The 56,169-nt window shown below is 71.8% G+C and carries 50 protein-coding genes, 1 tRNA gene and 1 pseudogene (1 of these 52 only partly in view); 20 read left to right on the forward strand and 32 right to left on the reverse strand.

The features are described 5' to 3' along the window. Positions 1 to 65 precede the first annotated feature (65 nt). Positions 66 to 4,064 carry a LamG-like jellyroll fold domain-containing protein gene (locus BLW43_RS11220; protein WP_093253366.1) on the reverse strand — a complete coding sequence of 1,333 codons (3,999 nt, stop codon included), beginning with the start codon at positions 4,062 to 4,064 and terminating at the stop codon, positions 66 to 68. Positions 4,065 to 4,166: 102 nt separating this feature from the next. On the opposite strand from BLW43_RS11220, the gene BLW43_RS11225 reads away from it, so the two are divergent. From BLW43_RS11225 to BLW43_RS22915, 5 genes are all read left to right on the forward strand, one after another. Beyond that, positions 4,167 to 5,048, forward strand: coding sequence for a LysR family transcriptional regulator (locus BLW43_RS11225; RefSeq protein ID WP_093253369.1), 882 nt, complete (start codon positions 4,167 to 4,169; stop codon positions 5,046 to 5,048). A 32-nt stretch (positions 5,049 to 5,080) separates the two neighbouring features. Continuing rightward, entirely contained in the window at positions 5,081 to 6,016 is a 936-nt protein-coding gene (locus BLW43_RS23510; RefSeq protein WP_245731035.1) for an efflux RND transporter periplasmic adaptor subunit, read from the forward strand. Continuing rightward, positions 6,013 to 6,378: a hypothetical protein gene (locus tag BLW43_RS23945; RefSeq protein ID WP_217632159.1), complete on the forward strand. Its 366-nt coding sequence runs from the start codon at positions 6,013 to 6,015 to the stop codon at positions 6,376 to 6,378. The genes BLW43_RS23510 and BLW43_RS23945 overlap by 4 nt, the downstream gene beginning before the upstream one ends. Further along, positions 6,285 to 7,151 (forward strand): ABC transporter permease, encoded by an 867-nt coding sequence (locus BLW43_RS11235; RefSeq protein WP_217632160.1) that lies wholly within the window; start codon positions 6,285 to 6,287, stop codon positions 7,149 to 7,151. Before BLW43_RS23945 ends, BLW43_RS11235 begins: the two co-directional genes overlap by 94 nt. Positions 7,152 to 7,225: 74 nt before the next feature. Then, a complete protein-coding gene (locus tag BLW43_RS22915; protein ID WP_425441179.1) occupies positions 7,226 to 7,669 on the forward strand; it encodes an ATP-binding cassette domain-containing protein in 444 nt (147 codons plus the stop codon). On the opposite strand, the pseudogene BLW43_RS24735 reads toward BLW43_RS22915, so the two are convergent. Next, a pseudogene (locus BLW43_RS24735) lies at positions 7,589 to 8,650 on the reverse strand (pentapeptide repeat-containing protein); the annotation flags it as partial. The gene BLW43_RS22915 and the pseudogene BLW43_RS24735 sit on opposite strands and share 81 nt — an antisense overlap. A 236-nt stretch (positions 8,651 to 8,886) precedes the next feature. Then, entirely contained in the window at positions 8,887 to 10,296 is a 1,410-nt protein-coding gene (locus tag BLW43_RS11245) for a S8 family serine peptidase (protein WP_093253377.1), read from the reverse strand. 138 nt (positions 10,297 to 10,434) lie between these two features. Here BLW43_RS11245 and BLW43_RS11250 point away from each other — a divergent pair, with 138 nt between their 5' ends. Then, positions 10,435 to 10,932 (forward strand): RNA polymerase sigma factor, encoded by a 498-nt coding sequence (locus BLW43_RS11250; RefSeq protein WP_093253380.1) that lies wholly within the window; start codon positions 10,435 to 10,437, stop codon positions 10,930 to 10,932. Beyond that, positions 10,929 to 11,681 carry an anti-sigma factor family protein gene (locus BLW43_RS11255; RefSeq protein WP_093253383.1) on the forward strand — a complete coding sequence of 251 codons (753 nt, stop codon included), beginning with the start codon at positions 10,929 to 10,931 and terminating at the stop codon, positions 11,679 to 11,681. The genes BLW43_RS11250 and BLW43_RS11255 overlap by 4 nt, the downstream gene beginning before the upstream one ends. 7 nt (positions 11,682 to 11,688) lie before the next feature. Here the strand turns inward: BLW43_RS11255 and BLW43_RS11260 are convergent, their stop codons facing one another. The 9 genes from BLW43_RS11260 to BLW43_RS11300 all read right to left on the reverse strand — a co-directional run bounded on the left by BLW43_RS11260 (position 11,689) and on the right by BLW43_RS11300 (position 21,326). Further along, positions 11,689 to 13,770, reverse strand: a complete 2,082-nt coding sequence (locus BLW43_RS11260) for a tyrosine-type recombinase/integrase (RefSeq protein WP_342741608.1) — start codon at positions 13,768 to 13,770, stop codon at positions 11,689 to 11,691. A gap of 77 nt (positions 13,771 to 13,847) precedes the next feature. Continuing rightward, positions 13,848 to 13,938 (reverse strand) — tRNA-Ser (locus BLW43_RS11265). Positions 13,939 to 13,997: 59 nt separating this feature from the next. Beyond that, entirely contained in the window at positions 13,998 to 14,492 is a 495-nt protein-coding gene (locus BLW43_RS11270; protein WP_245731019.1) for a DNA polymerase III subunit chi, read from the reverse strand. Further along, positions 14,489 to 15,109, reverse strand: coding sequence for a DUF1638 domain-containing protein (locus tag BLW43_RS11275; RefSeq protein ID WP_093253882.1), 621 nt, complete (start codon positions 15,107 to 15,109; stop codon positions 14,489 to 14,491). The genes BLW43_RS11270 and BLW43_RS11275 overlap by 4 nt, the downstream gene beginning before the upstream one ends. Positions 15,110 to 15,350: 241 nt before the next feature. Further along, positions 15,351 to 16,454 (reverse strand): lipocalin-like domain-containing protein, encoded by a 1,104-nt coding sequence (locus BLW43_RS11280; RefSeq protein ID WP_093253388.1) that lies wholly within the window; start codon positions 16,452 to 16,454, stop codon positions 15,351 to 15,353. 2 nt (positions 16,455 to 16,456) lie between these two features. Further along, entirely contained in the window at positions 16,457 to 18,922 is a 2,466-nt protein-coding gene (locus BLW43_RS11285; protein ID WP_093253391.1) for an FtsX-like permease family protein, read from the reverse strand. Continuing rightward, positions 18,919 to 19,596 (reverse strand): ABC transporter ATP-binding protein, encoded by a 678-nt coding sequence (locus tag BLW43_RS11290; protein ID WP_093253393.1) that lies wholly within the window; start codon positions 19,594 to 19,596, stop codon positions 18,919 to 18,921. Before BLW43_RS11290 ends, BLW43_RS11285 begins: the two co-directional genes overlap by 4 nt. Positions 19,597 to 19,661: 65 nt before the next feature. Next, the gene (locus tag BLW43_RS11295; protein WP_093253396.1) at positions 19,662 to 20,330 is read right to left on the reverse strand and encodes a carbonic anhydrase; all 669 of its coding nucleotides are present in this window, start codon (positions 20,328 to 20,330) and stop codon (positions 19,662 to 19,664) included. 84 nt (positions 20,331 to 20,414) lie between these two features. Continuing rightward, complete coding sequence (locus tag BLW43_RS11300; RefSeq protein WP_175478862.1) at positions 20,415 to 21,326, reverse strand: GNAT family N-acetyltransferase; 912 nt, start codon at positions 21,324 to 21,326, stop codon at positions 20,415 to 20,417. Between the two features lie 44 nt (positions 21,327 to 21,370). On the opposite strand from BLW43_RS11300, the gene BLW43_RS11305 reads away from it, so the two are divergent. Then, positions 21,371 to 21,562, forward strand: a complete 192-nt coding sequence (locus BLW43_RS11305; RefSeq protein WP_093253402.1) for a hypothetical protein — start codon at positions 21,371 to 21,373, stop codon at positions 21,560 to 21,562. A gap of 4 nt (positions 21,563 to 21,566) precedes the next feature. On the opposite strand, the gene BLW43_RS11310 is transcribed toward BLW43_RS11305, so the two are convergent. From BLW43_RS11310 to BLW43_RS11345, 8 genes are all read right to left on the reverse strand, one after another. Further along, a complete protein-coding gene (locus BLW43_RS11310; RefSeq protein ID WP_093253404.1) occupies positions 21,567 to 23,141 on the reverse strand; it encodes an FGGY-family carbohydrate kinase in 1,575 nt (524 codons plus the stop codon). Positions 23,142 to 23,161: 20 nt separating this feature from the next. Further along, positions 23,162 to 23,803 carry an HAD-IA family hydrolase gene (locus tag BLW43_RS11315; protein WP_217632161.1) on the reverse strand — a complete coding sequence of 214 codons (642 nt, stop codon included), beginning with the start codon at positions 23,801 to 23,803 and terminating at the stop codon, positions 23,162 to 23,164. A gap of 41 nt (positions 23,804 to 23,844) precedes the next feature. Then, the gene (locus BLW43_RS11320; protein WP_093253410.1) at positions 23,845 to 25,320 is read right to left on the reverse strand and encodes a mannitol dehydrogenase family protein; all 1,476 of its coding nucleotides are present in this window, start codon (positions 25,318 to 25,320) and stop codon (positions 23,845 to 23,847) included. Between the two features lie 4 nt (positions 25,321 to 25,324). Then, positions 25,325 to 26,098 (reverse strand): L-iditol 2-dehydrogenase, encoded by a 774-nt coding sequence (locus BLW43_RS11325; protein ID WP_093253413.1) that lies wholly within the window; start codon positions 26,096 to 26,098, stop codon positions 25,325 to 25,327. Beyond that, on the reverse strand, positions 26,095 to 27,096 hold the full coding sequence (locus tag BLW43_RS11330; RefSeq protein WP_093253416.1) for an ABC transporter ATP-binding protein: 1,002 nt from the start codon (positions 27,094 to 27,096) through the stop codon (positions 26,095 to 26,097). The genes BLW43_RS11325 and BLW43_RS11330 overlap by 4 nt, the downstream gene beginning before the upstream one ends. Positions 27,097 to 27,109: 13 nt before the next feature. Further along, on the reverse strand, positions 27,110 to 27,940 hold the full coding sequence (locus BLW43_RS11335; protein ID WP_093253420.1) for a carbohydrate ABC transporter permease: 831 nt from the start codon (positions 27,938 to 27,940) through the stop codon (positions 27,110 to 27,112). Between the two features lie 3 nt (positions 27,941 to 27,943). Continuing rightward, positions 27,944 to 28,816, reverse strand: coding sequence for a carbohydrate ABC transporter permease (locus BLW43_RS11340; protein ID WP_093253423.1), 873 nt, complete (start codon positions 28,814 to 28,816; stop codon positions 27,944 to 27,946). Between the two features lie 186 nt (positions 28,817 to 29,002). After that, positions 29,003 to 30,313 carry an ABC transporter substrate-binding protein gene (locus tag BLW43_RS11345; protein ID WP_093253426.1) on the reverse strand — a complete coding sequence of 437 codons (1,311 nt, stop codon included), beginning with the start codon at positions 30,311 to 30,313 and terminating at the stop codon, positions 29,003 to 29,005. Between the two features lie 142 nt (positions 30,314 to 30,455). Here BLW43_RS11345 and BLW43_RS11350 point away from each other — a divergent pair, with 142 nt between their 5' ends. Further along, positions 30,456 to 31,415, forward strand: coding sequence for a sugar-binding transcriptional regulator (locus tag BLW43_RS11350; protein ID WP_093253428.1), 960 nt, complete (start codon positions 30,456 to 30,458; stop codon positions 31,413 to 31,415). Positions 31,416 to 31,422: 7 nt separating this feature from the next. On the opposite strand, the gene BLW43_RS11355 is transcribed toward BLW43_RS11350, so the two are convergent. From BLW43_RS11355 to BLW43_RS11390, 8 genes are all read right to left on the reverse strand, one after another. Beyond that, positions 31,423 to 32,358, reverse strand: a complete 936-nt coding sequence (locus BLW43_RS11355) for a DUF808 domain-containing protein (protein ID WP_093253432.1) — start codon at positions 32,356 to 32,358, stop codon at positions 31,423 to 31,425. A 104-nt stretch (positions 32,359 to 32,462) separates the two neighbouring features. After that, positions 32,463 to 34,091, reverse strand: coding sequence for a molecular chaperone GroEL (gene groEL / locus BLW43_RS11360; protein ID WP_093253435.1), 1,629 nt, complete (start codon positions 34,089 to 34,091; stop codon positions 32,463 to 32,465). A gap of 116 nt (positions 34,092 to 34,207) precedes the next feature. Beyond that, on the reverse strand, positions 34,208 to 35,086 hold the full coding sequence (locus tag BLW43_RS11365) for an iron-sulfur cluster assembly protein (protein ID WP_093253437.1): 879 nt from the start codon (positions 35,084 to 35,086) through the stop codon (positions 34,208 to 34,210). Between the two features lie 5 nt (positions 35,087 to 35,091). Further along, positions 35,092 to 36,120, reverse strand: a complete 1,029-nt coding sequence (locus BLW43_RS11370; RefSeq protein ID WP_093253440.1) for an amidohydrolase family protein — start codon at positions 36,118 to 36,120, stop codon at positions 35,092 to 35,094. 78 nt (positions 36,121 to 36,198) lie between these two features. Further along, entirely contained in the window at positions 36,199 to 36,567 is a 369-nt protein-coding gene (locus BLW43_RS11375; protein ID WP_093253444.1) for an MmoB/DmpM family protein, read from the reverse strand. A gap of 20 nt (positions 36,568 to 36,587) precedes the next feature. Then, positions 36,588 to 37,646 carry an aromatic/alkene monooxygenase hydroxylase subunit beta gene (locus BLW43_RS11380; protein WP_093253446.1) on the reverse strand — a complete coding sequence of 353 codons (1,059 nt, stop codon included), beginning with the start codon at positions 37,644 to 37,646 and terminating at the stop codon, positions 36,588 to 36,590. Positions 37,647 to 37,715: 69 nt separating this feature from the next. After that, positions 37,716 to 38,771, reverse strand: a complete 1,056-nt coding sequence (locus BLW43_RS11385; protein ID WP_093253450.1) for a 2Fe-2S iron-sulfur cluster-binding protein — start codon at positions 38,769 to 38,771, stop codon at positions 37,716 to 37,718. Between the two features lie 52 nt (positions 38,772 to 38,823). Next, a complete protein-coding gene (locus BLW43_RS11390; protein WP_093253452.1) occupies positions 38,824 to 40,491 on the reverse strand; it encodes an aromatic/alkene/methane monooxygenase hydroxylase/oxygenase subunit alpha in 1,668 nt (555 codons plus the stop codon). Positions 40,492 to 40,959: 468 nt separating this feature from the next. Here BLW43_RS11390 and BLW43_RS11395 point away from each other — a divergent pair, with 468 nt between their 5' ends. From BLW43_RS11395 to BLW43_RS11410, 4 genes are read left to right on the forward strand one after another with little or no spacing between them, the layout of a single operon-like run. Continuing rightward, a complete protein-coding gene (locus tag BLW43_RS11395; protein ID WP_093253454.1) occupies positions 40,960 to 41,424 on the forward strand; it encodes a hypothetical protein in 465 nt (154 codons plus the stop codon). Then, positions 41,421 to 41,813, forward strand: coding sequence for a hypothetical protein (locus BLW43_RS11400; RefSeq protein ID WP_093253457.1), 393 nt, complete (start codon positions 41,421 to 41,423; stop codon positions 41,811 to 41,813). The genes BLW43_RS11395 and BLW43_RS11400 overlap by 4 nt, the downstream gene beginning before the upstream one ends. Next, positions 41,803 to 42,924, forward strand: a complete 1,122-nt coding sequence (locus BLW43_RS11405) for a WD40 repeat domain-containing protein (protein ID WP_093253460.1) — start codon at positions 41,803 to 41,805, stop codon at positions 42,922 to 42,924. Before BLW43_RS11400 ends, BLW43_RS11405 begins: the two co-directional genes overlap by 11 nt. Continuing rightward, complete coding sequence (locus tag BLW43_RS11410) at positions 42,921 to 43,112, forward strand: hypothetical protein (RefSeq protein ID WP_093253462.1); 192 nt, start codon at positions 42,921 to 42,923, stop codon at positions 43,110 to 43,112. The genes BLW43_RS11405 and BLW43_RS11410 overlap by 4 nt, the downstream gene beginning before the upstream one ends. 9 nt (positions 43,113 to 43,121) lie before the next feature. Here BLW43_RS11410 and BLW43_RS11415 read toward each other — a convergent pair whose 3' ends face one another. Continuing rightward, on the reverse strand, positions 43,122 to 44,072 hold the full coding sequence (locus tag BLW43_RS11415; protein WP_093253465.1) for a hypothetical protein: 951 nt from the start codon (positions 44,070 to 44,072) through the stop codon (positions 43,122 to 43,124). 491 nt (positions 44,073 to 44,563) lie between these two features. Next, a complete protein-coding gene (locus BLW43_RS11420; protein ID WP_093253468.1) occupies positions 44,564 to 45,265 on the reverse strand; it encodes a molecular chaperone DjiA in 702 nt (233 codons plus the stop codon). Positions 45,266 to 45,500: 235 nt separating this feature from the next. Between BLW43_RS11420 and BLW43_RS11425 the strand changes: the two genes are divergently transcribed. The 5 genes from BLW43_RS11425 to BLW43_RS11445 all read left to right on the forward strand — a co-directional run bounded on the left by BLW43_RS11425 (position 45,501) and on the right by BLW43_RS11445 (position 53,039). Continuing rightward, positions 45,501 to 46,004, forward strand: a complete 504-nt coding sequence (locus BLW43_RS11425) for a hypothetical protein (protein ID WP_093253472.1) — start codon at positions 45,501 to 45,503, stop codon at positions 46,002 to 46,004. Between the two features lie 109 nt (positions 46,005 to 46,113). After that, positions 46,114 to 47,052, forward strand: a complete 939-nt coding sequence (locus tag BLW43_RS11430) for an alpha/beta fold hydrolase (RefSeq protein ID WP_175478863.1) — start codon at positions 46,114 to 46,116, stop codon at positions 47,050 to 47,052. Positions 47,053 to 47,252: 200 nt separating this feature from the next. After that, positions 47,253 to 48,437, forward strand: a complete 1,185-nt coding sequence (locus tag BLW43_RS11435) for an aspartate aminotransferase family protein (RefSeq protein ID WP_093253477.1) — start codon at positions 47,253 to 47,255, stop codon at positions 48,435 to 48,437. Continuing rightward, complete coding sequence (gene argF / locus BLW43_RS11440; protein WP_093253885.1) at positions 48,437 to 49,366, forward strand: ornithine carbamoyltransferase; 930 nt, start codon at positions 48,437 to 48,439, stop codon at positions 49,364 to 49,366. Before BLW43_RS11435 ends, argF begins: the two co-directional genes overlap by 1 nt. A 229-nt stretch (positions 49,367 to 49,595) precedes the next feature. Then, positions 49,596 to 53,039: an indolepyruvate ferredoxin oxidoreductase family protein gene (locus BLW43_RS11445; protein ID WP_093253479.1), complete on the forward strand. Its 3,444-nt coding sequence runs from the start codon at positions 49,596 to 49,598 to the stop codon at positions 53,037 to 53,039. 204 nt (positions 53,040 to 53,243) lie between these two features. Here the strand turns inward: BLW43_RS11445 and BLW43_RS11450 are convergent, their stop codons facing one another. Then, entirely contained in the window at positions 53,244 to 54,056 is an 813-nt protein-coding gene (locus BLW43_RS11450; RefSeq protein WP_093253482.1) for a sterol desaturase family protein, read from the reverse strand. 110 nt (positions 54,057 to 54,166) lie between these two features. On the opposite strand from BLW43_RS11450, the gene BLW43_RS11455 reads away from it, so the two are divergent. Further along, positions 54,167 to 54,916 carry a DUF3108 domain-containing protein gene (locus BLW43_RS11455; RefSeq protein WP_175478864.1) on the forward strand — a complete coding sequence of 250 codons (750 nt, stop codon included), beginning with the start codon at positions 54,167 to 54,169 and terminating at the stop codon, positions 54,914 to 54,916. A 111-nt stretch (positions 54,917 to 55,027) separates the two neighbouring features. Further along, positions 55,028 to 55,858, forward strand: a complete 831-nt coding sequence (locus BLW43_RS11460) for a VOC family protein (RefSeq protein WP_175478865.1) — start codon at positions 55,028 to 55,030, stop codon at positions 55,856 to 55,858. A gap of 3 nt (positions 55,859 to 55,861) precedes the next feature. Here the strand turns inward: BLW43_RS11460 and argB are convergent, their stop codons facing one another. Beyond that, positions 55,862 to 56,169 carry the final stretch of an acetylglutamate kinase gene (gene argB, locus BLW43_RS11465; RefSeq protein WP_093253489.1) on the reverse strand. 577 nt of this gene lie beyond the right edge of the window, so only the last 308 of its 885 coding nucleotides appear in the window; its start codon lies beyond the right edge, outside the window; its stop codon occupies positions 55,862 to 55,864.

The following is a 56,169-nucleotide window of genomic DNA, read 5'->3' on the forward strand; positions in this document are numbered from 1 at the left end:
TTGCGGTCAGCGCGCCCTCCGCGCCCGCTACCGTCGCGCTCAACCTCGTAACACTGGGTGTCGCGCTAACTCGTAAGACTGGGTGTCCATTGACACGTGTCGGGCGAGCGCGTGTACTGCGTCATCGACCCCGTCCCGAAGCTCGGCGCGAGATCGCCGTTCTCGAAGTCGAACTGCACGCCGTTCACGCCGTCGGGCGCCGCGGCGAAGGGACCGTCGGCGGTGACGCCCCCGAGCGCCGCCACTTCCTCCGCCGTCAGCGCCTTCTCGACGAAGGCGAAGGAGGACAGGCCCGACCCGCTCGGCGTCTCGAAGTTGTCGTCGGCGAAGATCAGGAACCCGCCGTCCTTCACGGCCCGCCGATCGCCCGAGAAGACCTGCGTGCCGATCAGCACGCCGTCAACATACTTGTCGAGCCGATAGGCGCTACCGGTCTCGTCGGTTGCGGTCATCACCGCCACGATCCGCCGCCAGCCGTCGAGCGGGAACGGACCGTCGTCCTGCGCCGCCGCGCCGTACAGACCACCGCCGTTTGCGTCCATCTGCAGCCACAGATCGCCGTCGTTCAGGTTGCTCGGGTCGGTCTGGATGATGGCGATGAGGCCGATCTCGGCCGGGAGGAACATGTCCCAGACCATCGTGTAGGCGAGGAAATTGGTTCCGCCGCTGGCCGGCGCGAAGCCGGGGTCGATCAGCAGGCCGTTGTTGGGGTCGTAGCGCGGCGTCGCGATCACCCCCGCCCCGGCGTCGCCGTCGGGCAGCGGCGCAAGACCGACCTCGGCCGTCGTGCCGAAGGCGACGGTCTGGGGCTCGAACACGACCGGGTCGACCGGCCCGTCGGGCCCGTCGCGCGAGGGCTCGCCCTCGCCGCGCCCGGCGGTCATGTAGGTGTCGAGTTCGGTGTAGTAGGTTTCGGTGTCGACGCGGTCGTTGTCGGGGTCGATCACGATCAGCCGCATCGCGCCGTTGCCGCCGTTGCCCCAGGGGGCGTCGTCGCCGGCGGTCTGCGAGACAACTGCGACGCCGTCCTGATAGTTGACCAGCATCTGCGCGACGGCGTTGCCCTGCTCGCCATAGCGCACGATGGTCTCGACGCCGTCGCCGAACACGTGGCCCGAGAACACGAAGCTGATGTTTCCGTGGCGCGAGACCAGCGCGTCCCACAGGTCGCGGCCGTCGTTGACGGCCTCGACGCTGTCCTTCATGCCGTAGTCCTTGCCGGTGCCCTCGGCGTACATCGAGCCGGAGCGCGGGCCGGCGATGTCGGCCATGTTGGTGTAGTGGTGGGTCAGCACGATGGCGCGACGGTCGGCGTGCTCCGAAAGAACCTCGTCGGCCCAGGCGACCGCATCATCGCGCACGCCGAATTCGAGCGACACCACGATCCAGTCGGTTCCGTCCGGGGCGGTGAACAGCTTGTAGTTGTTGCGGATGCTGGCGCCGTCGCCCTCATAGACGCCGCCCTCATGCTGGGCGAAGTAGCGGTCGAGACCGAAATCGAGGTCGATGTTGGACGAGTGGTCGGCCGCCTTGCCGCCGTCCGACTGGTCGTGGTTGCCGGGCAGCAACGTGTAGGGAATGCCGGCCTGCTCCAGCAGCGCGTAGGCCTCGGAGACATTCGCCCATTCGTGCACCCTGTTGTCGCCGGTGACGTCGCCGACATGGGTCACGGCGGCGATCTTCAACCCCGCGGCGTTGTCGGCGACCCATTCCGTCATGCGGTACAGCCGGCCGCCGGAGCCGTCATTGGTGTAGTTCTGCGTGTCGGGGAACACCACGATGGTGTAGGCGTTCTCGCCGGCGGCGCGGATGCGGAAGCTGTCCGTCGCGCTGTTGCCGAGGTCGTCGGTGGCGGTGACGGTCAGGTCGGCGAAGCCGAGCGCGTCGCCGGTGACGATCAGCTTGCCGTCCTCGATCGCCGCCCGGACCTGCTCGTTGCCGCCCTCCAGCGTGAAGACGAGGTTCTCGCCGCTGAACACCTCGGCGAGGTCGATCTCGACCCGCCCGCCGACGGTGACGAGCTGGTGGACGATCTCCTCCGTCAGCTCCACCGTCACGAAATCGCGGTCGATCAGCCGCGCCGCGCCGATGGTCGCGAGGGTCGAGCCGTTCACAACTTTGGCGTCGGCGATGAAATCGAAGGCGACGAGCGTCTCGCCTTCGCCGGCCGCGCCGAGCGCGCCGCCGGGGCTGGCGCCGCCGAGCGCCTCGATCTCCGCGTCGTCCATCGCGCGGTCGAGCAGGGCGAAGGAGGCGAGCTTGCCCGAGAAGGTCTCGCCGTCATTGTCGGCGAGGATCAGGAAGCCGCTCGGGTCGATGGTGAAGCGGGCGGTCTCGACGGTCTGTTCGCCGACCTTCACGCCGTCGATGAACTTCGCGAGCCGGCTGCTCCCGTCGCCGTTGGCCTCCACCGAGAAGCCGAGCCGCGCCCATGCGCCGGGCCGCAGGTCGCCGACATAGTCGCCGCTGATGCCGACGCCGTACCCGCCCTCGCCGTTGACCTTCAGGAACAGCTCGCCGTCTTCGGCGTTGGCGAGGCCGAGCTGCAGCAGCGCGCCGTAGCGCCCCAGGTCGCCCTCGTCGAGCATCAGGTCGAAGAAGAGCGTGAAGCTCTCGACCGCCGCGTCGAGCGCGGTCTCGACGCGATAGCCGCCGTCGGGGCCGTCGGCTTCATAGGCCAGCGCCAGGTCGGGGGTCAGCTCGCTCGCCGGATCGAAGGAAAGATCCGTCAGCATCTCGCCGCCGCGCGCCGGGATGTCCCCGCTGGCCGCGCCGCCCTCGAAATCGAAGATCACGGCGCCGTCGCCGAGGACCGAGGCGGGAAGCGGGGCCGTCGTGGCGCCGCCGAGCCCGGCGACCTCATCGGCCGACAGCGTGCGGGCGGTGAAGGCGAAATTGGCGAGGTGGCCGCCGAAGGTCTCGCCGTCGTTGTCGGTGAGGATCTGGAAGCCCGTTTCGGCGTCGATGGTGAAACGGGCGGTGTCGACGGTCTGCTGCCCGACCTTCACGCCGTCGATGAACTTCACCAGCGTGCTCGACCCGTCGCCGTTGTCGGCGAAGGTGAAGGCGATCCGCGCCCATGCGCCGCCCTCTATCGCGCCCTCGTACTGGCCGGAGATGCCGACGCCGTACTCGCCGCCGACGAGCTGGCGCAGGAACAGGTCGCCGTCATTGTCGTTGGCGACCGCGGTCTGGAACAGCCCGCCATAGCCCGGTGAGCCCGCGTCGATCGCCAGATCATAGACGAGGGAGAAGCTGGTCGCGTCGCCCGCGAGCGCCGGCTTCAGCAGGTAGCCGCCGGTCGCGTCGGTCGCCTCGAAGCGCAGGACATGCTTGTCGCGGCCCGGCTCCGGGGCCTCGTCGCCGCCGGCCGCCACGAAGTCGCCGGCCTCCGCAGGGGTGCGCGGCGTCATCTCGCCGGCGCCGATGCTGGGCGCGAAACCGTCGGCGCCGAAGCCGAACTCCAGCGCGCCCGGCACGCCGGAGGCGACGCCCATGCCGTCGACTTCGCCGAGCGCCGCGATGGCGTCGTCGGACAGCGCCTCGGGAACGAAGGCGAAGGCGGCGAGCGCCGTCGGCATGGTCTCGCCGTCATTGTCGGTCAGGATGAGGAAACCCTGCGCGGCGTCGAAGGCGTAGCGCCCCGCCTCCTTGACGATCTCGCCGACGAAGACGCCGTCGATGAAGCGCCGGATCGTGACGTTCACGCCGTCGCTGGCGAGGGAGAACGCGATCCGATGCCAGGCGCCATAGGCCGCCCCGCCGGGATAGTCGCCGCTGATCCCAACGCCGAAGGTCTCGCCCTCGCCGTCGCGGCGCATGAACAGGTCGGAGTCGCCGGAGTTGGACAGATCGCTCTGGAAGAGCCCGTTGTAAGCGCCTGCGACGCCTGCCGCGACATGGAGGTCATAGACCAGCGTGTAGCTTTCAATCACGCCCGAAAGACCCGCCGGGCGGACGAGGTAGCCGCCTGCCGACGTCGACGCGGGCGCTGCGAGGATGTCGGTGGGCGCCTGCGCAAGCGCGGCGAGCCGCTTAGCGTCGAGCGATACAATGTCAACCACGATGGCCCCCTGAAACTGGAAGTTTGCTGCTTGCCGGGACGATCAATGATCGACATATCCAAATCAAATCGATATATGCGCACTGAAACATAAAGGCGGCTTATGAATTATGCGCAGATTCGGGCGTTCTACCATGTGGCTCGCGAGGGCGGGGTTGTTCGTGCAGCGCGTGTGCTGAACATTTCGCAGCCTGCGATCTCGCATCATATCAAGGGGCTGGAGAAGCAGGTCCGCCGCCCCCTGTTCGAGAAGAAGGGGCGCAACCTTGTCCTGAGCGACGCCGGCCGCGATCTGCTTTCGGTGACGGAAAGATTAATCTCCGCGGCCTATGCGATCGACGACATGCTGTCGGAGCGGCGTGACCGGGTCGAGGGTTCGCTCGCAATCATTTCGGATTCGCCCTCCCTCGGCGCCGACCTTCTAGTGCGCTTCGCACGCGCCTATCCCGATGTCAGGCTCTCGCTGGCGACGGGGTCGAACGCGGCGGTCGCCGGCGCGGTGCGCGAGGGTCGCGCAGATGCAGGCGTGCTCGTCCAGCCGACGGTCGGCGACGACATCGTGGCCGTGCCGCTGCGGACCGAGCGCTTCGCGGTCGCCTTTTCCAAGGAGCATCGTTTTGGCGCGCAGGGCTCGGTGCAACTGCGGCAGCTGGCCGATGAGGCGCTTATCGTGCGCGAAGCCGGTTCGCGCACTCGAATGATCGTGGAGAACGCGCTCGCCAAGGCGGAGATCACGCCCCGGTCGATCGTCGAAGTCGAAGGCCGCGACACGATTCGCGAGGTGGTGGCGCGCGGCATGGGCGTGTCGATCTTCGCGACAGGCGAATGTCCCCCGGACATTCGCCTGAAATATGCGCCCCTGCGCCACTCCGAGACCGGCCTCGTGTTCCACGAGCACCTCATCCACCAGCGCGCTCGGCGCAACAGCCCCGTCCTTGCGGCGCTGCTCGCGATCGCCCGCGAGATCGCCACCGAGTTCCCCTGAACCGGGCGCCGCGCGGCGCGGCGTCGCAAAGACTGAGAACGGCGGTTGATGTCGGCGACCGGGCGACGGCCGGGACGCCCGTCGCCCGCCTTGAGGCGGCTGAGGCGGAGATCGACCTCGCCCAGGCGGTCGAGCAGGCGCGGGCGCTCGCTCATCAGATCGCCGAGTCCGAGGCGCAGCACCGGCGCGAGGCGGCGGGCTATCGCCGGCTCGACCGCGAACTGGCGCGGCAGGAGGACCTTCGCGCGCGCGGCGTGATCGCCGAGGGCGCGCTCGACATCGCCCGCGCCGAGCGGGACGGCGCCGCGGCTGGCGTCGCGGAGGCCGCCGCCCGGATCGAGCGCCTGAGGGCCGATCTGGCCGGCGCTGAGCGTCTCGTCGACCGGCGGCGCGAGGACCTGGCCCAGACGGTCGTCGCGGCGCCCTTCGACGGCGTCGTCGTCGCGCGGGCGCGCGAGATCGGCGATGTGGTGACGCCCGGGTCGACGATCGTGGAGATCGTCGACGCCGAGACCCTCATCCTCAGCGCGCGCATCGACGAAAGCCAGATCGCCGCCGTCGAGGCCGGGCAGCCAGCACGCGTCAGCTTCGAGTCGGAACCCGGGCGCAGCCACGCCGCCAGCGTCCACCGTATCGGCCGGGAGGTCGATCCCGAGACCCGCGAACTGATCGTCGAGCTGTCGCTCCGCTCGCTGCCCAGGAACTGGGCCATCGGTCAGCGCGGCGCGGCCGCCATCACCGTCGCGCACAAGGCCGACGCGCTCGCGCTGCCGACCGACATGGTCGCGCATCGGGACGGGGCCGCCGGCGTCTGGGTCCTGGAGGATGGCCGCGCGCGCTGGCGACCGATCAAGCTCGGCGCCGCGAGCGGCGACAGCGTCGCGGTCGTGGCGGGCCTCGCCGAGGGCGACATCGCGCTCGACGGTCCGAGGCTCTATCCCGGCGCGCGCGTGGAGACCCGGCCATGAACCTCGCCATCCGGGACATCAGGCGCAATCTGCCGCGCTTCGTGATCACGCTCCTCGGCGTCGGCCTGCTGATCACCGCAAGCGTCGGCATGAACGGGCTCTATCGCGGCATCGTCGCCGACGCGACGCTGCTGATCGACAGGATCGGGGCCGACTATTGGGTGGTTCAGGGCGGCCGCGAGGGGCCGTTCGCCGAGGCGTCGTCGTCTCCTCGACCATGGACCGTCGCGTCGCGGGACTCGACGGGGTGGCGCGGGTGCGGCGTTTCATGCAGTCGGACCAGCAGATCGTCCACGAGGGCGCCCGAAAGCGCGCGACCGTCGTCGGTCTCGACTACCCGACGGATGCGGGCGGCTGGGTGACGCTCGCGCGTGGCCGTCCTCTCGCGACGGGCCGCCAGGAGGTGATCGCCGATGAGAGCCTCGGCTTGGCGATCGGAGACCGGATCGAGCTCGCCCGCGACCGCTACGAGGTCGTCGGCCTCGCCCGCGGCATGGTCAGCGCCATGGGCGACGGGCTGATCTTCGTGTCGATCAACGACGCGCTCGACATCACGCGGCGCAAGGCCAGCGAGGAGATCCGGCTGGGCAGGGCGGCCGCGGGCCTCGACGAGGTCCCTTCCGACAGCAAGATCGCGGCGATCATCGTCGACCTCGAGCCCGGTGCTGACAAGGCGGCGCTCGTCCGCGCCGTCGCAAGCTGGGGCGACGCCAACATCCTGTCGACCGCCGAGCAGCGCGACCTGTTCCTGAACCAGCGGCTGTGGCGGCTCCGGGTGCAGGTGCTGGCGTTCACGGCCGTGCTGCTCGTGGTGACGGCGGTCGTGATGTCGCTGATCGTCTACACCATGACGCTGGAGAAGTTGCCGCAGATCAGCCTTCTGAAGCTTATCGGCGCACGCGACCGCCACATCTACGGCCTGATCGTGCAGCAGGCGCTGATGATCGGGCTTGGCGGCTACGCCCTGGGCGTCGCCGTCGCGTATCTCGTGTTCCCGCTCTTCCCGCGCCGCATCGTGCTCGATCCGCTGGACCTGGCGGCCATGCTTGGGGTCGTCCTGGTGATCGGCCTCGCGGCGGCCCAGCTCGGCGTCCGGCGCGCGATGCAGGCCAAACCGCAGGATGTTCTGTCGTGACCCCGATCCTGTCGATCCGCGACGCGGCGAAGCACTATCCGAGCGGCGAGACGCTGGTGAAGGCGCTCGACGGCGTGTCGCTCGACCTCCATCCCGACGAGCTCGTGGCCATCATGGGACCGTCGGGCTCGGGCGAAAGCACCTTCCTGCTCATCGCGGGGCTGATCGACCGGCCGACGCGCGGCGAGATCCGTTTCGAGGGGCGGCCAGTCTCGGGGCCCGCCTGCGATCCCGACAGGCTGCGCGCGCTGCGGCGCGGCAACATCGGCTTCGTCTTCCAGAAGGCCAACCTGATCCCGTACCTGACCGCCGCCGAAAACGTCGCGGCGGTCATGGAGATGGACGGCGTCGCGTCCTCGGACGCCCTCACCCATGCCATCAGGCTGCTTGACGCGTTGGGGCTCACGGAAGTTCGTGCCGAGGAAGCTCGCGTTGTCCAGGATCGCGCCCTCCATCGAGGCGCCCTCGAAAATCGTGCCGGCGTCCCCCGTGGCGAGACCGAGATCCGCTCCGTCTAGGATCGCCCCGCTCAGGTCGGCGCCAGTCAGGTCGGCCCCGGTCAGGATCGCCCCGCGCAGGTCGGCGCCGCGAAGGTTGGCGCCGGACAAGTCGGCGCCGTTGAAATTCGCGCCGGCGAAGGCGCCGCCGGAGAGGTCGGCGCCGCGCAAATCCGCATCCTCGAAGAATGCGCCGACAGCCTCGACGCCACTCATCAGAGCGCCGGCCATGTCGCTGTCGGCGAAGCTGGCGCCGTTCAACTTCGTCACCGCGCCGGAGGGGTGCGCGCGGAAGTCCGCATTGGCGAAATTGCTGTCTTCCGACGAGAAGTCGGTGAGGTCGGCGCCCCGGAAGCTCAGGTCGGTGGTCGCCCGTCCGCCCGCGGGCGAGGTGTCGGTCCAGCTGACGCCGACGAGGATCGCAAGGTCGAAGATCGCGGCATAGATGTCGATGTCGGTGAAGCCGACGTCGGTCATGTCGGCGCCGGTGAAGTCGGTCCGAACGACCCGCGCGCCTTCGAGATCGGTCTCGACCAGCTTGGCGCCGCGGAAGCTGGCGTTGGTAAGATCGGCCTCCGACAGGCTGGCCATCGTCAGATCCGCGTCGTCGAAGATCGTTCCGCGCAGGTTGGCGCCGTTGACGCCGTCGCCGAGCAGGGAGGCCATCACGAGTTTGGCGCCGACAAGGTTCGCGTTCTGGAGGTTGATCCCGGACGCCGACACTTCGGTCATGTCGGCCTCGCGCAGGTCCGCCCGGCTGAGGTTCACATTGCTGAGGGAGGCCATCTTGAAGTTCGCGGGGCCAAAGGCGGTCGACCAGAAATCCGCCCGCGTGGCGTTCACGCCCGACCAGACCGTACCTTCGAAGTCGACGCCCTGCAGGCGCGCGCCGACGAGGCTTACATCGGTCAGGCTTGTCTCCTTGAAAGTCGAGCCGTTCCAGTTGCGCCCGTCGAAGTTGCGCCCCGTGAAGTGCCGGCCGGTAAAGTCGACGATCGCCATGTGTTTTCCTTCCCAGGTTCGGCGCCGCGGCGCTCAGGCGGTCGGGCTCGCCGATCGCGCTTGGGTACATGGTAGCGATCCGTTTGGACTCGGTCTTTGAACGGGAAATGAACAGGATGCGCATGTCAGCACGCCGTACGTGGAAGGCCTCGCAGCGTGACCTGCTCCACCTCTGCCGTCTGGCGCGGATTAGCGAAGGAACCCCGCGCCAATCAACGGTCGCTGAAGCACGTCGGCTACCAGCAGCGCACCCCCGGGGCCCGGACGAGGCCGTGTCCGGTGGCGTCGTCGCGGCCCGGCGCGGCGAGGTCCTCCGCCTCGGTGAGCAGCAGCCGGCGCGCGGCGACGGGGTCTCCGCGGGTCTGGGCGCGCGCGCGCAGCATGGCGGCGGCGGCGAACGGCGCGGCGAAGCTGGTGCCGGTCCAGCGCGTCACGCCGCCTCCCGGCCCGGCGGAGGCGACGTCGACCCCGGGCGCGGCGAGCTCGACATAGGCGCCGCGATTGCCTCCACGCCAGGGCCGCTTGCGCTGGTCGAGCGCGGCGACCGCCAGCACCTCCGGATAGGCCGCAGGATAAGCGGGTTCGGCGCGGGCGCCGCCGTTGCCGGCCGCTGCGACCAGATTGGCGCGTCGCGCGGCCGTGGCGACGGCTTGCGCGAGCAGCGCGTTCGGCGCGCCTTCAAGGCTCAAGCTGACCACGCGCGCGCCGCCGATTATCGCCCAGTCTAGACCGCGGATCACCGCCGCGGCGTCGGCGCGGGGCTCGCCGTCGCGCAAGGCGAAGGCGCCGGCCGCCAGAAGCCGCGCCCCCGGCGCCAGCGGCGGCGCCGCCGCCTGGCCGACGAGCAGCGCAGCCACGGCGGTGCCGTGGTCGGGCGGCGCCGGGGTCAGCCCCTCGCTCAGAAAGCTGCGGCTGACGACGGCGGCGCCGCGCAAGGCGGGGTGGCGCGCGTCCACGGCCGTGTCGATGATCGCGATGGGCGCGCCGCGGGCGCAGGCGTCGGCGGGGGAGGCCGCGACGCGCACCAGCGCCGCGCCCCAGCAGTCTGGGCCGGTACAGGCCTCGCCGCCCCCGGCGTAGAGGTGGTTGAAGTCGAAGGTGGCCCCCGGCACGGTCGCGCGCGCCGTCGCCAGCGCTTCCGCGAGACCGACGCCCACGGGCGCACGCAGACGGCTCAGCCGCTCGCCGAGGCCGCCGAGCTGCTCGGCCGAGATCTCCGAATAGCCCGCCTGTGCGAGCAGGGCGATTTCAGCTGGCGACAGGCCGAAGCCGATCAGTTCGCGCGGGGCAACGTCGGAGTTATCGCCAGGATTGTCGTCTTGATCCAGAAGGGCTTCCAGGATCGTGCTGAGCAGGCCCCCGCGTCGCCGATCGTCTTCCTCATCGTCGTCATCATCGTCCTCATCCTCATCCTCATCCTCATCCTCATCCTCATCGTCATCGTCATCGTCATCGTCATCGTCATCATCGTCACGGTCGTTTCTTCCGCGGTCGTCCCGCTCATCCCTGTCGTCGCCGTCATCGTCGCCGCCGTCATCGTCGCCGCCGTCGTCGTCGTCGGCCCAGGCTGGGGACGGCCACGGGTCGCCGGGCGACGGTGCCCCCCAGACCATCAACAATGCGAGCAGCAGCGCGACAGGGCGCATCGGAACCTCCACGACCGGTGCGCCGCAGGCGCGGCGCTTCGAGGATCAACGGCGAAAACGCGTCGTTCATTCCCTCACGACGGAATATATCCCGACAAGCGCCGTTTTCGTGGCGACGCCGAAGCGCCGGGAGCCGCGATGACCGAGGATGTGAGGGAACAGATCGCGGCGCTGACGCCGCGGCTCAGGCGCTTCGCCTGGGCGCTGACCGGCTCGCGCGACGAGGGCGACGATCTGGTGCAGGCCGGCTGTCTCAAGGCGCTCGGCGCATTGGCGCAGTACGAACCCGGCACGCGGCTCGACGCATGGATGTTCCGCATTCTACGAACCGGCTGGATCGACCGGGCGCGGTATCGCGCCCGCCGGCCGCAGATCTCGGACCCCGAGACGCTTGAGGCGCTGTCGGACGGCGGCGTCGGCGCGCGGGAAGCCCAGGCGCGGCTCGATCTGGCGCGGGTGCGGGCGATGATGGCCGATCTGCCCGACGAACAACGCGAGGTGCTGTCGCTGGTTGCGATCGAAGGGCTGTCCTACCGCGAAGCCGCCGAGGTGATCGGCGCGCCGGTGGGCACGGTGATGAGCAGGCTGTCGCGCGCACGGGCGCGCCTGACGGCCATGATGGAGGGCGAGGCATGAGCCGGAACTGGACCGAGGACGAGATTGCGGCCTTCGTGGATGGCGCGGCGTCCGATGAGGACGCCCGCCGCATCGCGGCGCTGATCGAAAGCGATGAAGACGCCCGCGCGACGGCGGACCGCCTGCGCCGGCAGAACGCGCTGCTGCGCGAGGCCTTCGCCGCGCCGATGGCCGAGGCGACACCGCTGGCGATCCGCAGCGCGTTGGGCGCGCCGTCGCCCACGGGCCGCGCGGCGCGACGGGTCGAGCATCGGTCCGCGCGCATGGCGCGGCGCCGACCGCCGGTCTGGGCGGGCGCGGCGCTGGCCGCCTGCGCAGCCTTCGCGATCGGCCTGGGCGGCGCGCCCGCGCTGCTGGGGCCGGCTGAGGAGGCGGGCATGCGTCTTGCCATCGGCTCGGCGCCGGCGGCCGCGCTGGCCGCGCTGGAGCGCGCGCCCAGCGGAACTGACGTCGCCGGGCTGACGCCGCTGGCGAGCTTCGTGACGCGCGACGGCCATTGCCGCGAGTTCGAGACCGCGGGCGACGCCCCCAGCGTCGGCCTCGCCTGCCGCCCGGCCGATGGCGACTGGCGCGTCGTCGCCCTTGCTGCGGTGGCGGGCGCCGCTCCCGGCGCGGACGCGGCGGCGGGCTTTGCGCCCGCCTCCGGCGCGGCGGTCGACGCCCTCTCAGCCGTACTCGACGCGCTGGAGGCCGGACCCGCGCTATCCCCCGCCGAGGAAGCCGACCGCATCGCCGCCGGCTGGCGCTGAGCGGCCGTCAAGGACGGCTTCCCACAACTGCGCCGCAAATGCCCCTCGACCAGGCCCGCGCTCCCTTTGCGGTCAGAGACACGGCGATATCGATCGCCTGGCCCTTTGTCAGGCCGCAACCGACAATCACCGGAAACCCGTGGCGCGGATGCTCGCCGATCTCGAGGCGGTGGTCGATCCGGTCCATGTACTGCTTGAACAGACGCAGGTTCGCAGAGGTGTAATTGGCATTGATGATTTCGTCCTGCTCATGCCCGACGATAGCCTGGCGCAGGCCGTCCGGCGCGCCTGCGAGCTGCAGGCGGGTGATGAACGTGTGGCGCAGCGCGTAGAAATCCTCGTCGAGGTCCTTCACCCCGAGATGCTTCAACATGCGGCCAAGGCGCTTGCCAAACACGTCCGAGATGCGACCCGTCAAGGTGCTCGCAGGGACCTCGGGAAACAGCGCCTCGCCCGGCCGCTCGCAGGCGTCGCGCCACCACTCCAGAAACCCGAGCCGCAGCAAGGCCTCCGGCAAGGGCACGAACCGCTCTGACGCCCAGTTCTTCACCGGTCCGTCGGGTGTCTCCTCGATGCGGAGGTTGACGATGCCATCGCGGAACTGGACGTCCGATTTGATAAGCTTGAGCGCTTCCTCCGGCCGCAGGCCGCACATCAGCACCAGGAGCGGAACCCAGTAGATCGCGTCGCGGATGGCGAATTCTCCCTTCCGCCACCGGCGGTCCTGCGAGAAGCAGCCGGTCAGCATCGTCGACGTCAGGTGCTTGAAGAGCCGCTCGTCGGTCCATGCAAGGCGCCGCTTCTGCTGAGTGACATGCAGCATGAGGGGGTCGTCGCACCGTCCGAACAGACGCGCCGTCGCCCGCTTCCAGTCTTTCAGCACCGGCGTCCAGGCGCCGCCGGCCCAGCCGAGCGCCCGCGCGCTGTCGTGGATCGCCTTGGCCCTGCCGTGGTGCGCGATGACCGTCTTCTCCGCCATGCGCTCGACGTAACCGCTGGCGAGGATCCGGCGCTTCTCGCGCAGGGAGAGATCACTGCGCGCCTCAACCCCGGCGCGCAGGGCCGCGTCGTCGGCGTCAGCCTTCGCGATCACGGCGTGAACGTCGACCTCGCGCCCCACGCTGGTGTAGCGGTTCTTGCCGTGGGCGTTGGCCCAGTTGCGCGGAACCCGGTTCAGCCAGAGCACCCACTCGGTCAACCGGGTCGGCGAAAACACGTGATCGACCGGCGCCTCGCCGAAGAAGGCGAACATGAGCCGTCCGGTTCCGCGCTGCTTGTTGGCCATGTCCTTCGACACCGCGCTGTCCACCGCGTGTGCGCTGGCGGCCGTCAGCATGACCGACCGGGGCAGCCGATCCGCCGGCGCGCCGTCGAAGCGCTCGGCACGGATGGCGCGGGTCGCCTCGTCGACGGTGGCGCCGCGCTCGACGGCCAGCGCCGCCTCGGCGAGATCGATCATGCCGCCCATCACGCCGCGCGCGGCGGGGGGGCTGTCGGCGACGACGGCGTCCATGCCGAGCGCGGCGGCCGCGGCGCGGGCGGGCTCGACCGCGGCGGCGTGGTCGCGCAGGCGCAGGGCCTGGCGCAGCGCACCGAGCCGGGTCCCGATGTGGGCGAGCGCCGCATCGGCCTGATCGGGCGTGCGCGGGGCGGCCTCGGCCTCCTCGCACAGCATCGCCGCGACGCCCGCACGGATCGTCTCGTCGACGATCGCCTTCACTTCGTCCGGCTGCACAAGCCGCGTCACGCACTCCGACATCACTCTGCTCTCCGCCAACTCCATCGCGGCGGTGAGCGCGGTCGCCCGCGTCATCGCCTCGAGCAGGAGTTCGGTCCGCAGCGAAATGCGCAGAAACGTCGGGGCGCCGATTTCCACCAGGGCGGCCGGCCAGCGGCGACGGAAGTGGAGGACGCCGCCGCGCAGGGCGAGGCCGACGGGGAGTTTCGCGCGCAGCGTTTCCGGTCGCCGGCGAGCGCGCCCACCTTCTCGCGGAGCGCGTCGCGGGCCGGTCGATCGGGATCGCCGCGGGCGTGGAGAGGGGTTTTCGCGGGGCGTCGTCGCCCCGGCCTGTGTCACGGCTTGTGTCACAGGTGCGGAGCCATGGGCGCCGTCAGGCGCTTCAGCCGCTGAAAAACCCTTGGATTTCAGCTGCTTGGTCGAAAAGGTGGCGGGGAGGACGGGATTCGAACCCGCGATACGCTTTTGGCGTATACTCACTTAGCAGGCGAGCGCCTTCGACCACTCGGCCACCTCCCCGCCGGCGGGCTTATCAGGGGGGGCGGCGGCTTGCAAGCGCCTGAGGCGCCTGCGACGCCTCAGGTCGACTCGCGGCGTTTCTCCCAGCGGCCGCCCTCGCCCTGCGCCCAGTAAAGCGCCCGCGCGCCGGCCGATACGGCGAGGGACCACTGCCTGCGCGCCAGCGCCAGCGCCTCCGCGTCTGCGCCGTCGAACAGCACCATGACGCGGACGAAGGCGGCGAACTCGGCCTCGTCGGCGGCGGCGCCATCGACGAGGCACAGCACCTGCGGGGCGTTCGGCGTCTCGCCGCCCGCCGTGAGGTAGATCGGCTGGCGTTCCGCGAAGCCGTCGCCGGCGTCGCCGTGGGGCAGGAACGCGGCGTCCTCGTAGGTCCACAGATGCGCGCCCAGCGCGGCGATCCGCTCGGCCGCGCCGCCGCGCACGGTTACGCGCCAGCCGCGGGCGAGGCACTTCTCCAGCAGCGGTGGGGCGGCCGCCTCCATCGCGCTCGCGGTCAGGTGGTAGAAGAACGCCTCCGGCCGCGCGGGCGAGGCGGCGTCGGCGTCGCTCACGGCGCCACCGGCGCCGCCAGCACGCGAGCGAGATCGCCGTAGCCGGTGAAGCGGCGCTCGAAGCGCAGGCCGAGCGCGAGCGCCGCGCGCAGGGCCTGGGTTTCGAGTTCCTTGTCCTCGGTCTGCGCGAGGTAGATGAGCCGGTCGTAGTGGCCGAACAGCATCTCGATCAGTTCGGGGTGCCGGTCGAGCCCGAGGCCGCGCCAGACCAGCGCATCGAACTGGCGCGTCAGGAAGTCGGTGAGATAGAGCGCGCCGATCTCGCGGGGCGTCCGCTCCGCGTGCCGCTCGAAACCGTCGAAGAGCGCGTAGCAGTTCGGGCCCGGCATCCGCTCGGCGCCTTCCTCGGCGCAGACCGCGTCGAGCCGCCATCCGGCCCCGCATTCGGCGTAGAGCACCTTGACGCCGGCGTAGCCGCGGGCGCGGGCGGCGCGGATGCGGGCGCGCACGGCCTCGGGAATGCGCTCGGGGCGGTTGTGCAGCCGCGCGGGCAGGCATTCGAGGTCCATGTGCGTCCAGCCGTTCAGGCGGATCACGGCGAGGATCTCGCGCGCCAGCGCGCCGCACGCCACGATCATGATGCGGTCCGACGCCGCGCCCTCGGGCGGCGGCGCCATCACGCCGCGCTCCAGCAGGGCGGCGTCGTCGGGAAGGGCGGCCTCGAACGTCGTCCCGGCGTCGCAGGTCACGCGCTCAGCCCTCCGGCGACGGCGTGGGGTCAGGGCGGAGAGCCCCCCGGGCTTCGATGGCGATCATCAGGCGGCTCCGTCGCGCGGCACGTCAGGAGATGGGCCAATGCGCGCCTTTATGTCAACGAAACCTTGCGTTAACGGCGCGGGGAGAATGGTTTCCGGCGGTTCAGTAGCCCGTCATCTCGAGATAGCCGACGCCGGAGCGCGGGCCTTCGACGCGCACCGGCCCCTCCCAGTAGGCGACGGTGAGCGCGTTCCACGCCTGCGCGTTGAGCGGGCGCGTCTCGGCCTCGAAGCCCTCCGACGGGATCGACAGCCGCCAGCGCACCGGCGTCTCGCGGCCGGCGACCGTCTCCCATCCGGTCGGCGCCAGATCGGCCTCGTCGCGCCCCAGCGTGCGGGCGGCGCCGTCCGGCGCGATCCATGTGCCGGTGAAGCTGTCGCGGCCCTCGCGGTGGCGGATGCGGTAGAGCATGACGCGCGCGCCGTCCTCCAGCGTCAGCGAGAACCAGTCCCAGCCGGTCTGGTCGGGGTCGAGCGGCTGGCTCGACCATTCGCGGTCGAGCCATGCATGGCCCGAGACGGCGCGCTCGACGCCCTCTATGCGCAGCCGCCCTTCTGCCGCGTAGAACGGCTGCGAGTAGTAGTAGCTGGCCTGCCCGCGCTCGGCCTTGCGGCTGAAGCCGTCGTCGCCATGCATGATCAGCGGCCCCTGCGCGTCGAGCGCGAGGTCGAAGGCGAAGCCCTGATCCCGGGCGGTCATGCGGAGGCGCTCAAGGCCGGGGCCGGGGGCGTCGTCGGGGCGGGCGAGGCGCCAGTCGTCGATCCACGCCTCGAACGGGTCGGGCTTCACGCCGGCCTGCCCGACGCCGCCGCGGGCGAAGCGCTCGGCGGCGACATGGGCGGTCGCGGAGGTCGCGGCGGCGTGGCCCATCCAGAGCTGCGCGCTGTCCCACCCCTCGCCGCCGCCATCGGGCGACAGCGCGTTGCGGAACAGCGTCCACTGCGCGCCGCAGAGCGCGCCCGAGGCGTCTCGCAGCGCGGCGGTGACATACCACCACTCGATGCGGAAGGCGGGGTGAGGGGCGTGGTCGCGCGGAAAGACGAGGCGATGGCCGGGGACGACGGGCGCGTAGTCGTCGGCCGCCGAGCCGAGGCCCGCGAAGCCCTCGCCGCCCACGCCCTGCGCCCGCGCCGCGCCCGCCGAGGCGAGCAGCCCCGCCAGCGCAGCGCGTCGCGTGAAGGCCCGCCTGCCTGAGCTCCGGCGCATCTTCACCGCTCCTGCGCGAAGACGGCGAGAAGCCGCGCCGGCGGCGTGCGCGCGAGCCTCAGCACCGGCCCCGCGGCGGCGAGAGCGGCGACGCCCAGCGCCAGCGCGGCCAGCAGCGCCCACTGGCCGGGGTAGAGGTGCAGCGGCAGCCGCCAGCCGAAGGCCTGCACGTTCACCACCTCCACCAGCGCCCATGCGAGCGCCGCCCCCAGCGGGACGGCGAGAACCGCGACCGCCGCCGCAAGCGCCATCGTCCGGCCGAACTCCAGCAGGGCGAGCCGCCGCCGCGTCACCCCCATGGCCCAGACCGGCGCGAGCTGCGGCAACCGCATGGCCGAGAGCGTGGCGAGGCTCGCCAGCAGCGCGACCCCCGCGACCCCCAGCGTCAGCGCGTTCAGCGCGCCGGTCACGGCGAAGGTCTGGTCGAACAACCCCAGCGACAGCCGCTTGACCGCCGCCTGGTCGATCGCCTCGACGCCCGCCAGCGCCGGATCGGCGGTGATCGCGGACATCGTCGCCTCGATCCGCTCCGGCGCGACGCGCAGGCCGAACGCCCCGCGCTCCGCCTGCGGCAGGCGCTCCATGAGCGGGTCGAGCCCGACCACCATCTGTCCCTTGGGGTTCCCGTAATCGGGATGCAGGCCGACCACCCGCAGCGGCCAAGGGCCCTCTGCACCCGGCGCGGTCACGACGTCCCCCAGCCCGACCCGCAGCCGGCGCGCGAGCTGTTCGGAGAGCAGCGCGCCCTCGCCGGCGGCAACCGCGTCCCAGGCCTCCGCCTCCTGCTCCAGCAGCGGCCAGCGCGCGCGATAGGTGGCGTGGTCGCGCAGGCCGAGCAGCTCTACCGGCAGGCCGGCGAGCCGGATCTCCGCCGTTCGGGTCGGCAGGACGGCGCTGACGCCGGGCAGGGCGGGGGCGGCGGCCTCGAAGGCGCGGGCGCGGTCCTCGCCGGGCGCGCGCACATAGATCTCGGCGGCGAGCCGCTGGTCGAGCCAGCCGGTGAAGGTGTCGCGGAAGCCCGTCACCATCGAGCCGACGCCGATATTGGTCGCCAGCGCCAGCATCAGCGCCGTCAGCGCCAGCGACAGCCCGCCGAGCCCGGCGCGCGCGTCGGCCCACAGCCAGCGCGCCAGCGGCCGGCGCGCGCGGGCGGCGCCGAAGGCCAGCCCCGCGCTCAGCAGCGCCGGCGTCGCCAGCGCCGCGCCCAGCAGCAGGCAGGCGAGCATCGCGAAGGCCGCGACCAGCCCCTCGCCGGAGCGCGCGATCATCGCCGACAGCATCAGCAGGCCGGTCGCCGCGAAAGCCTGCGCGCGGATGCGTCGCTCGTGGCCCGCGAGCCAGGCGAGCGGCTGCGCCGGGGCGAGCGCGGGCAGGTTGGCGGCGCGCCAGATCCCCGAACCCGCCGCCAGCATCGCCCCGGCGAAGGTCATGCCCAGCCCGCTCAGCCACCATGCCGGCGCCAGCGCCAGCTCGCCGCTCGCCGGCGCGCCGTAGAGGCCGCGCAGGCTCGCCGCGACGTCCGGCGCCAGCAGGGCGGCGACGAGATAGCCGAGCGCCATCCCCGCAAGCCCGCCCGCCAGCGCGAAGCACGCCAGTTCAGCCAGCAGCGCAAGCGCCGCCGTCCTCGCCGGAACGCCGCAGGCGCGCAGCGTCCGCAGCATGGCGAGCCGCTGCTCGAAAGCCAGCCCGACCGCCGCGTGGGCGATGAAGAGCCCCACGACGAAGGCGAGCAGCCCGAAGGCGGTGAGGTTGAGGTGGAAGCTGTCGGTCAGCCGCGCGAGATCGCCGTCGGGGCTGGCCTCCAGTTGGGCGAGCCTGCCGCCGGTGAGCGCCGCGAGCTCGCTGGGGTCGCGCCCATGGCGCGCCGGCGCCACGAGCCGGGACACGGCGCCGGGCGCGTCCAGCAGGCGCTGCGCCACGCCGATGTCCACCACGAGCGTCGCCGGGGCGAGACCGTCTCTCGCCGCCGCGCGCAGGGTCAGCCCGCCCGCCTCGAACGCCTCGCCGTCGCCCGCGCCGACGGCCTCCAGCGTCTCCGGCGTCGCCAGCGCGCCGCGCGGCCTGCCGAGCAGGGCGGCGGGGTCGTCGGGCCCCGCATCCTCGCCGAGGCTGGCGAGCGCCGCGCCTGGCGGGAGCGTCACCGGCTCCACGCCGACGATGCGCCATGTCCGCTCGCCGAGGCGCGCCCGGCCCTCCAGCACCGGGGAGACCGGCCAGCCGGCGCGGCGCAGCGTCACGAACAGCGCCTGGTCGAAGTCGCCGCCCTCGGGCCGGGCGATGGAGACGGTCGCCGCTCCGCCCAGCAGCGCGGCGGCGCGGTCGTAGCTGTCGCGCGCGGCGAGGTTAAGCGCCTGCACCGCGCTCCAGAGCGCGGTCGCCAGCGCCAGCCCGGCGAGCAGCGCGGCGGCCTGTCCGGGCCGGCGGCGCCAGTGGCTCAGCAGCGCGGCGAGCGTCCAGCGGAAGGTCATTCGGCGGCGCGCATCGCGGCGGCGTCCACCCGGCCGCCGCGCAGGACGAGCCGCTCGCCGAGCCGGGCCGCGCAGCGGGCGCTGTGGGTGGCCATCAGCAGCGCGCAGCCGGTCTCGGCCACGAGCTCCAGCATCAGCGTCATGACCGTCTCGGCGGTGGTCTCGTCGAGCGCGCCGGTCGGCTCGTCGGCCAGCACCAGCGCCGGGCGCAGCGCGAGCGCGCGGCCGATGGCGACGCGCTGCTGCTGCCCGCCCGACAGCTGCTCGGGGTAGCGGCCCGTCAGCGCGGCGAGGCCCAGCCGCTCGGTCAGACGCGCCGTCCAGACGCCGTCCTCCCGCCCGGCGAGCCGCGCCTGGAAGGCGAGGTTGTCGGCGACGGTCAGCGAGGCGACGAGGTTGAACTGCTGGAACACCAGCCCGACGCGCTCGCGCCGGAGCGCCGCGCGGCCCGCGTCGTCGCGCCCGGTCATCTCGGCGTCGCCGACGAAGACGCGGCCCTCGTCCGGCGCGTCGAGGCCCGCGACGAGGTGCAGCAGCGTGCTCTTGCCGGAGCCGCTCTCGCCCATCAGCGCGAGGGTGCGCCCCGCGCCCACCTCCAGCGACACGCCGTCGAGCACCGTCGCCGGCCCCTGCGGCGTCGCGTAGGATTTAGAGAGCGTCTCGACCCTGAGCATGGCGCCTTCCCGGCGCCGCGCGCGCCGCGGCGTAACATAGCGCCGCGAGGGCGGCGCGACAGGTTTCAGGCGCTGGCGATCTCCAGCGGCGCGAACCTGCGCGTCTCGGCGCTGAAGACGTGCAGGACGCCCTCGCCGATGTCCATCCACGCGCCGTGCAGCGTCAGCAGGTTCCTGTCCACCGCCGATTTCACGAACGGAAAGCTTTCGAGGTTGCGCAGGGAGACCTGCACGGCCTCCTGCTCCAGCAGGCGCAGCCGCTCCTCGCGCGAGCCGGTGTCGGAGACCTTCGCGTAGCCGGGCGCCAGGATCGACATCCAGCGCCCGACAAAGCTCGTCTCCTCCTCCAGATGCGGCGCCGCGCCGGAGCACATGTCATGGCACGCCTCCACGCCGCCGCAGTTCGAATGCCCGAGCACGACGATATGGGCGACCTTCAGCACGGTGACGGCGTATTCGAGCGCGGCGGAGGCGCCATGATGGGCGTGGTCCGGCGCATAGGGCGGCACCAGGTTGGCGACGTTGCGCACCACGAAGAGGTCGCCGGGCTCGGCGCCGAACAGGCCGACCGCGTCCACGCGGCTGTCGCAGCACGAGAACACCATGGCGCGCGGGCGCTGGCCGCCTTCGGCGAGCCTTGCGTACCAGGCGCGGTCCTTCTCGAAGCGGAGCGCGCGCCACGCGCGGTAGCGGTCGACCATGTATCCCGGCAGCAGGCGGGCTGTCTTGGGCATCGGGCGCGCTCCCTCGAGGCGGAACCTCTTGGGCGATAGCGCGGGCGGGCGGGCGTGTCGAGGGAGCGTGCGGGCGACGGAGCGTCAGGTCCAGGAGCCGACGAGGCTGAGCGGCGTCGCGCCGGCGCCGAGCTTGAACCGCGCGAGCCCCGGCGCGCGGCGCGTGTCGACCGTCCCGAGGTCGAGCCGCGCCACGCCGAGCTTGCGCAGCGCCGCCGCCGCCCGCCACAGCATCAGCGGATGGGCGCCGGCGTCGCGCCCCGCCGCGTCCACCCATCCAAGATGGTAGAACGCGCCCGCGCCGTGGCGGACGAAGAGCATCTCCGCGACGGTCTCGCCGGCCGACTGCGCGCGCGCCAGCAGCAGCGCGCGCCGACCGGCGGCGGCGGCCCACGCCGCGGGAAGCGCCTTCGGCAGGCCGAGATAGCCGCGGGCGCGCGCCTGCCTCGCCTCCCGCTCCGCCACGGCGGCGAGGGCCGCGGCCGAGGGCGCGTCGTCGAGCGTCACCCGCAGCGCGTTCGACCGCTCGGCGGCGTTGAGGCGGTTGCGCCATTTCTGGTCCATGCCCGCCCGCAGCGCCGTCTCGTCGGCGATGTCGAGCAGGGCCGCGGCCGGCCCGGTCATGATGCGGCGCAGGCCGGCCGCCGCCAGCGTCTGCGCCTCGTCCGGCCCCGCCTCGGGCGACAGGATGACGAGGCGCGGCCAGGGCAGCGGCGCGCTGCGGCGGATCAGGCGGTAGATCTCGGCGCGCGGGGCGTCGGGGTCGGTGAACACCGGCCCGCGCGCGGCGAGCGCGCCATGCGCCAGCGGCCCGAGGCTGCGCGCCGTGAACTGCGCCAGCGCCAGCACCCGCCGGCCGTCGCGCACGGCGACGCGCAGGATGCGCCCGCCGATCGCCTCGACCGCGGCGCCGTAGCTCCATTGCTGCTGCCAGGGCGCCTGCTTCGCCAGCCGGTCCCAGAGCGCGCGGTCGTCAACGGTCCATTCAGCTTTCATGGCGAGCATTGTCGCCGAACCATGGTTAACGAAAGGCTTCCGGCATGGCCCGAACGCATCCGCCGGTGATGGGACACGACCTGCCGGGGCCGCGGCTGACCCGCGCCGGCTGGGGGCTCCTCGCGCTCTGGGTCGGGGCGCCGGCGCTGGCGCTGATCGTCGTCAGCGACCTGCTCGGCTGGGTCGTCGCGCAGGCGCTGTTCGACGTCTGCTTCGGACTGGTCTGCTACTTGTAAGCGGTCAGAGCGCGGCGAGCGCGGCGCGCTGGGCGCGCATCAGGCGCAGGGCGGCGGAGTCGCGGTCCCATGTCCTGGCGAGCGCCGGGGCGGCGGGTGCGACCGGCGCATCGCTCGCGAAGACCGCGGCGGCTTCCGCGAGGCGTGGACTGAGACCGGCGGCGACCGCGGCGACCGCGGCGCATCCGCGCAGGGCGGGTTCGCGGGCGTCGTGGGCGGCGAGGGCGCAGCCGATCGCCTCGGCGTAGAGGCCGCTGAGCAGCGGGCTGCGGGCGTGGCCGCCGGCCATGTGGAGCGTCGTGCAGGCCGCCGGCGCGCCGGCCAGCGCCTCGACGATCTCGCGCAGCTCCAGCGCCAGCGCCACGCAGGCGCGCCAGTAGAGCCGGCAGAGCGCGTCGAAGCCGCCCTCGCCCGTCAGGTCGTCCAGCGCCAGGCCGCAGATCGCGCCGAGCGCCGCGGGCGCGGCGACCGGCGCGCGCGCGCCATGGAAGCTCGGCAGCACATGCAGGTCCGCCGCGAGGGCCGGCCCCTTCTCGGCGCGGAGCGCGCGCACCCGCGCGGTGATCTCGGCATGGGCCCGGTCGTCGGCCGGGCGGCCGCCGAAGCGCCCGATCAGATGGTCGAGCAGCGCCCCGGTCGCCGACTGGCCGCCCTCGATCACCGAGAGGCCCGGCAGCACCGCGTCGGGGCAGGGCCCCCAGAGACCCGGCCCGGCCCGCGCATCGCGCCGCAGGCCCATGACGCAGCTCGACGTCCCGGCGATCAGCGCCAGCCCCGCCTCCGGCGCGCGGCCGAGCATCCCCAGCGCGGCGGCGTGGGCGTCGATCAGCCCCGCGCCCACCCGGGCGGCTGGCGAGAGCCCCAGCTCCCTAGCGGCCCGGGGCGTCAGCGGCCCCAGATCGGTCCCCGGCGCGACGCCCTGCGGCGGCAGGCCGGCGCGCGCGCGCAGATCCCCCAGCCCGACATCGTCGAGCAGCGCGTCGCGCCAGCCTCCGGTCCACGGCCATTTGCAGGCGACGGCGCAGGCCGAACGCGCGGTCGAGCCGGTCGCGCGCCAACCGAGGAAGTCGCAGAGATCGAGCAGCATCCCGGTCCGCGCCCAGACCTCCGGTCGGCGGCGCTTCAGCCACAGCGCCTTAGGTCCCTGCATCTCGGGGCTGACGGCGCCGCCGCAGAGCGCGGCCAGCGCGGGATCGGCGGCGCTCATCTCCGCCGCCTCGGCCATCGCGCGGTGGTCCAGCCAGAGCAGCGTGTCCCAGCACGGGCGGTCCTCGACGGGCTGCCCGCCGTCCAGCGGCAGCGGCGCGCCGTCGGCGTCGCGCAGCGTCAGCGAGGCCGTGGCGGCGAAGGCGAGGCCGACGACGGCGCCGCCGGGCGCCCCGGCTTCGTCGAGCGCGCCGCGCACGGCGGCGCAGGCCGCGCGCCACACGGCCCCCGCGTCCTGCTCGAAGCCATCGGGGCCGGTCCGCCGCACCGGGATCTGGCGTTCGTCCGCGCCCAGCAGCGCGCCGGCGGCCGAGAACAACCCCGCCCGCGCGCTGGCGGTGCCGACGTCCACGCCGATCAGCAGTTTCTCCATGGCGGCTCCGCGCTGCGGCCTCAGGCCGGCGACGCGAGCAGTCCCGGCAGGCGCGCCATCTCGTCGAATAGCAGGTGCGCCCCCGCCGCGGCGAGGGCGTGGCGATGCGCCGGCGCGCGGGCGTGGCCGCCGCCGAGAAAGCCGAGCGCCCGCATGCCCGCCGCCCGCGCCGCCATGACCCCCGCCGGGCTGTCCTCGATGACGGCGCAGGCGGCAGGCGCCGCGCCCATCGCGGCGGCGGCGTGCAGGAACAGGTCCGGCGCCGGCTTGCCGCGGGCCACCATCGTCGCGCTGAACATGCGCCCGCCGCATCGCCCCCCGAAACGCGCGGCGAGCCCGGTCAGTTCGAGCGACAGGGCGATGCGCTCCGGCTGGCTGGAGGAGGCGACGCAGTAGGGCGCCTCCAGCGCGTCGAGCGCCGCGGCGACGCCGGCGATGGGGCGCAGTTCGGCGCGGAAGGCGGCGTGGAGGCGTTCGCGCATCCGCTCCAGCCATGCGGGGTCGGGATCGAGGCCGAAGTCGCGCCGCAGCTCTTCGCAGAGCGCGGCGAGGCTGCGGCCCAGAAAGCGCGCCTGCGCGGCGTCGGCCGTCATCGCCACGCCGGCCTCCGCCAGCGCCTCGCTCAGCACCCTGAGCGCGATCGGCTCGCTGTCCACCAGCACGCCGTCGCAGTCGAAGACGACGAGCGCCGGCGGCGCCCGCGTCAGCCCCGCAGCCAGCCCGACAGGGCGCTGCGCACCCCCTCAACCTCGATCCGCGCCGCCCAGCGCGCGAAGGCGTCGCGGAAGGGCGCGGCGCGGCCGACCTCGCCGTAGACCTCGCCCATGCCGAGCCAGTCCAGCGGGTCGGGCCGCGCCGCCAGCGCCGAGAGGCTCTCCCAGCGCGGATCGTTCGGCGCGATGGCGCCGCCGGTCTCGTCGCGGCCTGCGCAGTAGCGCCGCCACAGCGCCGAGACGAGCGCGAGCCCCTCGACCGGCGCCCCGGCGGCGAGGCGGTCGCGGACCGCCGGCACGATGAATTTCGGCTGCCGGTTGGAGCCGTCGAGGCAGAGCCGGCGCACCGTGTCGCCGATGGCTGGGTTGGCGAAGCGGCTCGCGATCAGCGCGCGATAGGCCTCCAGCGACTGGCCCGGCGGCGTCGGCGTCACGGGGATGATCTCCTCGCGCGTCAGCTTTTCCAGGTAGCCGGCGATGAGCGGCTCGGCCATGGCCTCGTGGACGAATTCGATCCCCAGAAGGCCGCCGGGATACGCGATCGCCGCATGCCCGCCGTTGAGGATGCGCAGTTTCATCAGCTCCCATGTTCCCACGTCGGGGGTGAACAGGACGCCGGCCTGCTCCAGCGGAGGGCGGCCGAGGGGGAAGCGGTCCTCGATCACCCATTGCGTGAAGTCCTCGCAGAACACCGGCCAGGCGTCGTCCACGCCATGCCGCTCGCGGCAGAGCCTGCGCTCGCGCTCGCCGGTGGCGGGGGTGATGCGGTCCACCATCGCGTCGGGGAAGGCGACCTCGGCCTCCACCCAGTCGGCGAAGCCCGCGTCGCCGAGCCGCGCGAGCCCCGCCACCGCGTTGCGGGTGACGCCGCCGTTGTGGGGGATGTTGTCGCAGCACATCACGGTGAAGGGCTGCAGGCCGGCGCCGCGGCGGGCGCGGAGCCCGGCGAGGATCAGTCCGAAGACGGTGCGCGGCGCGTCCGGCGCGGCGGCGTCGGCGCGAATCGCGGGATGGTCGGCGTCGAACGCGCCCGAGGCGTCGAGGAAATAACCGCCCTCCGTCACGGTCAGCGACACGATCCGCGTCGCGGGGTCCGCCAGCCGCGCCACGGTCGCGGCGACGTCGCCCACGGGCAGGAAATCGACCATCGGGCCGATGACGCGGGCCTCCACCGCCTCGGCAGACTGCTCGACCAGCGTCGTCAGCCAGTCCTGCCCGGCGAGCGCCTCGCGCATCGCCCCGTCATGGGGCGTGACGCCGGCGCCGACGATGGCCCAGTCACGGGCGAGGCCCCGGTTCATCAGCGCGTCGAGATGGGCGGCCTGATGGGCGCGGTGGAAGTTTCCGACGCCGAAATGCACGATGCCGGGCGAGAGGTCGCCGCGCACATAGCGCGGAACGCCGACGCGGCGCAGCGTCGGCAGCGCGGAAAGCGAAAGGCGGGAGGGCGCGGCTGCGTCGATCATGGCTTCAGCTCATCCAGTTTCCGCCGTCGACGTTGTAGGTCTGCGCGACGACGTAATCGCTTTCGGGTCCGGCGAGGAAGATCGCCATGCCGACGAGATCCCGCGCGGTTCCCATCCGCCCGTAGGGCACGGCCTCTCCAACGAGCTTCTTCTTCTCGCCCGGCGGGCGCCCTTCCCATTTCGCGAAGAGCGCGTCCACGCCGTCCCAGTGCTCGCCGTCCACCACGCCGGGCGCGATGGCGTTGACGTTGATGCGGTGGCGGATGAGGTCGAGCCCCGCCGACTGGGTCAGAGAGATCACCGCCGCCTTGGTGGCGCAGTACACTGCGACGAGCGGCTCGCCGCGCCGCCCCGCCTGGCTCGCCATGTTGACGATCCGCCCGCCGCGCCCGCGCGCGATCATCCCCCTAGCCACGGCCTGCATCGTGAAGAGCACGCCGTGGACGTTGACGCGGAACAGCCGCTCGCAGCTCTCGGGCGTGATCTCGACGATGGGCGCGGCGTCGAACAGGGCGGCGCTGTTCACGAGGATGTCGAGCCCGCCGAGCCGCGCCTCGGCGTCCGCGACGCCGGCCTCAATGCTGGCGCGGTCGCCGACGTCCATCGTCACCGCGATGGCGGCGGCGCCGATCCCGGCGGCGGCGGCTTCGGCGCGGTCGCGGTCGATGTCGGCCAGCGCCACGCGGGCGCCCTCGCGCGCATAGGCTTCGGCGAAGGCGAGGCCGATGCCGCGCGCGGCGCCGGTGATCAGCGCCGTCTTGCCCTCCAGCCGCCTCACGCCATCGCCTTTCCATCCGCCCCGAAGCGGTAGACCCGGCCGGCCTCGGGCGTCATGTGGACGGTGTCGCCCGGCCCGGCGCCGAACTCGCCGGAGACGCGCGCGGTGACGGCGCCGACGCCCTCGCCCTCGACATGGAGGAAGGTGTCGGAGCCGAGATGCTCGGCGATGGTCACGACGCCCTTCCAGTCGCCGGCCTCGCGAGAGAGCGTCAGATGCTCTGGGCGCACGCCGATGGTGTTTGCGCCATGCGCCGCCGCCGCCGCGCCTTCGATCAGGTTCATCTTCGGGCTGCCGATGAAGGCCGCGACGAACAGGTTGGCGGGGCTGCGGTAGAGCTCAAGCGGACTGCCGACCTGCTCGATGGCGCCCCTGTTCAGCACCACGATCTTGTCGGCCATCGTCATCGCCTCGACCTGATCATGGGTGACGTAGACCATCGTCGCCCCGAGCTTCTGGTGCAGTTCGCTGATCTCCAGCCGCATCGAGACGCGCAGCGCGGCGTCGAGGTTGGACAGCGGCTCGTCGAACAGGAAGGCCGCCGGCTCGCGTACGATGGCGCGGCCGATGGCGACGCGCTGGCGCTGCCCGCCTGAGAGCTGGCCGGGGCGGCGGTCGAGATAGTCGGTGAGGTTCAGCGTCGCCGCCGCGCCGCGCACCTTTCGGTCGATCTCGGCCTTGTCGACGCCGGCCATCTTCAGCGGAAACGCGATGTTGCGGTAGACGCTCATGTGCGGATAGAGCGCGTAGGACTGGAACACCATCGCCAGCCCGCGCCGCGCGGGCGGCAGGGCGGTGGCGTCCTTCCCGTTGATGCGGATCATGCCGCCGCTGGCGTCCTCCAGCCCCGCGATCAGCCGCAGCAGCGTGGACTTGCCGCAGCCCGAGGGGCCGACGAACACGACGAACTCGCCGTTCTCGATCTCAAGGTCCACGCCAGGGATAACGGCGACGCCGCCGAAACTCTTCTTGACGCCCTGCAAGGCGATTGCGCCCATTGTCCGGGTCTCCTTACTTGACGGCGCCGAAGGTCAGCCCGCGCACGAGCTGCTTCTGGCTGAACCAGCCGAGCACGAGGATCGGCAGGATCGCCATGGTCGAGGCGGCCGAGAGCTTCGCCCAGAACAGACCCTCGGGGCTGGAGTAGCTGGCGATGAAGGCGGTCAGCGGCGCGGCCTTGGCGGCGGTGAGGTTCAGCGTCCAGAACGCCTCGTTCCAGGCGAGGATGACGTTGAGCAGCATCGTCGAGGCGATGCCGGGCACGGCCATCGGCGCGAGAACGTGGATGATCTCCGCGGAAAGGCCGGCGCCGTCCATGCGCGCCGCCTCCAGTATCTCGCCGGGGATTTCCTTGAAGTAGGTGTAGAGCATCCACACCACGATCGGCAGGTTGATGAGCGCCATCACCGCGACCAGCCCCCCCAGCGTGTCGAGCAGCCCCCAGTCGCGGAACAGCAGGTAGATCGGCACCAGCACGCCGACCGCCGGCATCATCTTGGTCGAGAGCATCCACATCAGGATGTTCTTGGTGTGCTTTGTCGGCGAGAACGCCATCGACCACGCCGCCGGCACCGCGATCAGCAGCGCCAGCAGCGTCGAGCCGACCGAGATCACCACCGAGTTCATCGCATGGCGGGCGTAGTTCGACCGCTCCTGCACGGTGGCGTAGTTCTCCCACGTCCAGTCGAAGAACACGAAGACCGGCGGGGTCGAGACGGCCTGACCCTCGGTCTTGAAGCTGGTCAGCACCGTCCAGAGGATCGGAAAGAAGATCAGCAGCGCGACGGTCCACGCTACGGCCGAGATGGCGGCCTTGCGGGCGGGCGTGTGGGCGCGGGCCATGGCTCAGCTCTCCAGGTTCTTGCCGACCATGCGGATCAGGAACACCGCGACGATGTTGGCGAGGATCACGGCGATCACGCCGCCCGCCGACGCGCCGCCGATGTCGTATTGCAGCAGCGCCTGCGCATAGATCAGGAAGGCGAGGTTGGTCGTGGCCGTGCCGGGGCCGCCATTGGTCGTCACGAGGATTTCCGCGAACACGCTCAGCAGGAAGATCGTCTCGATCAGGACCACCACCGTCAGGGCGCGGGCGAGGTGGGGCAGGGTGATGTAGGCGAACACCGACACCGGCCCGGCGCCGTCCATCTCCGCGGCCTCGCGCTGCTCGCTGTCGAGCGACTGGAGCGCGGTGAGGATGATCAGCGTCGCGAAGGGCAGCCAGCCCCACGCCACGATGACGATGATCGAGAACAGCGGCAGCTCGGCGAACCAGTCGACCGGCTCCATGCCGAGGCTCTGCGCGATCCAGGCGAACAGCCCGTTGACGGGGTGCATCAGCATGTTCTTCCACACCAGCGCCGAGACGGTCGGCATCACGAAGAACGGCGCGATCACCAGCAGCCGCACGATCCCCTGGCCCCACATCGGCTGGTCGAGCAGCAGCGCCAGGGCCGTGCCGCCGATCAGCGTGATCGCGAGCACCCCCAGCACCAGCGTCAGCGTGTTGACGATCGCGGCTTTGAAGGCGGGGTCGGTGAGGAACCAGCCGTAGTTCTCGACGCCGACGTAGCTCTCCATCCCCGGCATAAGCAGGTTGTAGCGCAGGGTGGAGAAGTAGAGCGTCATCGCCAGCGGGATCGCCATCCAGGCCAGCAGCAGGATGACCGACGGGGCGAGGGTGAGGCGCGCGGCGGCGCGGGTGTGCGTGGTGGCCATGGTCTCGGGCTCCCGTCCGATGATCCGGCGCGGCGCCTTGGCCCGCGCCGGTCGGGTCGTTGGTCAGCCGCGGCGCGCACGCCGACGCCGCGTCCCTCTCCGGACGGCGTCGGCCTGACGGGCGGCGCGGCGAGGTCGGAGACGGTCCTGCGGGGCGTCGGGGCGGCCGAAGCCGCCCCGCCAGGCTCACTTGATGTAGCCTGCCCGCGTCATCTCGCGCGTGGCGATGGTCTGCGCCGTCTCAAGCGCCTGCTCGACCGAGATCTGCCCGGCGAGCGCGGCGGAGAACTGCTGGCCGACCGCCGTCCCGAGCCCCTGGAACTCCGGAATGGCGACGAACTGCACGCCGACATAGGGCACCGGATCGACCGTGGGATCGGCCGGATCGGCGGCCTTGATCGAGGCGAGCGTCATCTCGGCGAAGGGCGCGGCCTCCTGGTAGGCGGGGTTCTCGTAGAGCGAGGTGCGCGTGCCCGGCGGGACGTTCGCCCAGCCCTCCTTCTCCGCCACGAGTTCGGCGTATTCCTTGGAGGTCGCCCAGGAGATGAAGGTCTGCGCGGCCTCGCCCTTCTCGGAGCCCGCGGGCACGGCGAGCGACCACGCCCAGAGCCAGTTGCCGCGCTTGCCGAGGCCGTTGTCGGGCGCCAGCGCGAAGCCGACCTGGTCGGCCACGGTGCTCTCGGCGGGGTTGGTCACGAAGGAGGCGGCCACGGTGGCGTCGATCCACATGCCGCATTTGCCCTGCTGGAACAGCGCGAGGTTCTCGTTGAAGCCGTTCGAGGAGGCGCCGGCGGGCCCGGCGTCGTTCAGCAGGTCGACGTAGAAGGTGAGCGTCTCCTTCCACTCCGGGCTGTCGAACTGGGGCTTCCAGTCCATGTCGAACCAGCGGGCGCCGAAGCTGTTGGCGGTGGCCGTGATGAAGGCGGTGTTCTCGCCCCAGCCGGCCTTGCCGCGCAGGCACACGCCGTAGATCTCGGCGTCCCTGTCGGTGATCTTGCGCGCCGCCTCGGCGATGAAGTCCCAGCTCGGCGCGTCGGGCATCTCCAGCCCCGCTTCTGCGAACAGATCCTTGCGGTACATCACCATCGAGCTCTCGCCGTAGAACGGCGCGGCGTAGAGCTGGCCCTCGTGGGTGAGCCCCTCGCGGATGGCGGGCAGGAGGTCGTCGGCGTCGTAATCCTCGCCGAGGTTGTTCAGCGGCAGCAGCCAGCCGAGCTTGGCCCAGATCGGAACCTCGTAGGTGCCGATGGTCATCACGTCGTACTGGCCGCCCCTGGTGGCGATGTCGGTTGTGACGCGCTGGCGCAGAATGTTCTCCTCCAGCGTCACCCATTCCAGCGCGATGCCGGGATGCTGGGCGGTGAAGGCGTCGGTCAGACCCTGCATCCGGATCATGTCGCCGTTGTTCACGGTCGCGATGGTGAGGGTCTGGGCCCCGGCCAGCGTGGTGGACGCCAGCAGGGCGCCGAGCGCGAGCCCGACGGTGCGGTTGAACATGGATCGCCTCCCTAGCGATGAGCATTAAGTCTGCTGTTGGGCAATTGCTCGCACAAACTGGTCAAAATGTCAACCATCCGCGCGACATTGCAGCGAATTGCCCATTGACCCGGCAAATGCTCATCTCTCGCGAGGAGGCGCCATGAGCGAAGCGGGAGACGGGCAGTCGCGGCGGCGGGACCAGGCGGCGCGGGCCGCGTGGCTCTATTTCATGCGCGGACGGACTCAGGACGAGATCGCCGCGGCGCTCGACGTCTCGCGCCAGGCGGCGCAGCGGCTGGTCGCCTTCGCGGTGTCGGAGAAGCTCATCAAGTTCCGCCTCGACCACCCGATCGCGGCCTGCCTGGAGCTGGGCGCGGCGCTGGCGGAGCGGCACGGGCTCGCCTTCTGCGACGTCGCGCCGAGCGACCCGGCCGCGCCGGGCGCCGTCGAGGGCGTCGCGCAATGCGTCGCCGACAGGCTCGCGCGGGCGCTCGCGGCGAAGGAGCCCGTCACGCTCTGCGTCGGCACGGGGCGCACCCTGCGCGCGGCGGTCGAACAGGTGGAGCCGATGGAGCGCCCGGCCCACACCATCGTGTCGCTGGTCGGCGCCATGTCGAGCGGCGGGCGCGCCAGCCCCTACGACGTCGTGATGCGGCTGGCGGACCGCGTCGGCGCCCAGCGCTTCCCGATGCCCTGCCCGGTGATCGCCGAGACGGAGGCCGAGCGCGCCGCGTTCCTGGCGCAGCGCGCCGTCGCCGCGATCAGCGCGCTGCGGGAGGACGCCGCGGCGAGCTTCGTCGGCGTCGGCGAGATCGGCTGGGGCGCGCCGATCCACGACGACGGCTTTCTCTCCGACGCCGACGTGGCGTCGCTGCTGGAGGCGGGGGCGGTGGGCGAGATCACGGGCTGGTCGTTCGACGCGGGGGGGCGGGTGCTGGAGGGCGGCGTCAACGCCCGCGTCGCGAGCCTGTCGCTGGAGACGCCGCCGAAGCGGCCGACGGCCCTCGTCGGGGCGGGCGCGCGCAAGCTCCCGCCGATCCGCGCCGCGCTCGCCGGCGGCCTCGCCACGGCGCTCATCACCGACGAGGCGACGGCGCGGGCCCTGCTGGAGGCCCGATGAGGCGCGCTCAGCGCTTCAGGACGCGCTGAACCGCAGTGACGGCGACGATCGTCGCCGCGCCCAGGGCGAGCCCGAACGCTGCCGAGCCGATCGCCATGACCGCCCAGCCCCGGAAGGAGCCGAGGCCGACCGACGCCGACATCTCGTGCAGCGCGTCCTCGACGCCGTGCAGGCCGAACTCGCCGAGGCCGTGGCTGACGATGCCGCCGCCGACCCACAGCATCGCGACCGTGCCGACGACGCTGAGACCGCTCAGCACCAGCGGCATCCCGCGCACCATCGCCCGGCCGACCGTCTCGGCGACGCCGCCGCGCCGCGCGAGCGCCACGCCCGCGTCGTCGGCCTTCACGATCAGCGCGACGGCCCCGTAGACGACCACCGTGATCAGCGTCCCGACCACCGCAAGCACCACGGCCTGGGTGAGCAGCGGCGCCTCGGCGACCGAGGCCAGCGTGATCGCCATGATCTCGGCGGACAGGATGAAGTCGGTCTTCACCGCGCCCTTGACGCGCTTCTCCTCAAGGCCGTGAGGCGAATCGGCGACAGGTTCGCCGCCGGTCGCCGCCTCATGCGCGTGCGCGGCGTCGGGCGCGATCTTCTCCCAGATCTTCTCGGCGCCCTCGTAGGACAGGTAGAGGCCGCCCGCCATCAGCAGCGGCGTGACGATCCAGGGCGCGATCTGGTTGAGGAGCAGGGCGGCCGGCAGCAGGATCGCCAGCTTGTTGAAAATCGAGCCGGTCGCGATGCGCCGGATCATCGGCAGCTCGCGCTCGGGCGAGAAGCCGACGACGTAGCCGGGCGTCACGGCCGCGTCGTCGACGATGACGCCCGCCACCTTGCCGCCGGCCTTCACGGTCTGCGCCGCGACGTCGTCCAGCGACGCGGCCGCGGCGCGGGCGATCAGCGCGACGTCGTCGAGCAGCGCAATCAGTCCAATGCTCATCGCCGTCTCCGGGTCGGAAAATCCTGCGGGAGACGGTCTAGCAGCCTAACGGGGCGGCGCGAAGCCTCCGCGCCGCACCCGCCTGTCTCAGCGAGCGCGGGCCGTCACTTGCGGCCGAGCTTCTCCGCGCCGCCGCCCAGCGCGGCGCCGGCGGTCGGATCCTCCTCCTCGGCGACGTCGGCGATCAGCGTCTCGGTGGTCAGCACGAGCTTGGCGACCGAGGCGGCGTTGCCGACCGCGGCGCAGGTGACGCGCAGCGGGTCGATGACGCCCGCCGCCAGCAGGTCGCCGAACTGGCCGGTGGCGGCGTTGAAGCCCTCGGTCGGGCCCTGGCCGGCCACCGTGCGCACGATCTCGTTGGGGTCGCGCCCGGCGTTGAGCGCGATGCGCGAGAGCGGCCGCGACAGCACCGACTGCACCAGCGCGACGCCGGCCCGGACATCGCCCTCATGGGCCGCGAGCACCGGCTCCAGCGCGTCGGACACCCGCGCCAGCGCGACGCCGCCGCCCAGCACCACGCCTTCCTCCTGCGCCGCGCGCACGGCGCTCAGCGCGTCCTCGATGAGCTGGATGGTGCGTTTCTGCTCCACAGGGGTCACGCCGCCGGCATAAATGACCGCGGTGCCGCCGCAGAGCTTCGCGAGCCGCTCGCGCAGCTTGTCCTGCTCGATGTTGGGCGGCGCGCGGTCGTGGAGCCGCTGGACCTGCGCCCGGCGGGCGGAGACCGCGTCGGCGTCGCCATGCCCGCGGACGATGGTCGTGTCGGTCGCGGTGGACCACACCGCGTCGGCGGAGCCGAGATCCTCGCGCGTGACGTCCTCGAGCCGGCCGCCGAGGTCGCGCACGATGACGCGCCCGCCGGTCAGGATCGCCAGATCCTCCATCATCGCCTTGCGCCACTGGCCGTATTCCGGCGGGTGCACGACGAGGAAGCGGCCCGGCGCCGAACGGCTCAGCAGCGAGCCCAGCACTTCCGGCGAGCAGTCCTCCGAGACGATCAGCAGCGGCCGCCCGTCCTCCTCCGCGATGGCGCGCACCGTCGAGAGCTGCGCGGGGCTGGTCAGCTTCAGGTCGGTCAGCACGATGTAGGGGTTCTTCAGCTCAGCCTTCATCGCCTCCTGGTCGGTGACGAGGTGGTGCGAGATGTAGCCCCGGTCGAAGGACATGCCCTCGACCACCTCGACATGGCTGACCGGGCCGACCGCGAAATCGGTGGTGATGACGCCCTCGCGGCCCACGGCGCGGCAGGCGTCGGCCACCAGCCTGCCGAGGCGCGGCTCGGTGGCGGCGATGGCGGCGACATGGTCGAGCAGACCCTCCTCCAGCGGCCGGGCGGCGGCGCGCAGCGCGCCCAGCACCGCCTCCACGCCGATGTCGACGCCGTGGCAGAGGTCCACCGCCTTGGCGCCGCGCGCGGTCAGCTCCACGCCGCCCTGCACCAGCCCGTTGGCCAGCACGATGGAGGTGGTGGTGCCGTCGCCGCAGGTGTCGTTGGTCTGCATCGAGACCTCGCGCGCCACCTGCGCGCCCATGTTCTCGAAGCGGTCGAAAAGCTCGATCTCGGAGGCGATGGAGACGCCGTCGCGCGTCACGAGCGGCGTGCCGATGGGGCGGTCCACCATCGCGTTCATTCCCTTCGGCCCCAGCGTCGGCTCGACGGCGGCGGCGAGGCGCTTGACGCCGCGGGCGAGCGCCTGCCGCGCCTCGGTTCCGTGGATCATGATCTTGGGCATCGTCGTTTCCTCCCTCGGCCTCTGGCGGGCCGCATGGTTTGCGGGGTCGAAGCTCATGGTCGGCTTAGCGGCCGCGGCCCCGGTCAGGCCGCGGCCTGATGGTCGCCGGCGCGCCCTCAGCGCGCCCCGACTGGCAGCGGGACGCGGCCCTCGATGAAGTCGGCCAGCGTCGGCTCGCCGCCGCAGCCCTTCGCCGGGGCCGCGGCCTCGCGGTAGCGGTTCTCCCTCAGCCCGCGGCAGAGCGCGCCGCCGAACTCCATGTTGATGCGCACCGCGCGCAGCGCGCTCATCCGCGCGGCGTAGCCCTCGACCGTCAGCGGGGCGCCGTCGGGGTCGGGGAAGGCGTGGTCGCCGGGCGCCCGCGCCAGCCCGCGCGAGACGAGCAGGCTGCGGTAGCGCGGCGCCTGCTTCGCCGCCTCGGGCGCGTCGAAGGCGGCGAGATCGAGCTGGCCGAGCGTCATCGCGGCGAGATCGGCCGGCGTGAAGCCCCGCGCCCGCAGGCCCAGCAGCACCGCCTCCTGCCGCTTCTCGAACGCCTTGCGCTCGAATTTCTCGCGCACTTCGGCGAGATCGGCGGCGCCGCCGCCGCCCGCCTCGGTCTGCCCGAATTCGGCCAGCGCCTCGGCGAAGCTGCGCCCGGCGTCCACGGCGGCGTTCATCTCCGCCGCGCAGAGATGGTCCTCCAGCCGCACCGCGATGGAGGCCGGCCAGCCGAGCCCCGCGACGGCTTCGCGGATGCCCTCGGCCATCAGGAAGGCGAAGTTGGGGCTGCACCAGTAGGTCGGCAGGCGGAACCGCACCGTGACGCCGCCGGCCGCGTCGACCTCGACCGCCTCGATGAAGCCCATCTCGGTCAGCGGCTCGTCAAGCTCGGGGTCGGTGACGGCGTCGAGCGCCCGCCAGACCTCGGTCTCGCGGACCGTCTCCCCGGCCGCGCGCCGACGCGGCGGGGACGCAGCCCCCGCCGCCGGCGCCTGCGCGCTTTCGCAGGTCACCGGGCTCACTCCGCCGCGACGGCGACGGCGACGGGGTCGTTCGCGAGCCGCGCCTTCATCGCCTCGATGTCGACGCCGTAGAGCGCCGCCGCGTTGCGGCCGAGGATCTTCTCCTTGATCTCCATGGTCAGCTGCACGCCGCGCTCGGCGGCGATGTCCTCGGGGATCTCGTAGGCCATGAACTTCTCGATCAGCCATTTCGGCGTCCAGATCGCATAGTCCGAGCCGAAGAAGATGCGGTCCGGCCCCAGCCAGAACAGCAGTTCCGCCATCACCTCGCCGAAATAGCGCGGGCGCGAGTGGATGAAGGGCAGCGCCACGGCGATGCCGCCGTAGACGTTGGCCTCCTGCACCGCGATCCAGCAGAACTCGTCGAGCCGCGGCAGGCCGCAATGCTCCACGACGAAGTTGAGGTTGGGAAAATCGGTCGCGGCCACGTCCACGTCGCGCACGTCGAAGGCGTCGAGCGAGAGCGGGATGATGGTCGGCCCCTTGTGCAGGTGGAAGTTCTTCACGCCCAGCTTCTCGCAGAGTTCGAAGCAGCGGTGCGAGGCCTCGTCGGAGACCTTGTAGCCCCGGCTGTCGCCGTTCCACTCGGCGGTGTAGAGCTTGAAGCCCTTCACGCCGTAGTCCTCGATCTGCTGGTGGATGGCCTCGTAGGCCTTCTCGCCCTCGCGCGGGTCGAAGCTGCCATTGATGATGAGCCGGTCGCCGTGGCGGGCCTTCAGCTCCCAGTTGCGCTCGATCGGGTTGAAGCCCTTGTGGTAGAAGTCGCGCAGCGCGGTGGACTGGACGATCGCCATGTCCACCATGCCGTCGGCGAACATGTCGCGATAGTAGGCGTCGGCGGTCATCTTCTCGAAGCGCGCCTTGTCCCACTGCTCCGAGGCCGGGCTCAGCGCCATGTGGTAGCCGTAGAAGCAGTCGATGAACTGCTTGCCGTGGACGTTGCGGTGGTTCTCGGGGCTGCCGTCCCAGAAATGGGTATGGCCGTCGAGAACGAAGATCTCCTTGCCTTCGGGCGTGACGAACATCGGGGGTCTCTCCCTGGATTCCTGTTTTTCTGGAGGAAGAAGGAGCGCGCCGCCGCTCGGGGCGGCGACGCGCGCCGCTCAGATGAACTCCATCACCTCGTCCATGTTGCCGAACAGGATCACGGTGTCGTCGTCCACGCGGACCATGCGGCCGTAATGGGTGGAGGTGTTGACCTCGAAGATCTCGGCGGTCATCTCGCGGCCGAGATACTCGCTGATGTCCGACATCCTGAAGATCAGCTTGCCTTCGCCGTCGATGCGGATCAGGGCGGGGGCGTAGGTGACGGTGACGCCTTCCTTCTCGCCCATGAATTCGGCGATGGCGCGGGCCTCCACGCTGTCGTTCATCGTCACCCCGCACTGGTGCGAGATGGTCTTGTCGAAGGTGATGTCCTTCATCGCCTTGAAGATGTTCTGGTGCGATGCGTCGCGTGCGATCGTGCTCATCTTGTCTGTCTCCGTTCCGGTCAGCGGCCGAGGCCGAGTTCGCCGAGGATCTTGTCGAGCCGCTCGACGGAGGTCGCGCGCGCGTCGTCGTAGGAGAGCGGCTTGCTGTGCGGCTGCGACCAGATCGGCCGCAGGTTCGCCGAGGCCGCGTCGGCGAGCGCGCCATGGGCCTTCACCCAGCCCGAGATCAGCGCGCTGTTGGCCTCGCCGTGCTCGGGGTCGGAGACGAGCATGAAGGCGAAGTCGATGGCGTTGGCGAGGTTGCGCTCGTAGTCGGCCTCCGCCGCCGAGATCACCGCCGGCGTCACGAAGTCGTTGTTGGCCGCCGCCGACTGCATCAGGAAGCCCGAGCGGAACAGCTCGCCCACCAGCGGCTCGAAGACGAGGTTGATGGCGAGATACTGCTCGACGTAGTCGGACGAGCCCATGATGGTTTCGACCGCCTGCCGCGTTCCCTGCCAGATCGGGTCTTCCAGCCAGGCGCGCTTGCCGGCCTCGTCGTCCCAGCCCTCGATGTCCATGCCGATCTCGGCGAGGTAGAGGGTGATGTCCTGTGCGAGCCGCAGTTTGTAGGAGCTGTTGGTCAGCGTCGCGTTGTTGATCATCTGGGTGTAGCCGTAGCGCTGGGCCTGCATCAGCGAGGTGCCGAGGCCGAATTCCGCGTGCTTCCAGGCGCCGAGATGGTTCTGCAGCACCTTCAGCCACGCCCGGTCGAAGGCCTTCGGGGCCTGCGCCTTGCGGGCGTTGGCGATCACCTGCTGCACCATGGTCTCGATCTTGGACTGGCGCTGGTAGTGGGTGCGCTCCCACTCCTGGTCGGGCGCGCGGAAGGCGTGCCAGTTCGAGGATTTCGCGTGGGTCGCGCCCTTGATGTAGGCGCCGTCGCCGTTCGGGAACGAGATGATCCAGTCTTGGATCAGGTAGCGCTCGGGGTCGGGCTGCACGTCAACGGTCATGTCCTCGTAATGCGTCGCGCGCTTGCCCTTGGGGTCGAAGTAGCGGTAGCGGCGGCTGTCGGAGCCGGAGAAGACCGCGGCGCCGGCGGCGCCTGAGCCGACCGAGCTGGAGAGGGCTGGCATGGGTGTTTCCTTCCTCGTTTTGTTGGGGTTCATCCGCGCAGCGGTCGGCCCGCGACTGACCTTTTGCGGTCAGTGGGCCGACGAACCGGTGGACGGCGTGAACCTGTCGAAGAAGATCCGGTCGGGGTCGAAGTCCTCCATGAACAGAACGGGCGAGAGCGCGTCGATCATCGGCGGCGGCCCGCAGGCGTAGACGTCGCCCTGGCCGTCGATGCCGAGCTCCTTGAGCCTGCGCGCCACGACTTCGTGGACGAAGCCGCGCTCGCCGGACCACTCCGCGTCGTCGTCGGCGTGGCTCAGCACGGGGGTGAAGGTCACGTCGCGCCCCTTGGTCGCCTCGGCGATGCGGTCGAGGTAGAACAGGTCGTCGCGGGTGCGGGCGCCGTAGAAGAAATGCACCGGCCGCGTCTCGCCGCTGGCGATGTGGTCGCGCAGGATCGACCAGATCGGCGACATGCCCGAGCCCGCCGCGACGAGGATCAGGGCGCCGTCTCGGTCTTCTCGCCGGAAGCAGCTTCCGAAGGGGCCGCGCACGGAGACTGCCGCGCCGACGTCGATTCCGCCGCCGTCGAGTTCGGCGCTGAATCGTCCTTCGGGGTATTTCTTGATGATGAACTGGAGGGCTTCGGTTTGCTCTGGCGTATTTGCCATGGAAAACGAGCGCGTAATCGTCTCCCCCGCTTTCGTGGTGACTGTGATGTCGGCATATTGGCCCGCCCAGAACTTCATCGGCGCGGAAAGTTCGATCTCGATGGCGCGGATGTCGTGGGTCAGGCGGTCGATCCGCGTGATGCGGCCGGTGAAGTCCTTCACCGCGATGGCCTTTGACAGAAGCTCCTCGTCGAAGTTGAGAAGCTCCACCTCCAGGTCCGACAGCGCCAGCGCGCGGCAGAGCAGGATGCCGCCCTGGTCCTTCTCGCTGTCGCTCAGCGCGAAGGTCGAATACTTCATCATGTCGACCTCGCCCTCGACGAGGGTGCACTTGCAGGCCGAGCACTGGCCTTCCTTGCAGCCGTGCGGCAGCGAGATGCCCTGGCGGAACGCGGCGTTGAGGACGGTCTCGCCCTCCTCGACCTCGAACTCCACCCCGACCGGCTCAAGCCGCACCGTATAGACGTCGCCCATGGCGTCCTCCCCGGAAAGAAGGGGCCGGCGCAGCGCCGGCCCCCGTCTCGCGTCAGTGGCAGGGGTTGATCGTGAAGCCGGCCCGGTACTCGGCGATGTGCTGCTCGCGCGCCTCGGGCGACATCGCCCTGAGCGCGTTCAGCGGCGAGCCGAGCGTGTGGCCGCGCACGTCGTCGAGCGTCCACATCTCCTTGTCGTCGAAGCGCAGATGCGGCTGGGGGATCAGCGTCTTGCCGTCGGCGCGGACGAAGTTGAGGTCCACGATGGCGTCGGCGAGATCCCACCCGTCATAGAGCGTCTCCCACTCGCGCTTGCCGGAGAACCGGCCCATCGCGGGGGTCGGGCGGCCCTGGAACTCGTCGGAGAACGCCTCCACGGCGGTCCAGCGGTCGAGTTCGTGGGCGAAGGTGTGCAGCTTGCCGTCGATCTCGTCCACGACCATGTCCTCGCGGATCAGGCACGGCACGAGGCACGACCAGCAGCGGTGCGGATAGACGTAACCGACGTCCTCGTTGAAGGTGATGACCTTGCTGCCCTTCTTCGACAGCTTGGCGTACCACTTCCAAAATTCGCCGAACTCAGCATACCAGCCCGGATACTTGGCCTCGAACCACTCGAAGTCCTTGTCGTGCTGGGCCTCGATCCGCCAGAAGTTCACCGGCCAGCCGACCGCGAAGAACTGCGCGACCTTGTGGACGTAGTTCTTTTTGGTGATCCGGTCCCAGGCCGCCGCGACGTCGTCGTGATGGATCTTGATGCCGTATTTTTCGAGCGGCAGCATGTAGGTGCGGTAGTAGTCCTCGTAGATCCAGCGGTGCCACATCTCCGCATAGGACTCCTTGTCCTTGTCGCGGTTGGTGGTGCCGTATTCGATGAAGGTGCCGATGGCGGCGTCGACGATGGCGTGGTTCTGCCAGAACGAGTATTTCATGTCCCGTTCGATCAGCAGGTGGTTCTCGGGGTCCTTCAGCGTCGCCATCAGCAGCGAGTGGCCGTTGCCGATGTGCCGGCTCTCGTCGGACTGCACCGAGAGGAACACCGTCGGCAGGGCGTAGTCGCCGTTGCGCGCGGCTTCCGACGGCATGGCGACGAACAGCGTGTTGGTGAACGCCGTCTCAGCCACGATGGTCAGGTAGATGTTCGCCGAGGTGATCGCGTCGCCGGTGATGAAGCCTTCGCCGAACTGGCGGCCGATCGTCGTGGCGTAGCACTTGCCGAAGGCTTCCTCGGTGATGTCGAAGCCGGCGGGGTCGATGTAGTTCTCCATGTACCACTTCTTCAGGTTCATCTGAATCGTGGAATGGCGGAATTCATCGACCATCTGCATGGTGAAGCCGGTGCGCAGGTCCTCGCCGGGGGCGAGACGGGCGACCATGGCCATGGAGCGGGCGGCGGAGATCTCCGGGAACGGGATGATCGCGAGGAACAGCTTCATCCACTCGACCCAACGGGGCTCGACGTTGCGGAACATGTCGCCCCGCAAAGCCGCATCGAGCGCGCCGTACACCCGGTTGTCCTTCTCCTCCTGCATCGGGAAGTAGGAGCGAAGCACCTGCTTCATCGGATCGCGCGGGGCCTTTGCGATCTTGTAGTCGGTCGGGTAGGTCATCGCCTCCTGGACATAGGAGGGATTCCAGCCGAGATCGGCGATCTTCTTCGCGGCTTCGCCGACGGAGATGCCTTTCTGGGCGGTGATCTTGTTCAAGGTCAATGACGACATTGCCGTTCACCCTTTCCATTGGTGGGGCGCCGGAGAACTCCGGCCGAAGGAATGCGGCAAAGGTCAGCGGAGGGCGTGCGGGCCGGGCGGGCGCCGAGCGGTCGGCCGGCCTCCCGAAGGCGCAGGGTCTGCCTCAAGACCGATTCTCCCTTCCTTTGTTCTTGCGGCGACAGGCCCATCGGGCCGCCGCGCTTCTTGTGCCTCCTTCGCAGCAAGAGCCGTGCCAGAGCGCCCCGCGGGGGGCATCGATCTGAAAGTTAAGGATTTGTTGCGATACGGCATTTTTTTCGCGTTCGCAAAACGTTGTAAAGAAGCGTTACAATCGTAACAGTATCGATCAGATACTGTTACAGCCATTTGTCCAATATCGCGGCTGTTGATTTTCGGCGTGACCGCGCTTCTACTGGTCAGGGCCAAGGTCCGGCGCGCCAGGCGATGCGCCGGGCGAACCGGGCCGGGAGGCGCGCAATGCCGAAATTCGACCTTGAAGCGGGCTCAGGCGGCGGCGAAGGCCCTTCCCGGCTCGCCGAGAGCATCGTCGCGCGCGCGCCACGCGACCTGATGTTCGTGATGCAGTTCGTCGGCGAGACGCAGTATCAGGTGCTGAAATACTTCCAGGATCTGGTCATCCGGGAGCTGGAGGCGCGCGGGATACGGCGCGAGGACCATGCGCTCCTGCAGATCTTCATCGACATGCACGCGACCGAGATGCGCGACTTCGTGTTCTCCGGCGTCTCGCTGTCGCGCCCGTTCCGCATCGAGGAGATGGAGCGGCTGATGGGCGACAGCTCGCGCGTCATGCGCTCCGACATCTGGGACGCGCTGCGCAACCACATCGAGAGCGTCGAGCGCAAGTTCCTAGCCGACGCCGACGGGCTGCCCGACCAGCTCGGCGCCATCGAGGCCGACGCCGAGCGCAGGGTGCGGCGGTGAGCGGGGCGCGCTCGCCCGCCGCGGTATTCGCCGAGCGCCTGGAGGTCGTGCTCGAGATCGGCGCGGCGAACGCGGCCTGCCATCGCGCCCAGGCTGCGGCGGGCGGCGCCCAGATCGCGGTCGCGCGGCTCGAGGCCCGGCTCGCTGGCGGCGACGAGACGGCGGAGATCGAGGCCGAGCTCGCCGCCGCCTATCTGGAGGACGACGCGGCGCTCGCCGCGCTGGCCCGGGCGGAGGCGCGCGTGGGCGCGCTCGACGCCCGCCTCGCCGCGATCGACGCCGACCTCGCCGCCGCGCAGGAGCGCGAGGCCGCCGCGCAGGGGCGCGAGGCGTACCTGCGGGACAGCGCCGGAACGGCGCCCGGAAAGGAGCAGTCAGATGTCCTATGACGCGCCGGACGAGGCGCCGGTCGCCCCGTCCCTGCTCGACCTGATCGGCCGGCGCTGGGCGCTGGACGGGGCGGTGTCGCAGGCGGTCTTCAACCGCGACGGCTCCGCCGTCGCCTTCGCGGCGGAGAGCGGGCTCGGGCTCGTCCCGGTCGCCGACCCCGAGCGCGCCGAGGCGCGCATCCGCCTCTCCGTCGAGGACGGCCGCCATTCGATCCAGCCCCGCCGCAACCCGCCGCGCCCCGTGGAGCGCGCTGCCGGCGTGCGCGGCCCGGCGGCGCCGTTCGGCGCGCGGACCTTCGTCGCCGGGCGCGCGGCGGGCGGTCTGGCGAGCGTCACGCCGCGGGGGCAGGTGACGCCGCTTGCGGTTCCCGTCGACGGGCCGCCGACGGCGCTGGCCGCCGATCCCGCCTCTCCGGCGGCGGCCGTCGCGGCCGCCGGCGGCGTCGCGATCCTGCGGGAGGGCGGCGCGGTCGACCGGCTGGCGCTGGACGCGGGGCTTCAGGCGCGCGCGCTCGCCTTCGCCCCTGACGGGGCCTGGCTCGCCGCCGCCCATGATGCGGGCGTGGCGATCTGGCGACGCGGCGGGGCCGTCGAGGCCGTCGATCTGCCGGCGCCAGCGCACATGCTCTCGGTTTCGCCCGACGGCGCATGGCTCGCAGCCGGCTGCGGCGACGGCGGCTTCGCGCTCATCCGCCTCGCCGACGGAGCGGCCGGCGTCGTCGGGGACTTCCCCGCGCCCGTGCGCAGCGTCGGCTGGAGCGTCGCGGCCGGCGCGCTGGTCGCCTCGGGCGCCTACCGCGTCGCGGCGTGGCGGCGCTCGGAGGACGGCCTCGGCACGCCGCTGGAGTCCGGCAGGCCGGGCCTGGTGATCGTGGAGCGCGTCGCCGCCAGCCCCGACCGGCCCCTCGCGGCGGCGGGCTATTCCAGCGGCCTGCTTTGCCTCTCCCAGATCGGCGGGCGCGGCGAGATGCTGCTGCGCGACCGCGGCGCGCCGCCGACGGCGCTCGCGTTCTCCGCCGACGGCGCGCATCTGGCCTATGGCGACGCGGCGGGAGAGATCGCGCTCGTCTCGTTCCCCCCGAGCCTCTTCAAGGAAGGACCGGCACGATGACCGAACAGACCGGCGCTCCGCCCCGCCTGACGCCCGAGGAGGAGAGCAAGGACGCCTATTTCCGCCGCATCGCGGAGATCGCGCAGGAGATGACCGCCGAGCATGGCAAGGACTTCGCCACCGGCGCTTTCGTGCTCGCCGCGCGCTGGACCGCGGAGGGCAAGATGTCGTCCGGCCGCCAGCACTGACGCCGGGGGTCAGTGCAGCGCTGCGCTGCGCCGCGGCGGCTCGTCGGCCTCGGTGAGCCAGCGCATCTGGTCGATGAGGATGTCGCCGCCACGCAGCAGGAAGCGCAGCCGCGCCGCCTGGGCCGGGCTCTGCGGCGCGAGCCGCCCGAGGTCGGCCCGCAGCGAGGCCCCCAGAACGATCGCGTAGGCGCTCAGCTCCTGCACCCTAACGGTCGCGAAATACAGGCATTCCTGCAGCGCCGAGCCGAGCGGCGCCCTGCGCGCCGCCTGCGCCGCCGCGCCCATCCCCGCGCCCGGCCCGCCATGAACGGCGGCGCCCAGAAACGTCAGCACCTCGCGGCGCCAGCGGGCGTATTCGCTGTCCTCCCCCCGGTCCAGCCCGTGCTCGTAGAGCGCGCGGGCGACGAGCTGGAACGCCCGCCCGCCGGCGACATGGCTGCGCCAGAAGGCGGCGGCGTCCTCGGGCGTGCGGCAGGCGTCGAAGGCGGCCGCAACCTTGCGCCGCACGAGGATTGCGAGCGCGAGGTCGACGTCCTCGGAGACGGTCCGGCTGATCTGCATCGCCGGCGTGGCCAGCCCGGCCAGCGCCAGCAGCCGCACGGCCGCGAGGTCGTCGCAGAGCCGCGCGGCGAGGGCGCCGAGCCCGGAGGTCTGCTCCCGGGTCAGAGCCGTCTGCGCGTCCGGCGGATGCGCGATGAGCGCCGCCGCCTCGCGCCGCAGCGCGTCGACCCACAGATAGCCCTGATCGAACAGCAGCAGCAGGTCCACCGGGCGGCTGTCGAGCGCGGCGACGCCCGGCTCGGGGTCGCGGAAGCCGGGCATCGCGGCCACGGCCTCGCGCCAGAGCGCGTCGAGATCGATCTGCTGCGCCGACCAGTTCTGCCGCACGCGGGCGAGAAGTTGGGGCGAGACCCCGCGGTAACGCGCCTCGAAGCTCTCCGTTCCACCCGCAAACATCATGCCGCACAACGCTCCTCGCAACTCGCGGACGACGCTAGCACAGCGCTCGGGCCGGCGCAGCGGGCCGTCGGCGTCGCAGCGGGCGCATCGCGGGCCGAGCGCGGCGGGTCGGGATGTCGTCCGGATGGAGTCGCGACAGGCGAAGGCCGCCCTCACGGCCATGCCGGTCAAGACGGATCGACGGGCGGGCGAGGGCGCCCTTCGCCTGCTTCACCCCGGCCGGTTTCGTCCGGCGCAGCGCCAGTCGGCGCCGGCGCAGGGGGGCCGCGCCGCGCTCGGCGCGCGAAAATCGCTCCAGCAGGGCATGGCGGCGCCGGCAATGCCGCTGCGGCGGGTGCTTCCGAACTTCGGCCTGAAACTCGGCGCGATCTTGCGCGGGCGGTTCGGGCGGCGCAGGCGGGAACCGGCGCCGGCGATCCGACGCCGGCGTGCGCCGCCGAGCCGATGCTGCGGGCGCGGGCCTCGCCGGCGCGCGCCCGCGGGTATCGAGCCTAGCGCGCCGCGGCCTCCGCCGGCGCCGACCGCATCTCCAGGATGGCCTCATAGGCGGCGTTGATGCGCGCCAGCCTCGCGGTGGCGAGCTTGACGGCCTCCTCGGGCACGCCGCGGGCGAGCATCCGGTCGGGGTGGGTCTCACGCACCAGCCTGCGCCACTGCGCCCGCGCCGCGGCCTCCGAGGCGCCGGGGTCGAGCCCCAGCACCGCCCAGGGGTCGGCGTCGTCGGGCGCCCATGCCGCGCGCAGGCGGCGGAAGGCGCGGTCGTCGAGCCCGAAGAGCTCGGCGCAGCGGCGCAGGAAGCTGTCCTCGTCGGGGTGGTAGCGCCCGTCCGCCAGCGCGATGAAGAACAGCCCGTCCATCAGGTCGCACAGCGTCGGCGAACCCGGCCCGAACATCCGCGCCACCTGCCGCGCGTAGCTCTCGAAGCCCGCCACGTCCTGCCGCGCGAGGTTGAAGACGCGCGCGGCCGCAGCCTCGGAGCTGAGCGGTATGGTGAACACCTGGCGGAAGGCGGAGACCTCGTCGCGCGTCACCTGACCGTCGGCCTTGGCCATCTTGGCGCCCAGCGCGATCACCGCGATGGTGAAGGCCGCGCTGCGCTCCGGCGGCGCGGACAGCCGGCTCAGCACCGCCGAGAGCCCCTCTCCGGCGGTCAGCGCCTTCAGCGCATCTGCGATGCGGGCCCAGATCGACATGGGCGCGAGGCTACCGCTGCGCTGCGGCGCCCGCCAGCCGCGTCCTTGTCGCGGCCGGCTGAGACCGGTTCACGATGGCGTCAGCGCGCGCCGGCGCGCCACGCGCGACGGCTCCGCTTCGGGCCGCGGAAAAGTTTCGCGCCGAGTGAACCGCCGGCGGAGTTCGCGCGACCTACTCCCCGAATTCGCATCGGACGCCCGCAACCGAGCGCCGTCTTTCATCGGGAGAAGCCGCATGGCCTATTGCAACTGGCTCTACAACATCCGCAACATCATCGGCTACACTGGGGCGCTCAACGACAACCCCACGGTCTACTTCCAGCTTGGGCAGGCCTACGGCCACATCACCCAGAACCACAGTATCCCATTCAACATCGGGCGCGAGAAATACGCGGTTCACGCCGGATACCACATCGACAACTACTACATCGACGGCCAGCTGCACGCGATCGAGTGGGAGGGCGGAACGGATGTCCACACGAGCCGCAACGCCTTCATCCGGCGTCGGTTCTTCAATCCGGGCGACCTGCTGACGCTGTCCGTCGCGCTCTACCGCTTTCCCGACGTGAAGCTGATGTACACCGCTTCGCAGCGGCAGATGCGGCGGAAGGCGAACGTGCAGGCCGAACTGCTTCAGCAGTTTGATCAGGTGCGCAACAACCGGCTCCAGCTTTTCTACGCCGGTGTGGACAGGAACCCCAAGGCGACGCACGTGATCGAAAAGGCGCGTCTCCTGTGATCGACAAGGCGGCTTGAGACCGCCGCAGGATGGAAGGACCGTTGCTCGCGCCGCCGCGGCGCCTACCTTCAGCATGGGCGGCGTGATCGCGCGGGTGAGGGGGCGGCAGGTGACGCGAAGGGGATTTCTGGCAGGCGCGGCCGGGCTCGGGGCGGCGATGGCCGCCGCAGCGGCCACGCGCGCCCGGGCCGAACCGGCCGCCAGCCACCCGCCGCTCGGCGCTTTCGTGACGGTCGAGGGGCTGCGCATCCACTACGTCTCCGAGGGCGAGGGCCCGCCGGTCGTGCTGCTGCACGGGGCCAGCGGCAACCTGCGCGACTTCACCTTCTCGCTGACCGGTCGGCTCGCGGCGATGGGCATGCGGGCGGTGGCGTTCGACCGGCCCGGCCTTGGCTGGTCCGACCGGCCGGCCGAGCGCGGCTGGGATCCTGCGGTGCAGGCGCGGGTGCTGCGCGCGGCGAGCGCGGCGCTGGGGGTCGAGGGGCCGGTGGTCGTCGGCCACAGCTGGGGCGGCGCCGCGGCGATGGCCTGGGCGGTCGACGCGCCGGAGAGCCTGCGCGGCGTGCTGAGCGTCTCGGGCGCCACCTATCCCTGGGGGACGGGGGTCGGAGCGCTCTACCAGCTCGCAGCGACCGACGCGCTCGGCTGGGCGGTGAGCGGGGCGGCGCGGCTCTGGTACGGCTCCGGCGACCCGCGCGAACTGCTGGGCGGGATCTTCGAGCCCAACGCCGTGCCGCCGGGCTACGCCGACTATGTCGGCGTGCCGCTGGCGCTGCGCAGCGACGCCTTCCGCAACAACGCCGAGGATCTGACCCATCTCGACGCGGCGCTGGCGGCGCAGGCGCCGCGCTACCGGGGGCTGAAGGTTCCGGTCGAAGCCGTGCACGGTCTCGCCGACGAGACGGTGTGGGCCTCGGTGCATTCCGAGCCGCTGACAAGCGACGTCGCCCATGGCCGGCTGACGCTGCTGGAGGGCGTCGGCCACATGCCTCACCACGTCCGCGAAGACGCCGTGACCGCCGCAGTCGCGCGGCTGGCGGGCCGCTGAACCGGCAGCCCGCCGCGCTTCGCGGCGATGAGTTGGCCCGCCGCGCTTCGCGGCGATGACGGGGCCGGCCGCGCTTCGCGGCGGCGATTTGCCCCACGCGCTTGGCGGCGTTGACTGGACCGGCCCGCAGTCTTAACCACACAGGCTTTCGCGGCGTCATCCCGGCGCCCGCGATTTCCTGCGTTTCAGCGGAGGCCGCCATGATCGACGCCGTCCTGCCCACCTACGCGCGCCAGCCCATTGAGGTCGCGCGCGGCGAGGGATGCTGGCTGGAGGCGACCGACGGGCGACGCTATCTCGATTTCGGCGCGGGGATCGCGGTCAACAGCCTTGGCCACGCCCATCCCCACCTCGTCAAGGCGCTGACCGAGCAGGCAGGCAAGGTCTGGCACACGTCCAACCTCTACCGCATTCCCGGCCAGGAGCGGCTGGCCGAGCGGCTGGTCGAGGCCACTTTCGCGGACACGGTGTTCTTCACCAACTCCGGCGCCGAGGCGATGGAATGCGCGATCAAGATGGCGCGCAAGTTCCAAAGCTTTGCCGGAAACCCCGAGCGCGACCGGATCGTGACGTTCACCGGCTCGTTCCACGGCCGCACGCTGGCCACGATCTCCGCCGCCGGCAACGCGAAGTACACCGACGGCTTCGGCCCGCTGCTGCCCGGTTTCGACCATGTGGCGTTCGGCGACCATGACGCGCTGACGGCTGCGGTGACGAACGAGACGGCGGCGGTGATCCTGGAGCCGGTGCAGGGCGAGGGCGGGGTGCGGCCCGTGCCGCCGCAGTGCCTGCGCGGCCTGCGCGAGCTCTGCGACGCGCGCGGCGCGCTGCTGATCTTCGACGAGGTGCAGTGCGGCTACGGGCGCACCGGGCGGCTCTTCGCCCATGAATGGGCCGGGATCGCGCCGGACATCATGGCCGCGGCCAAGGGCATCGGCGGCGGCTTCCCGCTCGGCGCCTGCCTCGCCACCGAGGCCGCCGCCTCGGGCATGACCGCCGGCTCCCACGGCTCGACCTATGGCGGCAACCCGCTGGCGATGGCGGTGGGCGAGGCGGTGCTTGACGTCATGCTCGCCGAAGGCTTCCTGCCGCGCGTCTCGGAGGCCGCCGGCCGCCTGCGCCAGCGGCTCGAGGGTGTGGTGAGCGCCTATCCCGACGTGATCGAGGGCGTGCGCGGCGAGGGGCTGCTGCTCGGCCTGAAATGCGCCGCGCCGAACGTCGCGGTGATCGCCGCCGCGCGCGACGCCGGCCTGCTGCTCGTCGGCGCGGCGGAGAACGTCGCCCGCGTGCTGCCGCCGCTGATCGTCTCCGACGCGGAGATCGACGAGGGCGCCGCGCGGCTCGAGGCCGCCTGCGAGGCGGTGCGCAGGGCGGCCGCGGCATGATGCGGCATTTCCTCGACATCGCCGAGACCGCCGCCGCCGACCTGCGCGCCATCATCGACGCCTCGCGCGCGATGAAGGATGCGCGCGCCGGCCGCACGCGCGGCGCGCCGGACGACGCGCGTCCGCTCGCCGGGCGCATGCTGGCGATGGTCTTCGAGAAGCCGTCCACCCGCACCCGCGTCAGCTTCGACATGGCGATGCGCCAGCTCGGCGGCGAGACCATGCTGCTGAACGGCTCGGAGATGCAGCTCGGCCGCGGCGAGAGCCTCGCCGACACCGGCCGCGTGCTGAGCCGCTACGTCGACGCGATCATGCTGCGCACCACCGGCCACGAGAAGCTGATGGAGATGGCGGAGGCCGCCAGCGTGCCGGTCATCAACGCGCTGACCGACGACAGCCACCCCTGCCAGATCATGGCCGACATCATGACCATCGAGGAGCATCGCGGGCCGATCGCCGGCAAGAAGCTCGCCTGGACGGGCGACGGCAACAACCTCGCGCAGACCTTCATCGAGGCCGCGCCGCGCTTCGACTTCGACCTCAGCCTCGCCACCCCCGAGACGCTGGACGTCGCCGAGCGCTACCTGACCCGCGCCCGCGCGGAGGGCGGGCGCATCGTCACCACCCGCGACCCGGCGGAGGCGGCGGCCGGCGCCGACGCCGTCATCACCGACACATGGCTCTCGATGCACGACACCGGCGAGGCGCGCGAGCGTCGCCACAACCTGCTGAGGCCCTATCAGGTCGACGCCCGCCTGATGGCGCGGGCGAAGCCCGACGCGCTGTTCCTGCACTGCCTGCCGGCGCATCGCGGCGAGGAGGCCACCGCCGAGGTCATGGACGGGCCGCAATCGGTGATCTTCGACGAGGCCGAGAACCGCCTGCACGCGCAGAAGGGCATCCTGCGCTGGTGCCTCGGCGCGCTCTAGGCGCCCGAGCCGCCGCGCAGGGACGCGCCGGCGCCCGTCTCCCATGCCCGCTTGCTTCCCGCACGGCGCGTCGGCACTATCTTTCGGTGAGCGCCGCGGGGCGCGCCGCGTGGCCCGGGCCCGGCGGGCGGCGGAGGGCGCGGAACTTTTTCGGACCTGACGGATTGCGGGCCCGGCGCCGCCGCGCACCTGGCCCGACGCCGGTCGGGTCGGTGCAGGGGAGGCCGGCATGGACCTTCGCGACGTCTCGCTTTCGGACCGTTTCGACCTCGGCAAGCGGTCGGTGCTGCTGTCGGGCGTCCAGGCGCTGACCCGCGCCGCGCTGATGCAGCGCGCGCGCGACGCGGCGGCGGGGCTCGACACCGCCGGCTACGTCACCGGCTATCGCGGCTCGCCCCTCGGCGCCGTCGACCAGACTTTTGCGCGCGAGGGCAGGCGCCTGGCGGCGGCGAAGGTCGTCTTCCAGCCGGGGCTGAACGAGGATCTCGCCGCCACCGCCTGCTGGGGAACGCAGCAGGCGCAGCTGCGCGGGGAAGGCCGCCATGCGGGCGTCTTCGCCATGTGGTATGGCAAGGGGCCGGGCGTCGACCGCACGGGCGACGTCTTCCGCCACGCGAATTTCGCCGGCACGGCGCCGCTCGGCGGCGTCCTCGCCGTCATGGGCGATGACCACACCTGCGAAAGCTCCACCACCTGCCACCAGAGCGATCTGGCGATGCTCGACGCGATGATCCCGGTGCTCTCGCCGGCCGGCGTGCAGGAGGTGCTCGACTTCTCGCTGATGGGCTGGGCGCTGAGCCGCTACGCCGGCCTCTGGGTCGGGCTCAAATGCCTCAAGGACACGGTGGAGGTCGTCGAGGTCGTCGACGGGGACCCCCACCGCCTGAACATCGTCGAGCCGCCGGATTTCGCCATGCCCGAGGGCGGCGTCTCCATCCGCCTCCACGACACGCCGCAGGCGCAGGAGGCGCGGATGCACGAGGTGAAGCGCCACGCCGCGCTCGCCTTCGCCCGCGCCAACGGGCTCGACCGCCGCACCCATGGCCGCGCCGGCGCCCGGATCGGCCTCGTCGCCTCCGGCAAGAGCTGGCTCGACCTCGTCCATGCGCTGGAGCTGCTGGGGATCGACGAGGCCGCCTGCGAGCGGCTCGGCCTCACCGTCTGGAAGATCGGCATGGTCTGGCCCGTCGAGGGCGTCGCGCTCTCGGCCTGGGCCGAGGGGCTGGAGCTGATGGTGGTGGTGGAGGAGAAGCGCCCCGTCATCGAGGCCCAGATCAAGGAGGCGCTCTACAACAACCCCGCCGCGAGCCGCCCCCGCATCATCGGCGGGCGCGACGAGGCGGGCCGCATCCTGTTCAGGGAGACCATGGCGCTCGACCCGGTGGAGATCGCGCTGGCGCTCGCCGGCCTCCTGCGCGGCGAGGGCGCGACGACGCCGGAGGTCGCGGCGCGCGCCGAGGCGCTGGCGCAGGCCGGTCGCGGCGCCAACGCTGAAGTGATCGCCGAGCGCCAGCCCTGGTTCTGCGCCGGCTGCCCGCACAATTCCTCCACGAAGCTGCCCGAGGGCGCCCGCGCCTATGCCGGCATCGGCTGCCACTACATGGTGCAGTGGATGGACCGCGAGACCGAGGGCTTCACCCACATGGGCGGCGAGGGCGCCAACTGGATCGGCGAAGCGCATTTCTCCTCCCGCGCGCATGTCTTCCAGAACATGGGCGACGGCACCTACAACCATTCCGGCGTCCAGAGCATCCGCGCCGCCGTGGCCGCCGGGACGACTATCACCTTCAAGATCCTCTACAACGACGCCGTGGCGATGACCGGGGGCCAGGCCAACGAGGGCGGGCTGGACGCCTATCGCATCGTGGAGGAGCTGCGCGCGATGGGCGTGAAGCGCATCGTCGCCGTCCACGACCCCAAGGAGGCGTTCGAGCCCGCGCGCCTGCCCGCCAACGTGCGGGCCGAGACGCGCGACCGGCTGATGGCGGTCCAGCGCGAACTGGAGTCCGTTCCCGGCGTCACGGCCATCGTCTACGTCCAGACCTGCGCCGCGGAGAAGCGCCGCCGCCGCAAGCACGGCGCCTTCCCCGACCCCGACATGCGCGTTTTCATCAACCCCGAGGTCTGCGAGGGCTGCGGCGACTGCTCGGCGAAGTCGAACTGCGTCGCGGTCACGCCCCTGGAGACGAAGCTGGGGCGCAAGCGCCAGATCGACCAGTCGGCCTGCAACAAGGATTTTTCCTGCCTCGAAGGCTTCTGCCCCAGCTTCGTGACGCTGCACGGCGCGAAACCCCGCAAGGCCGCCGGGGCAAGCGTCGCCCTTCCCGACTTGCCCGAGCCGGAGGTTCCGCCGCTCGACCGCATCTGGAACACCGTCATCACCGGCGTCGGCGGCACCGGCGTCGTCACCGTCGGCGCGCTGCTGAGCATGGCCGCGCATCTGGAGGGCAGGGGCGCCGGCGAGATGCAGATGGCCGGCCTCGCGCAGAAGGGCGGCGCCGTCTCCATCCACGTCCGCATCGCGCCGAAGCCGTCCGACATCACCGCCATCCGCGTCTCGACCGGCGAGGCGGACGCAGTGATCGGCGGCGATCTCGTGGTCGCGGCCGGGCCGAAGGCGCTGGCGACCATGGCGCGCGGCCGCACCGGCGTCGTCTGCAACGAGCACGAGATCGTCACGGGCCGCTTCGTGAAGGACGGCGCGTTCTCGCTGCCGTCCGAGCGGCTGCGCCGGGCGCTGGAGGCGCGTGTCGGGGCGGACGCCGTCGCCTGGCTCGACGCCACGCGGCTGGCCGAGAAGCTGGTCGGAGACGCGATCTACGCCAATGTGCTGATGCTCGGCGCGGCGTGGCAGCGCGGCCTCGTGCCGCTGTCGCGGGCGGCGCTGATGCGCGCCATCGAACTGAACGGCGCCGGCGTCGAGGGCAACAAGCTGGCCTTCGGGATCGGCCGCTGGGCGGCGGTCGACCCGGCCGCCGCCCGCGCGGCGCTGGGCGAGGCGGCGCCCTTGGACGAGACGCTCGACGCGCTGATCTCCGACCGCGCCGCGCGCCTGACGGCCTACCAGAGCCGGCGCTGGGCGCGGCGCTTCGAGGCCGCGGTCGCCGCCCTGCGCGCCGCCGAGGCGCGCGTCGCGCCGGGCGCCGAGGCGCTGACGCGGGCGGCGGCCGTCAGCCTGCACAAGCTGATGTCCTACAAGGACGAATACGAGGTCGCGCGGCTCCACGCCGAGACGCTTCGGGCGGCGGTCGCCGAGGGTTTCGAGGGCGTGGAGCGCATCGAGCTCCACCTCGCCCCGCCGCTGCTGGCGCGAAAAGGCCCCGACGGCCACCCGCGCAAGGCCAGCTTCGGACCGTGGATGCTGCGCGCCTTCGGCCTGCTGCGCCGGGGCAAGGCGTTGCGCGGCACGCCGCTCGACCCGTTCGGCTGGACCGCCGAACGCCGCATGGAGCGCCGTCTGATCTCCGAGTTCCGCGCCGATCTCGTCCGGCTCGTCGCGAAGCTGACGCCCGAAAGCCATGCGCTCGCTGTCGAAATGGCGTCATGGCCGCAGGACGTGAAGGGCTTCGGCCATGTGAAGGCGGCGAACGCGGCGCGGGCCGACGCCCGCCGCGCGCAGCTGTGGGAGGCGTTCGACCGCGGCGGCGCGCCGCTCGCGCAGGCGGCGGAGTAGACGGCCCGCTCGCGCAGGCGGCGGATGAGACGACGCCATGTTCGGAAAGCGCGGCGGTCGGTAAGCGCGGGTTTCAGCCTTCCGCGGCGAACGGGCGGAGCCCCCGAGGAAGGGCGCGGCCCGTGCTGGCCGCACGGGCAAAGGGTCGAGCGATGCGCCTTCGGTCCACCGACCGCCTTGTGCGCATCTTGGCCGAAGTTTTTCTCAGCGGCGTTCCAGACTTCCGCCGCGCAGGCGGCGGAACGGGAGCCCCAGCGAGAACCACAGGCGCGAGGGCTCGCCGCTTCGCCAGGGCGCCAGCCCGATCTTCATCCCGTCATGCCCGCCCGCCGGCTGCGCGAGGTAGACGCCGAAAAGGCGGTCCCAGACGCTGAGGTTGAAGCCGAAATTCGTGTCGTGCTCGCGCCGGTCCACCGAATGGTGCACCCGGTGCATGTCGGGCGTGACGATCACCAGACGCAGCCAGCGGTCGAGCCGATCCGGCAGGCGGATGTTGGCGTGGTTGAACATGGCGCAGCCGTTGAGGATCACCTCGAACGCCACCACCGCCAGCGCCGCCGGCCCCAGCGCGTAGACCAGCGCGATCTTGAGCGCCATCGACAGCGCGATCTCGCCGGGGTGGAAGCGGATCGCCGTGGTCACGTCGATGTCGGGGTCGGCATGGTGGACCTGATGCAGCCGCCAGAGCGCGGGAACGTGATGGCTCGCGACATGCTGCGCCCATATCGCGAAGTCGAGGATCACGAGCGTCAGCGCGAACTCGATCCACGCAGGCCAGGCGAGCGCGTTGAACAGACCCCAGCCCTGCGCCTGCGCATCCAGCGCCGCGCCGACCGCCGCCAGCGGAAACAGCAGCCGCACCGCGACCGTGTCGAGCGCCGCGATCGCCCAGTTCGTCGTCCAGCGCCGCGGCTTCGGCTGCTCCAGCGCGCGGCGCGGCGCGAACAGCTCCAGCGCGGCCATGGCGCCGAACACCCCCAGAAAGACGCTCAGCCGCAGCGCGGGCTCCCAGTCCATCGCACACCTCCTCCGTGAAGCCGAGATATATGCGCGATTTCCCGAGCAGCCAGCGCTTGGCGGCCGCCGTCGCGCGCTATGTTATCAGATGTGAATCGGGAGTAACCGCCATGCGCGCACGCGCCACAGCACGCCTCGCCGCCTCGACTCTCTCGCTCGCGCTGCTCGCCGCGCCGCTCCAGGCGAGCCGCGATGGCGGCGTAGCCTACGACGTCGCCATCGCCGGCATTCCCATCGGCGAGGCGCAGATGACGCTGACGCGCGAGAACGGGCGCTATGTGCTGACCGGCGCGGCCGATGTCGGGTTCCTGTTCTGGGGCGGAAACGGCGTCGCGACGGCCGAGGGGCGCGAGGCCGACGGCCGCTTCCTGCCCGAGCGCTACCGCCTCAGCTACGAGGGCGTCACCAGACCGGGGGCGGTGGCCATCGATTTTCGGGACGGCGCGCCGGCGCGGTGGGACCGTGAGCCGCCGATCCCGCCGGAATACGCCGAGGGCCGCACGCCGCTGGCCCCGGAACGGCTGGCGGGCGCGCTCGACCCTCTGACGGCGCTGGCGATCCCGGCGGGGCGGGGTGTTTCGCCCGAGGCGCTCTGCAGCCGCATCCTGCCCGTCTTCAGCGGCTATACGCGCTTCGACCTCGAACTGACCGGGGCCTCCCGCGTCGAGGACGGCGCGGTGGACTGCGCGGCGCGCTATCGCGCGGTAGCCGGGCACCGCGAGAACTCCTCCAGCGTTGAGCGCATGAGCCGGCCCGACGCGCTGAAAGTGGCGCTCGCGCCCATCGCCGAGGGCGTCTGGGGGCCTGCGCGCATCGAGATCGCGACGCGGTTTGGTCCGCTGGAGATCGCGCGCCGCTGAATTTTTCGCCGTTTTCGCGACAGTGTGGCGACGCCATGGGCGTTGTATCCGGAGGCGAGGATGGCGACGTTCCGCCGGCGCAATCGTTGCGCCGATGCGGGAGATGACGCCATGGCCGAGACCGTCCTTCGGGAAGCCCGACCCTCCGAGCCCTGCCCGGCGACAGCCGCGCCGGTGTCCATCGCCTCCGTCACGCTCGCCGCGCAGGCGCCCGAGGCGCTCGCCGGCTTCTACGAGCGCCTTGGGCTGACACGCCTGCCGGGGGAGGCGGGCGCCGTCCGCCTCGGCGTCGGCGATGCGACGCTGCTGCGCCTCACCCAGGCGACGCTGCCGGCCGCGAAGGCCGCAGGCCTGTTCCATACCGCCCTGCTGCTGCCCTCGCGCGCCGCCCTCGGCCGCTGGCTCGCCGCCATGCGCGACGGCGGCGTGGCCTTCACCGGCGCCGCCGATCACGACGTCAGCGAGGCGCTCTATCTCGACGATCCGGAGGGCAACGGCGTTGAGGTCTACGCCGACCGCCCGGCCGCGGACTGGCTGCGCGACGGGGACGGCTACGCGATGACCACCCGGCCGATGGACGTCGAGGCCGTCCTCGCGACGGGCGGCGGCGCCGACGCCGCGATGCCGGCGGGAACCTGCGTCGGCCATGTCCACCTGCGCGCGGCGGACATTGCGGCGGCCGAGCGGCTCTATGTCGAGGGTCTCGGCATGGCCGTCACGCATCGCGGCCCGTCCGCGGCGTGGCTCGGCGCCGGCGGCTACCATCACCACCTCGCCGTCAACGCCTGGGCCGGTCCCCTGCCGCCGCGCGAGGCCGGCCAGCCCGGCCTCGAGGCGATCGTCCTGCGCGCGGCGGCCGACGTGAGGCCGCAGGTCTCCGCCGCGCTTGCGGCGGCGACATGGCGCGACCCGTCCGGCGCGGCGCTGGCGCTGGAGCCCTGAGCCTCAGCTGCGGATCAGCGTGCCGGCGCCGTAGGAGGTGAAGAGCTCCAGCAGACAGGCGTGCGGCGCGCGCCCGTCGAGGATCACCGCCGCGCCGGCGCCGCCCTTCATCGCGTCGAGCGCGGTCTGCACCTTGGGGATCATGCCCCCCGAGATCACGCCCTCCTCGATCAGCCGCGCGCACTGCTCGGGGCTGAGGTCGGTCAGCACGTCGCCGTCGGCGTCCTTCACGCCGGCCACGTCGGTCAGCAGCAGCAGGCGGCTGGCCCTGAGCGCGGCCGCGAAGGCGCCGGCGGCGGTGTCGGCGTTGA

The organism is Rubrimonas cliftonensis (assembly GCF_900107585.1).
Taxonomy (GTDB): Bacteria; Pseudomonadota; Alphaproteobacteria; order Rhodobacterales; family Rhodobacteraceae; genus Rubrimonas; species Rubrimonas cliftonensis.

Bases quoted from the DNA above. Each gene is read 5' to 3' on its own strand.
- BLW43_RS11290 (WP_093253393.1), bottom strand. From the start codon at position 19,596: ATGCTCAGGGTCGAGACGCTCTCTAAATCCTACGCGACGCCGCAGGGG.
- BLW43_RS11235 (WP_217632160.1), top strand. From the start codon at position 6,285: ATGCAGTCGGACCAGCAGATCGTCCACGAGGGCGCCCGAAAGCGCGCG.
- BLW43_RS11345 (WP_093253426.1), bottom strand. From the start codon at position 30,313: ATGTTCAACCGCACCGTCGGGCTCGCGCTCGGCGCCCTGCTGGCGTCC.
- BLW43_RS11435 (WP_093253477.1), top strand. From the start codon at position 47,253: ATGATCGACGCCGTCCTGCCCACCTACGCGCGCCAGCCCATTGAGGTC.
- BLW43_RS11390 (WP_093253452.1), bottom strand. From the start codon at position 40,491: ATGTCGTCATTGACCTTGAACAAGATCACCGCCCAGAAAGGCATCTCC.
- argF (WP_093253885.1), top strand. From the start codon at position 48,437: ATGCGGCATTTCCTCGACATCGCCGAGACCGCCGCCGCCGACCTGCGC.
- groEL (WP_093253435.1), bottom strand. From the start codon at position 34,091: ATGCCCAAGATCATGATCCACGGAACCGAGGCGCGGCAGGCGCTCGCC.
- BLW43_RS11405 (WP_093253460.1), top strand. From the start codon at position 41,803: ATGTCCTATGACGCGCCGGACGAGGCGCCGGTCGCCCCGTCCCTGCTC.
- BLW43_RS11350 (WP_093253428.1), top strand. From the start codon at position 30,456: ATGAGCGAAGCGGGAGACGGGCAGTCGCGGCGGCGGGACCAGGCGGCG.
- BLW43_RS11225 (WP_093253369.1), top strand. From the start codon at position 4,167: ATGAATTATGCGCAGATTCGGGCGTTCTACCATGTGGCTCGCGAGGGC.
- BLW43_RS11460 (WP_175478865.1), top strand. From the start codon at position 55,028: ATGGCCGAGACCGTCCTTCGGGAAGCCCGACCCTCCGAGCCCTGCCCG.
- BLW43_RS11425 (WP_093253472.1), top strand. From the start codon at position 45,501: ATGGCCTATTGCAACTGGCTCTACAACATCCGCAACATCATCGGCTAC.
- BLW43_RS11340 (WP_093253423.1), bottom strand. From the start codon at position 28,816: ATGGCCACCACGCACACCCGCGCCGCCGCGCGCCTCACCCTCGCCCCG.
- BLW43_RS11310 (WP_093253404.1), bottom strand. From the start codon at position 23,141: ATGGAGAAACTGCTGATCGGCGTGGACGTCGGCACCGCCAGCGCGCGG.
- BLW43_RS11300 (WP_175478862.1), bottom strand. From the start codon at position 21,326: ATGAAAGCTGAATGGACCGTTGACGACCGCGCGCTCTGGGACCGGCTG.
- BLW43_RS11275 (WP_093253882.1), bottom strand. From the start codon at position 15,109: ATGGCGCCGCCGCCCGAGGGCGCGGCGTCGGACCGCATCATGATCGTG.
- BLW43_RS23945 (WP_217632159.1), top strand. From the start codon at position 6,013: ATGAACCTCGCCATCCGGGACATCAGGCGCAATCTGCCGCGCTTCGTG.
- BLW43_RS11355 (WP_093253432.1), bottom strand. From the start codon at position 32,358: ATGAGCATTGGACTGATTGCGCTGCTCGACGACGTCGCGCTGATCGCC.
- BLW43_RS11245 (WP_093253377.1), bottom strand. From the start codon at position 10,296: ATGCGCCCTGTCGCGCTGCTGCTCGCATTGTTGATGGTCTGGGGGGCA.
- BLW43_RS11335 (WP_093253420.1), bottom strand. From the start codon at position 27,940: ATGGCCCGCGCCCACACGCCCGCCCGCAAGGCCGCCATCTCGGCCGTA.
- BLW43_RS11455 (WP_175478864.1), top strand. From the start codon at position 54,167: ATGCGCGCACGCGCCACAGCACGCCTCGCCGCCTCGACTCTCTCGCTC.
- BLW43_RS11410 (WP_093253462.1), top strand. From the start codon at position 42,921: ATGACCGAACAGACCGGCGCTCCGCCCCGCCTGACGCCCGAGGAGGAG.
- BLW43_RS11295 (WP_093253396.1), bottom strand. From the start codon at position 20,330: ATGCCCAAGACAGCCCGCCTGCTGCCGGGATACATGGTCGACCGCTAC.
- BLW43_RS11320 (WP_093253410.1), bottom strand. From the start codon at position 25,320: ATGATCGACGCAGCCGCGCCCTCCCGCCTTTCGCTTTCCGCGCTGCCG.
- BLW43_RS11380 (WP_093253446.1), bottom strand. From the start codon at position 37,646: ATGCCAGCCCTCTCCAGCTCGGTCGGCTCAGGCGCCGCCGGCGCCGCG.
- BLW43_RS11450 (WP_093253482.1), bottom strand. From the start codon at position 54,056: ATGGACTGGGAGCCCGCGCTGCGGCTGAGCGTCTTTCTGGGGGTGTTC.
- BLW43_RS11250 (WP_093253380.1), top strand. From the start codon at position 10,435: ATGACCGAGGATGTGAGGGAACAGATCGCGGCGCTGACGCCGCGGCTC.
- BLW43_RS11285 (WP_093253391.1), bottom strand. From the start codon at position 18,922: ATGACCTTCCGCTGGACGCTCGCCGCGCTGCTGAGCCACTGGCGCCGC.
- BLW43_RS11420 (WP_093253468.1), bottom strand. From the start codon at position 45,265: ATGTCGATCTGGGCCCGCATCGCAGATGCGCTGAAGGCGCTGACCGCC.
- BLW43_RS11305 (WP_093253402.1), top strand. From the start codon at position 21,371: ATGGCCCGAACGCATCCGCCGGTGATGGGACACGACCTGCCGGGGCCG.
- BLW43_RS11385 (WP_093253450.1), bottom strand. From the start codon at position 38,771: ATGGGCGACGTCTATACGGTGCGGCTTGAGCCGGTCGGGGTGGAGTTC.
- BLW43_RS11280 (WP_093253388.1), bottom strand. From the start codon at position 16,454: ATGCGCCGGAGCTCAGGCAGGCGGGCCTTCACGCGACGCGCTGCGCTG.
- BLW43_RS11415 (WP_093253465.1), bottom strand. From the start codon at position 44,072: ATGATGTTTGCGGGTGGAACGGAGAGCTTCGAGGCGCGTTACCGCGGG.
- BLW43_RS11330 (WP_093253416.1), bottom strand. From the start codon at position 27,096: ATGGGCGCAATCGCCTTGCAGGGCGTCAAGAAGAGTTTCGGCGGCGTC.
- BLW43_RS11445 (WP_093253479.1), top strand. From the start codon at position 49,596: ATGGACCTTCGCGACGTCTCGCTTTCGGACCGTTTCGACCTCGGCAAG.
- BLW43_RS11375 (WP_093253444.1), bottom strand. From the start codon at position 36,567: ATGAGCACGATCGCACGCGACGCATCGCACCAGAACATCTTCAAGGCG.
- BLW43_RS11370 (WP_093253440.1), bottom strand. From the start codon at position 36,120: ATGTTCGTCACGCCCGAAGGCAAGGAGATCTTCGTTCTCGACGGCCAT.
- BLW43_RS11395 (WP_093253454.1), top strand. From the start codon at position 40,960: ATGCCGAAATTCGACCTTGAAGCGGGCTCAGGCGGCGGCGAAGGCCCT.
- BLW43_RS11255 (WP_093253383.1), top strand. From the start codon at position 10,929: ATGAGCCGGAACTGGACCGAGGACGAGATTGCGGCCTTCGTGGATGGC.